Here is a 56020-nt window from a genome sequence, read left to right as displayed (position 1 = left end):
CATCGGCCTCGCCTGCTATATCGAGGCCTGCGGCGGCGGCGGGCCGGAGAGCTCGACCGTGATCCTCGAGAAGGACGGCATGGTGACCGTGCTGATCGGCACGCAGTCGAACGGGCAGGGGCATGAGACCGCTTATTCCCAGCTCGTCTCTCAGCATCTCGACATTCCGATGGACCGCATCCGCGTCATCCAGGGCGATACCGACAAGGTCGAGACGGGTTCGGGCACCGGCGGTTCGCGTTCGATCCCCGTCGGCGGCGCGGCGCTCGACAAGGCGACTGCGATCCTCTCCGACAACCTCAAGCAGCTTGCCTCGGAGAAGCTCGAAGCGGGCCTCAGTGATCTCGAAATCGTCGATGGCGCGGTGCGCGTCGTCGGCACCGACAAGGCGCTCGACCTTGCCGCGATCGCCGCACTGCCGGGCGCGACCTCGGCCATGCTCAAGGTGCACCAGAGCTGGGAGCCGCCGGAGGCGACCTATCCCAACGGCACCCATGTCTGCGAATTGGAGGTCGATCCCGGCACCGGAGCGACCGCGATCCTCAACTATGTCGTGGTCGACGATTTCGGCGTGACGCTGAACCCGATCATGCTGCAGGGACAGGTTCATGGCGGCGCGGCGCAAGGCATCGGCCAGGCCCTGATGGAGGAGATCCGCTTCGATACGGAAGGGCAGATGCTGACCGCGACCTTCATGGACTATGCCCTGCCACGTGCGGTCGACGTGCCGAACTTCCATTTCGAGACGCGCAATGTGCGCTGCCTCACCAATGCGCTGGGCGTGAAGGGCGCGGGCGAGGCGGGGGCCATCGGAGCCTGCCCGGCCGTGATGAACGCGATGGTGGATGCGCTCGACCGCGCGGCCGGCATCAAGGCGATCGACATGCCGGCGACCCCGATCAAGGTCTTCAATGCGCTGAAGCAGGCCGGGTATCCGCTTTAGCAGGCTGCTGCAGAAGTCTCTGGCGGGATCGTCTTGGAGATGATTCACTCTGTCTGAGGCAGATGCGGGGTCTTGCGATGCGGGGACGTGAGGATCGGTCGGATAGCCTGTTCAGCTACATCCGGCTGGAAGAGCGGGTTCCTGCGGATCATCCGCTGCGAGCGATCCGGGCTTTGGCGGACGAGGTTCTGGCGGGTCTGAACGGTCGCTTCGAGACGCTGTATTCGCAGATGGGTCGGCCCTCGATCCCACCGGAGATGCTGCTGCGCGCGACGCTGCTGCAGGCGTTCTTCTCGGTTCGCTCCGAGCGGATGCTGATGGAGCAGATCGACTACAATCTGCTGTTCCGGTGGTTCGTCGGGCTTGAGATGGATGCCGCGGTCTGGCACCCGACGGTGTTCACGCACAACCGCGACCGGCTTCTGGAAGCGGATGTGGCCCACGCCTTCCTGTCGGGGCTGCTGGCTTTGCGTCAGGTGAAGCAGCTCCTGTCGAGCGACCACTTCTCCGTCGATGGCACGCTGATCGATGCCTGGGCCTCGATGAAGAGCTTCCGGCGCAAGGACGGCTCGGACGAGCCGCCTGGGCCTGGCCGCAACGGCGAGCGCAACTTCCGCAAGGAAAAGCGCTCGAATGTAACCCATGCCTCGACCACCGATCCCGATGCCCGGCTCTATCGCAAGAGCGACGGGCACGAGAGCCGGCTGTGCTTCATAGGCCATGCGCTGATGGAGAACCGCCATGGCCTCGTGGTGGACGCGACGCTGACCCACGCCACCGGCACGGCCGAGCGCGAGGCAACGCTTGCGATGCTCGACCGGCGCGAAAGCCGGCATCGGATCACGTTGGGAGCCGACAAGGCCTACGATGTCGAGGCCTTCGTGGGCGACCTGCGGGCGCGCCAGGTGACGCCGCACATCGCCATCAACGGCGCGGTGTCCAAGACCGGCAAGGTGCGCAAGACCGCCATCGACGGCCGCATCACCCGCCATCCCGGCTACGCGATCAGCCAGCGTTGCCGCAAGCGCATCGAGGAGGTCTTCGGCTGGATCAAGACCCAGGCCGGGCTGGCCAAGGTCAAGGTCCGGTCCCGGACCAAGGCCGAGGCGGTCTTCACCTTCGCAGTTGCCGCCTACAACCTCGTCCGCATCCCCAAGCTTCTAGCCCAGGCGACCGCATGAAGGGCAGCGCCAAGCGGACCAAACCACGCTCCGGCAGCAGCATCCACCAGAAGACAAGCCGCCGACGCTTCCCAGCTGCGCCAGTCGCTGCCAAAACAGCAAAGATCATCTAAACCAAGAGCCAGAACAGACTTCTTCAGCAGCCTGTTAGAGCCCGCTCCGATCAGCTTGCATCGCAAGCTGATCGGAAAAACGCTCTCCATCTTTAAGTTTAGAGGCGGATTCACCGATCAGGTCGCCTCGATCTGATCGGATCTGGCTCTAGTGCAAGATTGCATTTGCTGTAGCGCAAATGCCAATCGCGTGAGACCGGCTTGGCGCCAGCGCTTGGCTGATGTGATCTGGAAAGGTTCTAACCGGCGTCATCCTGAGCGCCGGACAGCCTTCGGGGATGACGACGCATGATCCGCTTTGCTCTTGCCGCCACTGCTCTGGTGCTCGGTTTTTCCGCCGTCATGGCGCAGTCTGATCCAATTGCCGAGCGCAAGGCCACGATGAAGACGATCGGCGGAGCCACCGGGCTCGGCGCCAAGATAGCCAAGGGCGAGGAGGCGTTCGACGCTGCCAAGGTCCAGGGCATCTTCAAGACCTATGTCGACTCCGGCAAGAAGATGGAGACGCTGTTTCCCGACAGCTCGAAGACCGGCGATACCACCGCCGGTCCGAAGATCTGGGAAGATCAGGCGAACTTCAGGGCGGCACAGGTCAAGTTCGAAAGCGATGCCGCGGCTGCGGCGACGGCCACTACCGATCTCGCCTCGTTCCGCACCGCATTCGGCACTGTCACCAAGAACTGCGCTGCTTGCCACGAGACCTATCGCATCAAGAAGTGAGGGCTGCCGGTTTTTGACGGCGGCTGGCGGAGCTTTCTGCTGCGCGGCGCGTTCCACTCCAGCACTGTATCGTTCTTGCTCGAACATGCGGTGTCATCCCGGCGGCGTCGCTTCGCGGCGTGGCTGGGATGACGCAGTGGTTCTGAGCTAGAGCAATTTTCGATCCAATCGGATCGATAAATTGCTCTAGACTTTTGTTTTTCACGCATTTTCTTCACGCGAACCGGTATCCACTTCGCTCGAAAACGCTCTAGACTGCGCGCAATCTCGGGAGAGGATGAGAATGCTGCTGCTGCGCCGCTTGCTGGTCACCCTCGTCGCGCTGGCGGCGCTTGGCCTTGCCGGTTTCTACGTATTGACCGACCCGCGCGTGGTTTCGCCTGATCCGCAGATCGGCGCGCTACCGGCGCCAGACATCGAGAACGGCAAGCTGCTTTTCGCTGCGGGCGGCTGTTCGTCCTGCCACGCCACGCCCGGCCAGGACGACAAGCTCAGGCTCGGCGGCGGGCTTGCATTGGGCTCGCCCTTCGGCACCTTCCACGCGCCCAACATCTCGCCGCATACGCGCGACGGCATCGGCAATTGGGGCGTGAAGGACTTCGTCGATGCGATGGCGACCGGCGTCTCGCCGGCCGGGCAGCATTATTATCCGGCCTTCCCCTATACCTCCTACCGGTTGATCCCGCCCAAGGCTCTGGCCGATCTCTTCGCCTATATCCGCACCCTCGCTCCGGTCGAGGGCAAGGCCGCGCCGCATGACCTGCCGTTCCCCTTCAACATCCGCCGCGTCGTCGGCGGCTGGAAGCTGCTCTTCTTCGACGGCGCCTCGTTCAAGCCCGATCCGGGCAAGAGCGAGGAATGGAATCGCGGCTTCTATCTGGTGAACGGCCCCGGCCATTGCGTCGAATGCCATTCGAGCCGCAACGCGTTGGGCGCCATCGTCCAGGCGACGCGCTTCGCCGGCGGACCCGATCCGGAAGGCAAGGGCTGGGTGCCCAATATCACCCAGGCCGAGGACGGCCTTGGCAAATGGTCGAAGCAGGAGATCGCCGAACTGCTCAAGACCGGCTTCACGCCGAGCTTCGACAGCGTCGGCGGCTCGATGGCGGCGGTGGTGCGCAACATCGCGCAGCTTTCCGATGTCGACCGCCTGGCGATGGCGGAGTATCTGAAATCGCTGCCGGCAATGCAGGGGCCGGTGAGGCCGGCGAAGGTGGGGGGATGAGCCCCCTTTAGCGCTTCAACGCGCAGGGCCGCTTGCGAGACGCCGCTCTATCCGAATGCGTTCGATCGAGGCTCTCACGGTTTCACGGTTGAATCGGCTTCAGCCGTGACAAGCCGGGCTCCGGCGGCGAATGCTTGAAAAAGAACCAAGCCTCCGGGCCAGTTGCCGAGTCCGCTGCGGCCATTGATATGACCGAGCGCTCCGACCTCGACAATGCCGCTGCCCCATTGGGCGGCGCGCAGTTCGGCATATTGGAACTCCCCATAGGGATCGTCGGTGCTGGCGACGATGAGGGAGGGGAAGCGCAATCTGCCTTCAGGCACGGGCGCGAAGCTGGCGGCCTCCGCCGGAAAAACAGCCCGGGTCGGATCGGGAACCGCGACGAGGAACGCCCCGGCGACCGGAAGAGACGAGATGCTTTGCCAATGGGCGACCAGAAGGCAGGCCAGGCTGTGAGCGACGAGAAGAGGCGGAGTTCGCGCCGAGGCGACCATGCGATCCAGCGCGGCGAGCCAGTCGCCGAGATCCGGCTGGTCCCAGCTTGTCGGTTGAAAACGCCCGATATGCGGATTGCTGCGTTCCCAATGGGTTTGCCAATGTGTTTCCCCGGAACCACCGATGCCGGGCAGGATAATGATGTCGGTCATGCTTTCCTCTCATTCGCTACTGGGAAAGGATGGCAGCTTTGCTCGCCAGTCAGAATGAGTAATCATCGGAAAGCCCTTCCAGTTTCCGATAGATTCAAGGTGAGGCATGCCGTCTGCCCGCGACAACCATCCCGTCCTCGATCCGACCGATATCGCCATCATCGAGGCGCTGCAGGCGGACGGACGCATGGCGATCTCCGAGCTCGGCCGCAGGATAGGCCTGTCGCAGCCGGCGACTTCGGAGAGGGTCAAGCGCCTGGAGGAGCGGGGCATCATCGCCGGCTATGGGGCCAGGATCGATCCCGCCAGCCTGGGGCTGGGCATGATGGCGATCATCCGATTGCGCACCACGCATGAGTATATCCGCCCATGCCTGAAGCAGTTTTCCGAGATGCCTCAGATCATGGAGGTGTTGCGGTTGACGGGCGAGGACTGCTTTCTCCTGAAGGTTCTGGTGCCGTCCCCGGGCGAGCTCGAAACGATCGTGGATTCGATCGCGCGGTTCGGCGCCGTCACGACCTCCCTCGTCTTGCGCGGGGAGCCACCGAAATTCATCGGACGCGAGCTCATTCAGCGGCGCTGATCTCCAGCGCTACGCACGCGTAAGCAGGCGGGCTGCCTGTGCTGGGCGAAACGATCGCGTTCGAATTCGTCTCGTATCGATTTCGCTCGCAACTATGCGAGCTCGTACCAATGCTTCCGCTGCGGTAGTTGATGCCTCGTCTCGACGCTCCATGGCAAGATCGATCAGCGCACTGCGGCTGGTTGAGGGCTAGGTCGATATGCCCTATACGCAGGCTATATCGCTATTATCCGCTGATCAGGCTCCGCTTCAAGAGCTCGAATAGCTAACGTGGATGGCTACATTGAACGATACTAATGATAAATCACCGCCGGCCGATTCGAAGAAGGATAAGGGTCGGTTCTCTCTGACCCGTCGCCGGCTGGTTGGTTCGGCTGTGGCGGTCGGGGCTGTCGCGGCCGCGGGGATTTCGCTGACGGGCGGCCAGTACCGCGCCGCGACCGCGGATCGGAAGGTCGATGTCCTGTTGATCGGCGGCGGCATCATGAGCGCTACGCTCGCCGTGCTGCTGCATGAGCTCGAGCCGCGCTGGACCATGGAGCTGATGGAGCGCCTCGACAGCGTCGCGGAGGAAAGCTCCAACGGCTGGAACAATGCGGGCACGGGCCATTCGGCGCTTTGCGAGCTGAACTACACGCCCGAGGATGCGAAAGGGAATGTGCAGATCGCCACGGCTGTTGCCGTCAACGAGCAGTTTCAGATCTCGCGTCAGTTCTGGGCGCATCAATTGAAGCAGGGCGTCCTGAAGGAGCCACGCTCCTTCATCAACTCGACGCCGCATATGAATCTCGTCTGGGGTGACGACAACGTCACCTTTCTCCAGAAACGCTTCGAGGCGCTGAAAGCCAGCCCGCTGTTCTCAGGGATGGAGTTCACGAAGGACCCCGCGAAGATCGCCGAATGGGTCCCGATCATGATGGAGGGCCGCAAGGCCTCGATGCCGCTCGCGGCGACGAAATCGCCATTGGGGACCGACGTCAATTTCGGCGAAATCACGCGCCAGTTCACCGCATTCCTGAAGAGCCAGCCGGAATTTCGCCTGCTCACCGGGCATGAGGTCCGCTCGATCACCCGGAATGGGGACGGCACCTGGCGTGTCTCGGCCTTCGACCTGAAGACCGGCAAAGCGGTGCAAACCGTCGACGCCCGCTTCGTCTTCATCGGCGCGGGCGGCACCGCGCTGCCTCTCCTGCAGCTCGCGGGCATTCCCGAAGCCCATGGCTATGGCGGGTTCCCGGTCGGCGGTTCCTTCCTGGTCACGGAGAAGCCCGAAATCGTCAACCGCCATCTGGCGAAGGTCTATGGCAAGGCGTCGGTCGGTTCGCCGCCGATGTCCGTTCCGCATCTCGATACGCGGATGCTCGACGGCAAGCAGGTCCTGCTTTTCGGGCCGTTCGCGACCTTCTCGACCAAGTTCCTGAAGAACGGCTCCTATTTCGATCTGCCGTCATCGGTCTCGCTGGAAAACATCCGGCCGATGGTGTCGGTGGGGTGGAACGAGTTCGATCTGGTCGAATATCTCGCCGGTCAGCTGCTGATGTCCCATAGCGGCCAAATGGACGCGCTTCGGGAATATCTGCCTCAGGCAAAGGACGAAGACTGGCGCCTCTGGCAGGCGGGGCAGCGCGTTCAGATCATCAAGAAGAAACCCGAAGGCGGCGGTATTCTGACCTTCGGGACCGAGATCGTGGCGGCCGCGGACGGGTCCATGGCGGCGCTGCTCGGCGCATCCCCGGGGGCTTCGACCTCGCCTCCGATCATGATCAATCTCCTCGCCAAGGTGTTCGCTGACAAAGTCGCGACCCCTGAATGGCAGAAGAAGCTCCGCGAGATCATCCCGAGCTACGGGGTGAAGCTCAACGACAATCCCGGCATGATCGCCGATGAGTGGGCGATGACGGAGAAGGCATTGGAGCTGGCAGTCGCTTCGCCCACCGTCTCGGTCAAGACTGCGGCGGGAGGCTGAAGAGCGCTCTGACAGCGGAGAATCGATGACGACACGCATCGATTCTCCGTTCCGCGCTCAGGCCTGCAGCCTGCTTTGGAATGACGGTATGGTTCGACGGAAAGTCAGCCCGCTTCGGCAGGCGGACCTTACTCCATCACCGCCGCTTTGAGGATGCACACCATCAGCGCCGAGCCCGGCTGGTCGCCGACGCAGCGGACGATGTGGCGGCGGTCGCAGCGATAGCGCAGCGTGTCGCCGGCCTTGGCGCGCTGGATGATGTCGCCGACCTCGACCTCGAACTCGCCCGAGGTGACGGAGAGCGATTCGATCGAGCCGCGCTGATGGCCTTCCGAGTCGAGCTCGCCGCCCGGCTCGGCCTGGATCTCGTACCATTGCAGCCATTCGACGGTCTTAATCCAGCCGATGATGGCGAGCCTGAGCTTGCCGTCCTCGGAGACCAGGATCGGCGTGTCGCTACGGCTGGTCTTGTCGATGAAGGGCTCTTCCTCGCCGCTGGAGAGCACGCGTTCGATCGAGATGTCGAGCGCCTGCGACAGCCGCCAGATCGTCGCCAGCGTCGGGTTGGTCTCGTTGCGCTCGATCTGGCTGATGATCGACTTCGCCACGCCCGATTGCTCGGCGAGTTCCGAGAGCGAGAGATTATAGGCCTTGCGCAGGCGCTGAATCGTCTTTCCGAGTTGCCCGGAGACGATCTGGGCCCCGGATTCAAGCTCCCGGCCCCCGCGCTCCTTGGTCTCGATACCCATGCGTTTTGACCGTCTTACCTGTCTGTCGTTTGCGGAGGCGAACGATTGTTTGTCTGAGCGGACAATGCCCGTTCCTGATGCAAGCGGCAAGTTCCTCAAGCAAGCGGTAAGCCGAAGCTCGCGGTTGCGCCGGCCTCAGGTCGCCGCTGCCTCAGGTCGTGCGCGTCGACCCGACTTCACGCTGCTCGCGCCTGAGCAGGCCGAGCTGCTGTTCGCGCAGGATGACATAGATGCCGGAGGTGATGACGATCGTCGCGCCGATCAGCACGGCGGTCGCCGGCCATTCGCCGAAGATGAACCAGCCGATCGCGACAGCCCAGAGCATGGTCGAGTATTCGAAGGGCGCGATCAGCGAGGCGTCGCCATAGCGATAGGCCTGGACGAGGAAGATCTGGCCGAGGCCGCCGAGGATGCCGATCGCCAGCATCATCGCCGCATCCTGCAGGTTCGGCATGTGCCAGCCGAACATCGCGGTTGAAAGCCCGAGCGCGCTGGTCATCAGCATGAAATAGAACACGATCGCGCCGGTGCCCTCGCTGCGGGTCAATTGCCGGACCTCGATCGAGGCGAAAGCCGAGCAGCAGGCGCCGGCCAGGCCGATCGCCGCGCCGAAGGCAGGTCCCGGAGCAAGCCCCTTGCCGACGCCGCTGATATAGGGAGAGAGCATGATCAGCACACCGGCGAAGCCGATCGTGACCGCGCTCCAGCGATAGATCCGCACGCGCTCCTTCAGGATGACGGCGGCCAGCACGACGACGGCAAGCGGGGCGGCATAGCCGATCGCGATCGAATCGGAGAGGGGCAGGAACTGCAGCGAGGCGAAGCCGCAGAACATGCCGGTCGAGCCGATGACGCCGCGCTTGAGATGGCCGCGCAGATTGCTGGTTCTCAGCGAGGCGACGACGCCGCCTTGCCAGGCGAGCCAGATGAGCAGGGGAATCAGGGCGAAGAAGGATCGCACGAAGACGATTTCGCCCGTCGGGTAGCGACCTGCGATCGATTTCACGCCCGCCGCCATCAAGGTGAAGACCAAGGCCGAGAAGAGCTTCAGGCAAATGCCGAGGAGAGGTGACAACGGACCGGCGCGGAGGGAGGGCAGGGAGGAGGGTCTTGTAGAAGACCGCCCCCTTTAGACCATGTCCAGCCCAGGCTTCAAAGCGTCAACTCTGCAACCCTGCTAGGCGGCGAGTGGGCAAGGTTCGAACGGGGCTCAGGTCGCATGCTCATCCTCGACGTCATCCCGGGCGAGCGGCGAAACAGCGCTGACCCGGGATGACGGCGCGGATGGCGCAACGTGGCATCGCCTGTCGAAACCTATCGCCCTCTCAGAAACTCCCCCTGAACACGCCGCCGTCGATCAGCAGGTTCTGGCCGGTGATGTAGCCGGCATGCTGGCTGGCGAGGAAGGCGCAGACATTGCCGAATTCCTCGGCCGTGCCGAAGCGCCTGGCCGGGATCTCGGCCTTGCGGGCGGCGGCGAAGTCCTCCGGCGTCATGCTCTTGATGGCGGCCATTCGCGCCGTCCCGCTCTTGAGCCGGTCGGTGTCGAAGGATCCGGGCAGGACGTTGTTGATGGTGACGTTGGCATGGGCCACCTCGCGCGCCACACCGGAGAGGAAGGCCGTCAGCCCCGCGCGCGCCGCGGAGGAGACGTCGAGCCCCGTCAGCGGCGTCAGCACGCTCGCCGAGGTGATGTTGACGATGCGGCCGAAGCGCCGCGCGATCATGCCGTCGACGACGCGCTGAACCAGCTCCAGCGGCGTCGCCATGTTCTGGATGACGCCTTCGAGCAGCGCTTCGCGAGACACATCGCGAAACGGTTTCGGCGGAGGCCCGCCATTGTTGTTGATCAGGATGTCGGGCTCGGGCGCCGCCGCGAGCAAGGCATCCTGCCCAGCGTGTGTCGATACGTCAGCCACCACGGCGATGACCGTCGCGCCGGTGCTGGCACGAATCTGGCTCGCGGTGGCTTCGAGCGTGGCCGCGTCGCGGCCATTGACCACGACAATGCAACCGGCCTCGGCGAGTGCTTGCGCGCAGCCGCGGCCAAGACCCTTGCTGGAGGCGCAGACGATGGCCGTGCGGCCGGAAATCCCAAGATCCATGATTTTTCTCCGGAAACTAGTTGCCTCGAAAGCGAGCCAGAGCACGGATCGCTGGTTCCGTCATCAAAGCGCAACGCAAATCAGCCAAACGCCGACAGCATCGCAACAGAACAGGCAAGCGGGCATGAGCGACGATGACGAGGCTAAGCAGGTTCGCAGCATCTTCATCTCCGATCTGCATCTCGGCACGCGCGGCGCACAGGCCGATCTCGTGCTGGAATTCCTGCGCGCCTATGACGCGCCGCAGATCTATCTGGTCGGCGACATCATCGATGGCTGGCGGCTGAAGAGCGGCTGGTATTTCCCGCAGGCGCATAACGACGTCATCCAGAAGCTGCTGCGCAAGGTGCGCAAGGGCTCGAAGCTGATCTACGTCACCGGCAATCACGATGATTTCCTGCGGGATTTCGCCGGCCTGCAGTTCGGCGGCATCACGCTGGTCGACGAGATCATCCACGAGACCGCCGACGGCAAGCGCCTGCTCGTGATCCATGGCGATCTGTTCGACCTCGTCGTGCGCAACGCCAAATGGCTCGCGCTGATGGGCGACTGGGCCTACACGGTGGCGCTCGCCTGCAACACCGTCGTCAACAAGGTGCGCCGCCGGCTGCATCTGCCGCATTGGTCGCTCTCGGCCTGGGCCAAGCTCAAGGTCAAGAACGCGGTCAACTATATCGGCGAGTTCGAGACCTGCCTGGCTGCCGAGGCGCGCAGGCACCATGCCGACGGCGTGATCTGCGGGCATATCCACCACGCCGCGCATCGCGAGATCGAGGGCCTGACCTATATCAACACCGGCGATTGGGTCGAAAGCTGTACCGCCTTCGTCGAGCACCATGACGGGCGCTTCGAGATGATCCGCTGGCCGCAATACCGGCTGAAGGGCGAGGCGCCGGTGCCGGTCGTCGTCAAAGGGCGCCCGGAGCCGGCCCCCGCGCTCGTCGAGGCTGCGTGATGCGCCTGCTGATCGCGACGGATGCCTGGCGGCCCCAGATCAACGGGGTGGTCCGGTCGCTGGAGCGGATGTTCGAGGCGGGGCCTGCCTTCGGCGTGACGCCACAGGTGCTGACGCCGGACGGTTTTCGGCAGATCGGCTTGCCGACCTATCCCGATATCAGGATCGCGCTGGCGACGCGCCGGGCGGTTGCAGCGCGGATCGCCGAGTTCAAGCCGGACCATATCCACATCGCCACGGAAGGGCCGATCGGCTGGCTGACACGTGCCGTCTGCCTCGCTCAGAAGCGGCCCTTCACGACGAGCTACCACACGCGCTTTCCACAATATGTCGCGGCGCGCTGGCCCATTCCCGAGAGCTGGAGCTACCGCTTCCTGCGTCGGTTCCACGGCCCGGCCGAGGCGATCATGGTGTCGACGGCGTCGGTCGAGGCCGAGCTCAGGCAGCATGGCTTCGAGAAGATCGTGCGCTGGGGGCGCGGCGTCGATCTCGGGCTGTTCCATCCGCGCCCGCTGAGCGTACTCGATTTGCCGCGGCCGATATTCCTCAGCGTCGGGCGCGTCGCCGTCGAGAAAAACCTCGAGGCCTTCCTCTCGCTGCGCTTGCCCGGCAGCAAGGTGGTGATCGGCGACGGGCCGGCGCGGGCCGATCTGCAGCGGGCTTATCCGGACGCGCATTTCCTCGGCACACGCGAGGGCGAGGATCTGGCCTCGATCTATGCATCCTCCGACGTCTTCGTGTTTCCGAGCCTGACCGATACTTTCGGCATCGTGCTGCTCGAGGCTGCGGCCAGCGGCCTTCCGGTCGCGGCCTTCCCGGTTCAGGGGCCAAGCGATGTCTTCGCCGGCAGCGGGGCTGCCGTGCTGAGCGAGGATCTACGGGCGGCGGCGCTGGCGGCGCTGCGCATCCCGCGCGAGACCTGCCTGGAGCTCGCCTCGCATTATAGCTGGCGCCGCAGCGCCGAGCAGTTCTACGGCCATATCCAGCGGGTGGCGCAACCATCGGGGCAGGCGCTACGCAACGAGCCGCCCTGCGCGCCCCTGCAGAGCGTCACAACCTTCGTGAGCGCACGTCCCGCGGAAGGGCCTGTGCCGGAGCGTCTGCGGGCTTGAGTTCGGTGCGGAACTGATCGCGCCGCTCATGGATCGAGGCGATGACCAGCCCCATCGGCACGCCGAGCCCGACCAAAGCCGCCTCCGAGAGCTGCAGGCTCGCCTCGATCGTCTCCGGAACCGCATCGTTGACGCCGATCTGGTAGAGATGGCGGGCATGGCTGGCGTCGCGCGCACGGGCGACGATCACCAGATCGGGCCTGAGCGTGCGCGCGGCCAGCACGGTGGCATCGACCGCGCGCGGATTGTCGATGGTCACGATCAGCGCCGTCGCTTCGTCGAGGCCGCTGAGGCGCAGGAAATCCAGATTCGCGGCATCGCCATAGAAGACGGGCCGGCCGGCCCGGCGCTGTGTCGCGACCAGCGCAGGGTCGAAATCGATCGCGATATAGGGCTTGCCGTGCTCGTCCAGCATTGCGCCGACGAGCCGGCCGACGCGGCCGCAGCCGACGACGATGGCGCGCGCCGAATGATCGTCCGGCGGCAGCACCTTGGCTTCGTCGGGCAGGGTCGCGGGCACGGCCAGTCGCTGCGACCAGGCCCGGGCCAGCCGAGCCAGGAGCGGCAGCACGACCATGGTCAAGGAGACAGCCGCCAGCACGAGGCTCTCGGCATTCTGCGAGAGCAGCTTGGCCGAGACCGCGCCGCCGAACAGCACGAAGGCGAACTCGCCGCCGGGCCCGATCATGATCGCGGTTTCAAGCGCGGTCGCGCGTGACAGCCTGAACCGGCGCGCCAGCCCGAAGACGAGCAGGGATTTCACCGCGAACAGGCCGATCGCGATGCCCAGGATGGCGAATGGGCGGGCGGCGAGGTCGGCCGGGTTCACGCCCATGCCGACGGTGAGGAAGAACACGCCGATCAGCAGCGATTTGAACGGCTCGATCGTGACCTCGATGGCGCGGCGATATTCCGTCTCGGCCAGGAGCAGGCCGGCGATGAAGGCGCCCAGCCCCATCGACAGGCCGGCGGCTGCGGCGATCAGGCCGGTTCCAAGCGCGATCAGCAATGTCGCCGCCATGAAGCTCTCCGACGAATCGGTCGAGGCGACCAGGCGAAACAGCGGCCGCAGCGCCAGCCGGCCGATCACCACGATGGCGGCGATCGCCCCGAATGCCTGGACCAGGGCCTGGGCGAGGCCCGCCAGCAGGGAGCCGCCACCGGCTTGTGCGCCGAGCACGCTGACCAGGAAGAGCAGCGGGATGACGGCGATGTCCTGGCAGAGCAGGATGGCGAAGCTGGCGCGGCCGGCAGACGAGGTCATGCGGCGCTTGGCCGAGAGCAATTCGACGACCATGGCGGTCGACGACAAGGCGAGGCCGAAGCCGATGATGAGCGCGGCCGCCGCCGGCTGCCCGAGCCAATAGGCCACCCCGCCGATGACGCCGCCGGAGAGCGCGACCTGGCCGAGTCCCAGGCCAAAGACGAGCCGGCGCATGGTCATCAGGCGCTCGAAGGACAGCTCGAGCCCGATGACGAAGAGCAGGAAGGCGACGCCGAGTTCGGCCGGCCCCGCCAGGGCTTCGGCCTTCGCCACGGTGATGCTGCTCAGCAGTGGAATCGAGGAAGCGAGGCCGCCGAGGCCGAAAGGCCCCAGCAGCGCGCCGCAGGCCATGAAGGCGACGACCGAATTGACCTTGAATCGCTTGGCGAAGGGCACGATGACGCCGGCCGTGGCGAGCACGACGATGGCATCCTTATAGACGGAAGGGTCGACAGTTCCGGCCACGTCAGTCCTTGCGAGTCGGCGGTGAGAAGAGGCCCGGGAGCTTGCGGGTTACGCGACGGCAATACAACCGCCGGAGGCCTGCGATCATGCCGGAACTAGCCTTTGCGCATGCGGCTTTACGCCTCGTGGTTCGGGCACGACTTCACCGCAAGCGGGTTTCCGGTTTCGACGATCCTGAGCTAGCGTCTGCAGCATCTTTCAAAGGGACCGACGATGCGTTTTGCAGGCACCGAGAATTACGTTGCGACCGAGGATCTGACGGTTGCCGTCAATGCCGCGATCCGGCTGGAGCGGCCGCTGCTGGTCAAGGGCGAACCCGGCACCGGCAAGACGGTGCTGGCGGAGGAGATCGCTGCGGCACTGGGCGCGCCGCTGATCACCTGGCACATCAAGTCGACCACCAAGGCGCAGCAGGGGCTCTACGAATACGATGCGGTCAGCCGGCTGCGCGACAGCCAGCTCGGCGATGCGCGCGTCTCCGACATCGCCAACTACATCAAGCGCGGCAAGCTCTGGGAGGCTTTCGTCTCGGCTGAGCGGCCGGTGCTGTTGATCGACGAGATCGACAAGGCCGATATCGAGTTCCCCAACGATCTGCTGCTCGAGCTCGATCGCATGGAGTTCCATGTCTACGAGACCGGCGAGACGATCAAGGCGGCGCGGCGGCCGGTGATGATCATCACCTCCAACAACGAGAAGGAATTGCCCGACGCCTTCCTGCGGCGCTGCTTCTTCCATTACATCCGCTTCCCCGATGCCGAGACGATGCAGGCAATCGTCGAGGTGCATTTCCCCGGCATCAAGAAGCGGTTGATGGAGGAGGCGCTGAAGCTGTTCTTCGAGGTGCGCGAGGTTCCAGGCATCAAGAAGAAGCCTTCGACCTCGGAATTGCTCGACTGGCTCAAGCTCCTGCTCGCCGACGAGATGACGCCCGAGATGCTGCGCGAGCGCGACCCGCGCAAGCTGATCCCACCGCTGCATGGCGCGCTGCTCAAGAACGAGCAGGACGTCTCGCTGTTCGAGAAGCTCGCCTTCATGACGCGCCGGGAGAGCCGCTGAGGCGGTTCAGCCGAGCCCCAGCAACGGCCGCGCCCGCAGAGCCGCGACAAGCGCGATCGTGGTGACGGCGGCATAGGCGGCAGAGACGACGCCGAGCACGACCAGACCGGCTCTGGCCTGCCTCATTGCCAGCCAGAGCAGCAAGCCGATTGCAGGAATGATCTGCAGGGCGTGCAGCCCGAAGAAATGCGCGACGCGCAGATCCCCGATCGCCAGCGACCAGCCGAAGAACGGAACGGCCGGATGCGGGGCCGGTTGCGTGCCGACATAGTGGCCAGTGGCACTCGAGCCGAGGAGGGCGCCGCTCAGCAGGCCGAAGATGCAGGTGAGGGCGAGACCGGCGACGAGCGACCAGCGCAGGACCTCGGGCATCGGCGTGGCGTCACGGCGAGCGAGCCCATAGGCAAGGAAGCCGGGCGCGACCGTGAACATCACCGCCCCCACGCCCATCAGCGTGTAGAGCGCCGCACTGAGCGTGCTGTCGCTGTTGTAGTGCGAGGCTTCCCCACGCGAGGCGCGCCAGACGATGTAGAGCACTTCGAGGATGATCGGCACGATCACCGGCCAGACGATGTAGCGCCCGGCCCATGTGGTACGGAAGCGTTCGCTGGCGAGCGGCAGGAACAGCGCCAGCGTCAGCAGATAGAAGGCAACCGAGATCTCGAATTTTAATGGCTTGATCCAGGTATCGACGCCTTGGAATTGCCTGATGTCGATCAGCCAGGCGAAGGCGGTCGGCACGGCCAGGGCAAGCATGGCGAAGGCGGCGGCGGTAAGGCGCGGCTCGAGTTCGAGATCGGGCAGCCAAGCCGGAAGGCGGGCCTGGAGGCGAGCGATCCGGTCCTCGCGCGCCAGGCGAAAGCAGGCCTCCAGCAGCAGATAGGCGAGGTAGCCGATCGGCCCGAACAGGAAGGTCATGAGCAGCACCGGCACCATCAGCCAGTGGAGGATCGCCGCCTCCTGCGCCCTGCGCAGGATCCAGTTGCCGAGGAAGAGGTCGAAGGCGAGATAGTGCAGCCAGCCGGCGAGCAGCAGCGGCCTGGAGGCGAAGAGCCCCGCTATGCCGTCCAATGATGAGAAATCCCCCTTCGCCTCGCTCCAGAACACGGCGATCAGCACGAAGTAGCCGAGCGACAGCACTGCGGGAATCACGGCGCCGGCGAGCATCGCCGAGAGGCCGCGCCAGCGCGGCAGCAGGAGAAGGGTGAGCCAGCCCAGGATCGCCAGGCGGGAGCCCAGCATGAAGGCGTCGTCGAGCGTCACCGGCAGCATCATGCTCCTCCATCTGAACGCTGTTAAGTTGCGGTGCCGTAGTAAGTCGCTATCTTGACGTCGTCAAGATTGATTTTGACGATGTGCAGATCGCGAGTTGGAAATGGCGAAGATCGAGGCTGGCTCCGCGCGCGGCGGCTATCACCATGGCGACCTCAGGCAGGCGATGATCACTGCTGCCGAAGCCGTGCTGGCCGAGAAGGGCCTGGCCGGATTCACGCTGCGCGAATGCGCGCGCCGGGCGGGGGTCTCGCCGGCCGCGCCGGCGCATCATTTCGGCAATCTCACCGGCTTGCTGACGGCGATCGCGACGCTCGGTTTCGATGGCCTGTCCGATGCGATGGAGGCGGCGGCCGAGGCTGCCGCGCACCGCGCGAACGGCAACAGGATGGCTGCGATCTGTGATGCCTATCTCGCGACCGCACTCGACAAGCCCGGGCGGTTTCGCGTCGTCTTCGGCCAGATGGGGTTGAATTGGGAGGAGCCTGCGTTCAAGCGCGCCTCCGGCCGCGCCTTCGGCATCCTGGTGCGCGAAACGCGCTGCGAACTGGGCCGCGAGAGCGGAGACGATCTGCTCACGCGCCATCCGCCGAGTTTCGCCGGAGAGCCCGACCTCGCGGCGATCCTGATCGTCTGGTCGGTGATGCATGGCTTCACCACGCTCCTGATCGACGGCCAGCTCGATTTCCTGGCGGAGGAGGGAGGCCGCGAGGTGCTGCTCGGGCTCTATTCGCGGCAGCTCGTGGCGATCCTGATCGCGGCCTTGCGGACGCTCGATCTGCCGCCGCTGGAAGCTCTCGCAAAACCGCCGGGGGATGGTTAGGTTCGACACATGCGACGCCTCATGCTTCTGCGCCATGCCAAGTCGAACTGGCCTACCGGGATGGCCGATCGTGAGCGCCCGCTCGCGACACGCGGACGCGAGGCGGCCCCCGTCATGGGGCGCTATCTCGCCGAGGAGTTGCTGTTGCCCGACCTCGCGCTGATCTCGCCGGCGCGGCGCACGCTTGAGACATGGGACCTGGTCAAGGCGATGCTGCCGGAGAAGCCGCCGAGCCATGTCGAGCCGCGCATCTATGAGGCCAAGACGGAACGCCTGCTGCACACCGCGCAGGAGGTCGATCCCGGCGTCCGCACGCTGCTGATGGTCGGACACAATCCCGGCTTCGAGGAGCTCGCCGCGATGCTGACCGGCCATGGCGACCGCTACGCCTCGGCGCGGATGAGCCAGAAATATCCGACTTGCGGGCTCGCCGTGCTCGATTTCGCGATCGAGGACTGGCGCGATCTCAGCCCGCGCGGCGGCCGGCTCGACCGTTTCGTCACGCCTGCTTCCCTGGGCGAAGGGCCTGACGAGTGAGCGATGGCTCGATCCATCCACCGGGGCGGCCGTCTGATGTGACCATCTCCGCTTCGACCATCTTGGCGTCCGGTGCTCACGGAGCGTTCTCGACGGCCGCGCGAACCGGCTCGCCCCGGCGGCATACCGAGCCATCCCCGCCTCGCATGCCAATCCGCGTCGGCGCATGAGCCAGCCCTCCTATCTCGACGAGGCCCGCAACGCCGCGCTCGCCTTCGGCGACAGCCTGCTTGGCCTGGCGCGGCCGCGCCTGCGGCTGGGCGTCACCGGCCTGTCGCGCTCGGGCAAGACCGTCTTCACCACGGCGTTGATCCAGAACCTGATCGAGGGTGCGAAGCTGCCGGTGCTGAAAGCCGCAGCCGAGGGGCGGATCGCGCGGGTCAGGCTGGTGCCGCAGCCCGATCCCGATATTCCGCGCTTTCCCTATGAGGCGCATCGCGCCGCGCTGAACGGTCCCGAACGGCGCTGGCCCGATTCGACACGGCGGATCTCCGAATTGCGCGTCGAGATCGACTATGAGCGCGCCGCCGGCTGGTTCAAAGGACCGGCGACGCTGACCCTCGACATCGTCGACTATCCCGGCGAATGGCTGCTCGATCTCGCCTTGATGGGCCAGGACTACAAGGCCTGGTCGGCCCAGGCCGTGGCCGATGCGCGCAAGCCGCATCGCCGTGCCGTGGCTTCGGACTGGCTTGCGGATCTGGCCGGGCGCGATCCGGCGGGGCCGGCCGATGAGCTCGCGGCGGAAGCGGCGAGCATCGTCTTCAAGACCTATCTCGCGGCGCTGCGGGCCGATCCCGAGGCGGTCGCGGTGACGCCGCCGGGGCGCTTCCTGATGCCGGGCGATCTCGAGGGCTCGCCGGCGCTGACTTTCGCGCCGCTCGACCTCGGCCATGACAGCGAGCCTTTGCCCGGCACGCTGGCCGGGCTGATGGCAGAGCGCTTCGAGGCCTATAAGCGCGTCGTCGTGACGCCGTTCTTCCGCGATCATTTCGCCCGTCTCGACCGGCAGATCGTGCTGGTCGATGCGCTAGCGGCGCTCGATGCCGGCGCGCCGGCCCTGGCCGACCTGGAGACGGCGCTGGGACAGGCACTGGCGGCCTTTCAGGTCGGCCGCAATTCCTGGCTGTCGAGCTGGTTTTCGCCCCGGATCGAGCGGGTGCTCTTCGCCGCGACCAAGGCGGACCATATCCACCATGCCAGCCATGACCGTTTGGCGGCGGTGATGTCGCATCTCGTGGCGCGGGCGGCCTCCCGGGCGCAAGGCGCGGGTGCGCGGGTCGAGTCGATGGCGCTCGCTGCCGTACGCGCGACGCGCGAGGTCCGGATCAAGGAAGGGCGCGACGAATTGCCCGCGATCGCCGGGGTGCCGGAGGCTGGCGAGGAGATCGACGGGGAGATCTTCGACGGCGTTGCGGAGGCGGCGATCTTTCCCGGCGAGTTGCCGGAGCGGCCCGAGGCGATCTTCGATCCATCGGCACGCTGGCAGATTCGCGCACCGCGCTTCCGGCCGCCTTTGGTTGCGCCCGATGCCGGCGGGCGGACCCGGCCGCCGCCGCAGATCAGGCTCGACCGGGCGCTCGAATTCCTGATCGGGGACAAGCTCGCATGAAGGAGGCTAGAGCGTTTTCGAGCGAAGTGGACACCGGTTCGCGTGAAGAAAACGCGTTAAAACAAAGAGCTAGAGCAATTGAACGATCCAATCGGATCGGAAATTTCTCTAGCCTGATGGAGCTTCTGTCATGACGGGCAAGGCCCCCCGCGCGATCCGGCTCGATCCGCAGCCGCCGGAGGCGGCTGGTGACGGCATTATCGGGGACACCAATGTCGCCATCCTGGCCGAGAGCGAGCCGTTCGATGCCGCCGAGCCGGCGGCCGTTCCCGTGGCGCGGCGGCGCTTCTCCTGGGGAACCGTATTCGTCGCCGGCCTGTCAGGCTTCCTGACGCTCGCGGTCGGGGTTTGGGTGGAGAACACCGTCACTGCGCTGATGACGCAGAATCCGGTGCTCGGCTATGCGGCGCTGGCTTGCGCCGGCTTCGCCGCGCTTGCGCTGCTGGTGATGCTCGCCCGCGTCCTGCGCGACATCCTGCGCGAGCGCAAGGTCGAGGTGCTGCGCCTGCGCGCGACGGCTCTTCTCGCTGGCGGCAGCACTGACGAGGCCAAGGCGATCGCCGGCGAGCTCAAGGCGCTTTACGCTTCGCGCGCTGAGACGGCCAAGGGCCGTGCCGCGCTCGACGAGGCGCTGCCGCAGCTCTTTGCGGCGCGCGACGTGCTGGCCATCGCCGAGCGCAGCCTGATGGCGCCGCTCGACAGCGCCGCCCAGGCGCTGATCGCGCAGGCGGCGCGGCGGGTTTCGCTGGTCACGGCGGTGAGCCCGCGCGCGCTGGTCGACATCGTCTTCGTGCTCGTCGCCTGCGCGAGGCTGCTGCGCGCGATCGCCGGCATCTATGCCGGCAGGCCCGGCGCGCTCGGCCTGTTGCGGCTGGCGCGGCAGGTGCTGGGCCATCTCGTCGTCACCGGCGGCATCGCCGCGGGCGACGCCGTGATCCAGCAGGTGGTGGGGCAGGGGCTCGCGGCCAGGCTCTCGGCCAAGCTGGGCGAAGGCGTGCTGAATGGACTTTTGACCGCCCGCATCGGGCTGGCGGCACTGGCGGTCTGCCGGCCGCTGCCTTTCGTCGAGGCGCGACCGCCATCCTTGTCGGATGTCGCCGGCGATTTGTCGGGTTGGCGCAGTAGCGGGACCGAAAGCTGAGCGCAGCCCGGCAAACTTTGCCGGGCTGCGGCGGTTTTGCCCGGTCGAAACCGCCGCGCTACGCTTTCGAAACCATCCAAGCCTTTGACGAATAAGGCCCAAACCCATGGCATAGGCCATGCAGATCAAGCCTCGATGTTGTGGGGCGCCCATCGAGCGCCAGTCGAGGTGAGGTTGCCATGGGTGTTTTCAGTGCGTTGACGACGGCGGTGTCGGGTCTTCAGGCGCAGTCCTACGCGCTGGAAAACATTTCCGGCAACATCGCCAACTCGCGGACGGCCGGGTTCAAGCGCGTCGATACGACCTTCTCCGACCTGATCCCCGATTCGGCGCTGAACCGCCAGATCGCCGGCTCGGTCGCGGCCTACAGCCAGGCCACCACGACGATCCAGGGCGATCTCTCGGCGACCAAGATCGACACCAATGCGGCGATCAATGGCGACGGCTTCTTCGTCGTCGACCAGCGCCAGAGCGGGCTCGGCACCAACACGACCTTCACCAATGCGAACCTCTATACACGCCGCGGCGATTTCGACTTCGACGCCAATGGCTATCTCGTCAACGGCGCCGGCTACTTTTTGAAGGGCCAGAAGATCGATACCGTCACCGGGCAGGTGGTCGGCAGCCAGCCCGAAGTGCTGCGCATCACGCAGGAGCAATATCCGGCGAAAGCGACGACCTCGATCGAATACCGCGCCAATATCCCGGCCTACCCAGCGACGACGCGCTCCGACAAAACCGTCGTGGGCTCTGAATTGCTTCAGCCGGCGGCCTCATATACTGCTGGATCGGATCCGCATTCGACGACATCGGGCGGCAACGGCGTCGTCATCGGAACCGACCTGACCAACTTCCTGGCCCAATCGATCCCTGGCGGTGCGGCGACGGTCTATGACTCGCTCGGCAAGGCCACGAGTGTCGATTTGCGCTGGGCCAAGGTGTCGAATGTCTCCGCCGGCCCGCCGGCCGTCGCCGATACCTGGAACCTGTTCGTGGCCGAGAACACCAGCGCGACGGGCGCGACGGTGGCCTACCGCAACGCCAACCAGAACATCACCTTCGACAGCACCGGCCAAATGACGGCGCCTGCGAGCGGCAACATCCTTTTGCCGACCATGACGATCGCGGGCACCACGATCACCGGCATCAGCCTGACGACCGGCGGCACTGGCCTGACCCAGAATGGCGATGTCAGCGGCCAGATCGATGCCCGCAGCATCCGCCAGGACGGTTACACGGCCGGTACTTTGGATCGCGTCTCGATCTCGGCTCAAGGGCAAGTGATCGGCACCTTCAGCAACGGTCAGGTCAAGGCGCTGGCGCAGATTGCGACCGCCCGCTTCAACGCCGGCAATGCGCTGAAGCGGCTGGATGGCGGCGCCTTCGAGGAGACGATCGAGTCCGGCGCACCGATCGTCGGCCTCGGCACCTCCGATCTCATCGGCGGCAATGTCGAGCAGTCCAACACCGATATCGCCGACGAATTCTCGAAGATGATCGTCACCCAGCAGGCCTATTCGGCCAACACCAAGGTGATCACCACGGCGCAGGACATGCTGCGCGACGTGTTCGCCATCATCCGCTGAATTCTCGCAGGAGTTGACGCGGCCCAGAAGGGCCGCGGGTGACGACAGGAGTTGACGATGGGCCTCAGCACTTCCCTGAACACCGCGGTTGCCGGCCTCAACGCCACGCAGATTGGCATCGGCGTCGTTTCGCAGAACGTCGCCAATGCCGGCACGGCGGGTTATGTCCGACGTCAGGTCTCGACCACGGACACGCTGGGCGGCAACACCGTCAGCACCAGCAGCACCGCGGTCCAGCGCCTGCTCGATGTGATCGTCCAGCGTCAGCTCTGGCAGGAGACCTCCGGCGCCGCCTACAGCTCGACGCGCTCCGATGCGCTGTCGAACCTCGACCAGCTCTTCGGAGCGCCAGGCAGCACGACAGCGCTGGATTCGATCTACAGCAAATTCACCAGCTCGCTGCAGGCCCTGCAGAACGATCCGTCGTCCTACAGCCTGCGCACCGGCGTTCTCGACGCAGCCACCCAGCTCGCCAACCAATTGAACACGCTCTCGGACGGCGTGCAGACTCTGCGCTCGCAGGCCGAGGCCGGGATCGCAGACGGCGTCACCAAGGTCAACGCGCTGCTGAACTCGCTGACCTCGGTCAACGCCAGCATCGTCGGCAAGCCGAATGACGGCGCCACGGCCGATCTCAAGGACCAGCGCGACCGGATCGTCGCGGAGCTTTCGCAATATATCGACGTCAAGACCAGCGAGGACGCGCGAGGCTCGCTGAGCATCTCGACCAGTTCGGGCACGCAGCTTTTCGATGGCCGCCCGTCGGTGACCTTCTCCGTCGACGAGCACCCGATGCTGAGCGCGGGATCGCAGTGGAGCACGGACCCGACGAAGCGCGGCGTCGGCACCATCACGATGAGCGACACCTCCGGCAATGGCCGGGACGCGATCGCCAACGGCACGTTCCGCTCCGGCGCGATCGCGGCCAATATCGAGTTGCGCGACAAGACGCTGGTCAAGGCCCAGGCGCAGCTCGACGAGATCGCGGCGCAGATGTCGAGCGCGCTGTCGGACCGCGAGGTCAAGGGCACGGCCGCGACCGCCGGCGCCGCGACCGGCTTCGATGTCGATCTCACCGGCTTGCAGGCCGGCAACTCGGTCACGCTCGACTATCAGGTCACGCCGGGCGGGACGACCCAGCGCTTCACCTTCGTGCGGGTCGACTCGGCCGCGTCGCTGCCCCTGCCGGCCTCCGCTGGCGGGGACGCCAATAACCGCGTCGTCGGCATCGATTTCTCCGGCGGCACCGCCTCCGTCGCAGCGCAGATCCAGGCCGCCGTCGGCACGAATTTCACGGTTTCGGGCGCGGGCTCGACGCTCACCATCCTCGATGACGGTGCTGCCGGCACGCGCGACGTCCTCGGAGTGACCGCGCGGCCGACCAATTCGGTGCTGTCCTCGGCGGGAGGTGCGGCGGAGCTGCCCTTCTTCGTCGATGGCGGGCGCGGCAACGCCGTTTATACGGGCTCCTATGACAATGGCTCCCAGCTCGTCGGCTATGCTGGCCGGATCATCGTCAATCCCGCGCTCATTACCGACCGGTCCAAGCTCGTCACCTACGACACCACGACCGCGGCGGGCGACGCGACGCGGCCCAAGCTCATGCTGGAGCGGCTGACGCAGAGCCAGCGCGCCTTCACCAATGCGACCGGCCTCGACGGCTCGACCGCGACCACCAGCCAGAGCATCACCTCCTTCGTCCAGCGCGTGGTCAGCTCCACGGGCCAGGCGGCGGACACGGCCAAGCGCCTCGACCAGGGGCAGCAGGTGGCGCTGGCATCTGTGCAGAGCCGCTTCCAGGCGACCTCCCAGGTCAATGTCGACCAGGAGATGTCGACGCTGATCGAGCTCCAGACCGCTTACGCCGCTAATGCGCGCATCATCTCGACCATCAAGGAGATGATGGACGTTCTGCTGAGAGTGTAAGGACGCAACCGATGACCATCACCTCATATGGCACAGGCGCCTATCGCTCGGCCAAGCCGAACGAATTCGTCGCGACCCGCGGGCAGTTCGACGATCTGCAGCGCCAGCTCACGACGCAGAAGCGCAGCGAGACCCATGGCGATCTCGGCATCGCGCGCGGCACCAGCCTCGATCTCAACTCGAAGATCTCGTCGATCGATTCCTGGCTCTCCGGCATCCAGCTCGCCAACGTCAATCTCAACCTCTCGACGCAGGCGGTCGAGAATTTCGCGACGATGACGAGCGAGACCCGGAACGACATGCGCTCGAACAGCTATGTCGCCAGCGCCAGCGGCCGCTCGGCGCCGCAGGTCCTCGCCGAGGAAAAGTTCAAGCAGACGCTGGATCTGCTCAACAGCAATGTGAACGGGCGCTATCTGTTCTCGGGCCGGACCTCGGACGTTCAGCCGACGGTGAGCTATTCCGAGATGATGGATGGCGACGGGGCAGGGCGCGCCGGGCTGAAGCAACTGGTCTCGGAGCGCAAGGCGGCCGATCTCGGAACTGCCGGCCTCGGACGCCTGACCGCGGCAGGTGCGGGAACGACGGCGACGATCGCCGAGGAGATTCCGGCCCAGCCCTATGGCTTCAAACTGGCGGGGGCTTCGACGGATTCGGCTGCGCTGGTGCCGACTTATACGGCCGGCCCGCCGGCCGATATCTCAGTCAACGTCGCTAGCCAGCCTGTTGCGGGCGAGAGCCTGCATATCAAGCTCAACCTGCCCGACGGCACGCAGCAGGATGTGGTTCTGACGGCGCGAGCTACGGGAACGACCGGCAATGCCAGCGAGAGCTTCGAGATCGGCGTTGACGCCAATGCAACCGCGGCCAATCTGCGCGCTTCGATCAGCGCCGCACTGGGCACGCAAGCTGCAACGACGCTGTCGGCGGCCTCGACGATGGTCGCGGCCAAGAACTTCTTCGATGGCAGCCTGACCAACCCACCATTGCGCGTGCCGGGCCCGCCCTTCAACACCGCGACCGGGGCCCCGGCGCCCGGGACCGCGGCGAACACCGTGATCTGGTATCAGGGCGATGACGGCACCGATCCCGCCCGCAGCACCGCGACGGTGCAGGTCGACAAGAACCAGGTCGTGGGCACCGGTGCGCGCGCCAATGAGGAGGCCTTCCGGGTCGGCCTTGCCCAGTTCGCGGCGCTCGCGATCGAGACTTTTCCCGCCACTGACACCAATTCGCAGGCGCGCTATGAGGCGCTGACCGAGCGGGTCAGCGATAAGCTCGGTTTTGGTGGCAGCGTGCAGAAGCCGGCCGAGATCATCACCGAGTTCGGCTCGGCGCAGACCGCCCTGGCGGCGGCGAAGGATCGCAACGAGAGCACGAAGAATTACCTGACGACGGCGGTTCAGGGCGTCGAGAACGTCACCACCGAAGAGGTCGCCACGCAGATCCTGGCGCTGCAGAACCAGTTGCAGGCGAGCTACCAGGTGACCTCGATCCTGTCGAAGCTCTCGCTGACGAACTACCTCTGACCTAGAGAATGGCGTTCGCGCGCGGAACCGCGCCGTCATTCTCGGGCTTGCCTCGAGAACCTCATGCCAGAGCGCTCTGGTTTTCGAGATGGTCGGGACCCGAGCCCACTGCTGTCCGGTTCGCCGCGAGCGCCCGATCGAAAAGCTCCGTTCATCGCAGGCATTCCAGCGGGCGGGGACGAATGAGGCACGCGCGGGGAACCCTTCTCCCGAATGGGAGAAGGGCAGGGATGAGGGTGTGCCGCTGATTGTTGGGGGCGCTACTGTGCCGCAGCGCGGGCTTCATCCTGAAAGCGCAGGAGACAATGCGGAGACGCTTGCGCGATCTGGTTGTCTGGCTTGCCCTCATCCCTGCCCTTCTCCCACACGGGAGAAGGGTTCCCCGCGCTCGTCATCCGGCACTTCGCTTCTCGCGCCTGTGAGGGGAGAGCGGTGCATGACCTGCTCAGGGGTTAAAAACCCAGCATGCCCCAGAGAGCTGTGGCGCCAAACGAAACAGGCGTCGCCTTTGCGGGCGACGCCTGTTTCGTTTTCAACGATGCTGGCTAAGGCCGGGCGGAGCCGCCTCAGCGGCCGCGTAGGCCCGCGGCGATGTCGCGATTGATGTTGACCAGCACGCCGAGCGCCTCGGGCGCGGGCTGGGCGGCAATGCGGAAGGTCTGGTTGAAGATGAAATTCGCCAGGCCGAGGATGTTCTGCTTGATGCCGACGGGCAGCGGATTGTCTTCCGCGATCACGGCCGAGACCAGCAGGGTCCAGAGCTTGCGATTGTAATGCAGCGCTTCGTCGAGATCGCCCGCGCGCTCGGTCCAGTCATCGGCGACCGACTGGAGACGCAGGGCGGCTTTGATCAGCAGGGAGGCTTCGAGTTCGCGAGGGGAGGCAGCAGCTTGAGCTGTCTTGGCGGCGGAGGCGTACGCGTTAAACCCGTGTTGCATTCTCGATGAGTTCCGCTTCGTAGGCGATCAGCTTTTTTGCTGCCTTCAGGGCTTTGTAGAGATCGCTGCTTAAGATGCAGTTATTGATCTCGTGAATATGCGGCAGAGAGCTCGGCGCCGCCTGGACGAACTCGCGCACCAGCTCGAAATAAGTCTGGTGTCCATGCGTCGGATCCTGCGCCAGATACATCAGCTGGAGGGCGAGATAGATCTTCTTGGCCGGGCTGTCGGCATTGGCTGCCGTCAGAATGTCTTTCTCACGCAGGATCGGCGCATCGCCCTCGATGAAGAAGCGCGTGCGCTGCTCGTCATTGCGGATCACCACCTGGCCGATGATGATGCGCTCATTGGGCTTGAGTTCGACCTTGAGGGCCATAGCTGTCCTGCCGTCTGGCTGGAGGAAGGGCGGTCGGGCGGCCGGGCTCTTACTGGAAGAGCCGCAGCACGCCCTGGTCGGCCTGGTTGGCGAGCGACAGCGCCGTCTGCGAGAGCTGCTGGCGCGTATTGAGCGCGAGCAGGCTGGCGCCTTCCGCGTTCGAGTCGGCCGATACCAGGTTGTCGGCGCCGGTCGTCAGGACGTTGGAGAGTTCCTTGGTGAAGTCCTGCCGGGTCTGCGCGACCGAGAGGTTCGAGCCGAGCGTCGAGGAGAGTGACTTCAGCGAGGTCAGCGAACTCGTCAGTGCCGCGGTGGCCTTGTCGAGATCAGAGTCGTTCTGGAAGTTGAAGAAGCCGGCGAGCTGTGTGTTGACCGCCTGCGAGATGCCGAGATTGTCGGCGGTCAGGGTCGAGCCCTGGATGTCGAGCTTGGTCTGGTTGGTGCCGGTCTTCTCGTTGAAGACGATCGAGAGGCGGTCGCCCTGCAGCAGGTTGATGCCGTTGAAGCTCGAATCCTTGGCGAGCTGGTCGATCTGCGTCCGCAGGTCGTTGAACTGCTGGATGAGGTTGGAGCGGACGGCCGACGTGATGGTCTGGCCCTTGATCGCGCCGACAGCGGTGGCGTCGGCTGCAAGGAAGCCGATCGCGGTGTTGCTTCCGCCGGTGCCGGCCGCAGTCACGGCTGCGGCGTTCGCGGCCGTAATGTCGGCAGCAGCGGCGCTCGCGGGAGCCGCATTGCCAATGCCGAACTCGACATCGTCGGAGCCGCTGCCCTTGACGTTGAGCTGACCTTTTTCATCGACGAAGGCGGTGGCGATGCCCGACTTGTTGATCTCGTTGACGACGTCGCGAACAGTCGTGTTGGCGCCGTCGAACGAAGCGGTGTAGGTCGTCGAGCCGGCCTTGACCGAGATGGCGAGCCGGTTGCCGAAGGCGCCGGCTGCGATACCCAGATCGCCCGAGCTGGTCGCGGTCGCTCCGTCTGCTGTGGCGGCAGTGCCGCCGGTCGCATCGACGATCTTCTTGTCGAGGGCGATGTCCTTCAGGCTCTTGCTGGTCACGGCGGCTTCGGCGGCGTTGGCGAGAGCCGTGCCGGCCTTGGTCGGGCGGTTCTGCGCGGCGTCGGCCTGAGCCTGCTTCACCGTCGACTGGAGCGATTGCACCAGCTTGGTGATGCCGTCGATGCCCTTGGAGGCGGACTGAATGGTCTGGATGCCGTTCGAGATGCCGTCGAGCAGGCCGGTGAGCTGGCTCGACCGATCGTTCAGGGACATCGAGGTGAAATAGTTGACCGGATTGTCGATCGCGGAGTTGACCTTCTTGCCGGTGGCAAGGCGGTTCTGGATGACGTTCTGCTGGGCGGTGGTCTGCTGCAAGGTCAGCAGGTTGTTGCGAACGCCGCTCGAAAGAATTGGTCCGGCCATCTTCGGTCCCCTGAAACGCGAATCCGCGCTCGTTCGATTTGATCTGGGCCGATAATTCCTTGTTAAGGATAAAAAATGGTTAACACCTGAGTGCGCCTGCGAAGGCGGTTGCGCTGGAGCATGCTGTTCGCGCTTGGAAACACTGCGTCGTCCCGGACGGAGCGAAGCGAAGATCCGGGATCCATCGTAAAGCTCTGGAGCCCTCCGATGGATTCCGGATCTGCGCCGCTGACGCGGCTTGTCCGGAATGACGGTGTGTTTCCGCGCCAAGACAACACGCCTTGATACGCGAATGCGAAAAGGCGGCGGAGCTTGCGCTCCGCCGCCTTTTGTCTTCGGCCCACATTCTGTGGGCAAGCCCGCTTCTGCGGACGAAGGATCAGAACAGACGCAGGATGGCCTGGTCGGACTGGTTGGAGAGCGACAGAGCTGTCTGCGAGAGCTGCTGGCGGGTCTGCAAGGCGAGCAGGTTGGCGGCTTCCTGGTTGCCGTCGGCGGCGACGAGGTTATCGGCCCCCTGCGACAGGACGTTGGAGAGATCCTTGGTGAAGTCCTGCCGGGTCTGCGCGACCGAGAGGTTCGCGCCGAGCGAGGAGGAGATCGACTTCAGCGAGGTCAGCGCGCCGGTGAGCGACTTCGTGGCGTTGTCCAGATCGGTGTCGTTCTGGAAGTTGACGAAGCCGGTCAGCGTCGTATTGGTGGCCTGATTGATGCCGAGGTTGTCGGCGCTCAGCGTCGAGCCCTGGATGTCCAGCTTCGACTGGTTCTTGCCGGTCTTTTCGTTGAACTGGATCGAGACCTTGTCGCCCTGCAGCAGGTTGACGCCGTTATAGCCCGAGTCCTTGGCGAGCTCGTCGATCTGCGTGCGCAGGTCGTTGAACTGCTGGATGAGGTTCGAACGGACGGCCGACGTGATGGCTTGGCCCTTGATCGCGCCGACAGCGGTGGCGTCGGCTGCAAGGAAGCCGATCGCGGTGTTGCTTCCGCCGGTGCCGGCCGCAGTCACGGCTGCGGCGTTCGCGGCCGTAATGTCGGCAGCAGCGGCGCTCGCGGGAGCCGCATTGCCAATGCCGAACTCGACATCGTCGGAGCCGCTGCCCTTGACGTTGAGCTGACCTTTTTCATCGACGAAGGCGGTGGCGATGCCCGACTTGTTGATCTCGTTGACGACGTCGCGAACAGTCGTGTTGGCGCCGTCGAACGAAGCGGTGTAGGTCGTCGAGCCGGCCTTGACCGAGATGGCGAGCCGGTTGCCGAAGGCGCCGGCTGCGATACCCAGATCGCCCGAGCTGGTCGCGGTCGCTCCGTCTGCTGTGGCGGCAGTGCCGCCGGTCGCATCGACGATCTTCTTGTCGAGGGCGATGTCCTTCAGGCTCTTGGCGGTCAACGCCACTTCGCTGGCGTTGGCGAGAGCCGTGCCAGCCTTGGTCGGGCGGTTCTGGGCCGCGTCGGCCTGGGCCTGCTTGATGGTCGACTGGAGCGAAGACACCAGCTTGGTGATGCCATCGATGCCCTTCGAGGCAGCCTGAATGGTCTGGATGCCGTTCGAGATGCCGTCGAGCAGGCCGGTGAGCTGGCTCGAACGCTCGTTCAGCGAAGCGGCGGTGAAGTAGTTCACCGGGCTGTCGATGGCCGAGTTGACCTTCTTGCCGGTGGCAAGGCGGTTCTGGATCGCAGTGGCCTGCGACTGAACGGAGGAGAGGGAGGAGACCGCGCTGCGAACGCCGGCGGAAAGTGTAATGGCCATAATCGTAAACCCTTCTGGGATGGTGCCTTCTGGCGTCGTGGCCGTCCTGGCCATGACCCGGCGACATTTGGTCGCCAGCCCGTAACAAGAGGTAAATTTCGGAGGTTCAATTGCGCCGATGTGGCGCTCAGCCGGAACGTGGTTAAGCTGCTCTTAAATGAGGCAGAGGCTTCGAGCCGCGCTGCCTCGGACCGACCAGCTTGAGCAGTCCAAACGAAAACCGCCCGCTTGGAGGCGGGCGGTTCAAATCAGGCTCGTTTCTGGCGGTCTGGTCAGGCGGTGCGTTCGACGGAGTGCGCCGCAGTCTCGCTGGCCTCGCGGGCCAGCTCGGCGAGCTGGCGATTATAGATGCGCAGTTTCAGCGTCGCCTCATCGGGCACCTGCTCCGTCGTCTCGCCCGTCTGCATGTCCTTCTTCTGCAGGACGAGGCTGCGCGTCAGCGGCTCGATATAGAGGCGGCTCTTGATCACGTCTTGCGGAGCCTGCTCGCTTTGGCGGCTGGCCGCGCTGCGGTCGGCGCTGGCCTGGGCTCTGCGATCCTGCGTGCGGATCTCAACCCTGACGGCCTCACCCGCCGACTGGACTGTCTGCTCTGGCGGCAGCTCGACCGTGACGCTGCCTCTGGCCGCGACGACGTCGGAGCGTGGGATGATGTTAACGCCGGCTACTCCCGTTACCCTCGGTGCGTTGCCAAGATCCATAGCTTCACTCCTTCTGGAGCATATCACGGCGCCGATGCGCCGCGTTCCGTAGCAAGGCTGGCGCGGGACATGCCGCGGCAGCTGCGGAATATTGCAGCTAATCTTGAATCTGACGTTAGGGGATTAGGTAAATATTGATGGTTTACGTGGCAGCCGCTTCAGAGCCGCCGCGAAACCACCAAAGGCCCGGCATTGGGGCGCGCGAAGACTCCGGCGCCGACCGTGGAGGCCGGGCCGTAGCTGGCGGCGCGCGAGGGCTTGCCGGCGTCGGTCGCAAGCTCGCGGATGATCGATTCCGAAACGGCGCGGGCCGTGGCCAGGACGAGCTGGTTGGTGTCGATCAGCGCCTGGAAGCCGATATGGGCGAGCTTGAGCCGCGTGACCTGGTCGGGGGCGAAGCGCGCCAGCGCGACCGCGTTGAGCTTCACCTGCTCGACGCCGCGCATATAGATGCCGGCGAGCTCGGCCTTGCGCGGCTCGCGCGTCATGGCCTCGGGCAGGCGCCCGGCGCGGACGAGCTCGGTTTCCTCGCCGACGAGATGGGACAAGGCACTGAGCGCCTCGATCACCGCCTCGATCAGCGCGCGGGCTTCGAGGGGGCTGGCGATACGCGGGCGCTCGTCGAGGATGCGCTTAGCCACCGACATGCGTCACTCCGCTGCTCTGTGCTCCGCTGCTCTGTTCCTGGACCTTGAGCAGGTCGCGCATGATCTGGTCGGAAAGGCCGACGCCGCCGGCCTTCTGCAGCTGCTTGGCGTATTGCTGGCTCAGCATCGACTTGTAAATGCCGCCACCGGTGCCGTTCTGGCCCAGAGGACCCTCGGTGCCTTCGGGGGTGGCGAGGAGGCGTTCGGTCGTCTGCTCGAGGAAGACGGTCTCGAAGTCGTCGGCCTGCTTCTTGGCTTTGATCTTGGCGGGGTCGAGCGCGTTCTTGACGGTGTCGAGAACGCTGCCGGCCATGTTCAGAGCCAGCTTGGCGGCGGGAATTGCAAGAGCAGCAGTCATCACATCACCTCGATTTCGGCCTGGAGGGCGCCGGCCGTCTTGATGGCCTGGAGAATGGAGATCAGGTCGCGCGGGCCGATGCCGAGCGCATTGAGGCCGTCGACGAGCTCGGCCAGCGTCACGCTCTCGCGGACGAGCGCCAGCTTGTTGCCGCCTTCGGTGTCGACCTTGACGTTGGAACGCGGCACCACCGTGGTCTCGCCGCGGCTGAACGGAGCGGGCTGGCTGACCTGCGGCGCCTCGCTGATCGTGACCGTCAGGTTGCCCTGCGCCACGGCGACGGTGGAGACGCGGACATCCTTGCCCATCACGATGATGCCGGAGCGTTCGTCGATGACGATGCGGGCGAGCTGGTCGGGCTCGATCTTGAGCTGCTCGATATCGGTGAGCATCCGGATCATGTTGCCTTGGAAGCGCGGCGGGATCTGGAGCACGATGGTCGAGGGGTCGGTCGGCTCGGCCGCATCGCCGCCGAGGAAGTCGTTGATGGCGGCGGCCACCCGGCGCGCCGTCGTCAGATCGGGATTGCGCAGCGAGAGCCGCAGCGTCTTGAGCTTGTTCAGCGCGAAGTCGATTTCGCGCTCGACGAGGCCGCCATTGGCGATGCGCCCGACGGTCGGCACCCCGCGGGTGATCTTGCTGGCCTCGCCCTCGGCCGAGAAGCCGGCGATCGCGACCGGCCCTTGCGAGACCGCATAGACCTCGCCATCGGCGCCGAGCAGCGGCGTCGCCAGCAGCGTGCCGCCCTGCAGCGACTTGGCGTCGCCCAGCGCCGAAACCGTGATGTCGAGCCGCGTGCCTTGCGTGGCGAAGGGCGGCAGGTTGGCGGTCACCATCACGGCGGCGACGTTGGCGGTGCGCATATTGGCGCCGCGCGTATTGACGCCGAGCCGCTCCAGCATGGCGGTCAGCGACTGCTTGGTGAAGGGGGCGTTGTTCAGCGTGTCGCCGGTGCCGTTGAGGCCGACGACGATGCCGTAGCCCAGGATCTGGTTGGTGCGGACGCCCTCGACCGAGGCGAGGTCCTTGATGCGGGAGAGCGCCTGCGCCGGCCCGGCCGCCATGACGAGGCCGAGCGCGAGCAGGGCCGCGACGGGTGTCAGCAGGGTGTGGAGGGCTGGCAGGCGAAACATGAATGCACCGGCAAGAGGGCAGGGATGGCGCTGATGCACCTGCGATCCCCGTGCCAGTTGGGTCCAAATCGAAAGCCTTTGTTTATCAATGTTTTGGGAATTGGTGGCATGGTCGGGGGTGGCGCATCCTTGCCGCCTTTCCTGCCGGCCCGGCAGTTTCTGCCGGGTGATTTACTGGTTGTTAACCACGCAACGCCCTAGTCTCCTGGTACCAATTCGCGAGGCCGCCATGATCCGGATCGACCAGCGCGCGCCCGTCACCAATGTCGGCTCGGCCAATACTGCCCGGCGCAGCGGGGGGACGGCGTTCACGCTTCCAACCAAGGAAACCGCGACCTCGGCGCGCGGACAGGCTGTGAACTCGACCAGCGGGCTCGAGACCCTCATCGCCGTACAGGCCTATGAAGAGCCCCTGGAACGTCGGAAGCGCCAGGCCAAGCGCGGGCATGACCTGCTCGACGGGCTCGACAAGCTGAAGGCGGCGCTGCTCTCGGGCCGCGTCCAGATCTCCGAGCTCGAGACTTTGAAGACGACGCTCGCGCTGCGGCGAGAGACGACCGACGACCCACGCCTCGACGACGTGCTGGCGCATATCGAATTGCGGGCGGCTGTGGAGCTGGCCAAGCTCGGGCGCTAAGAGCAATGCTCTCAACTTCTAGAGGCGACGTGATCTAGCGCGACAAGCGCGCGGTCGGCAGGGGATGTTGCGCTAACCGGTTGATCTCATCGGGGCGAAAGCTCTTCAGTTTCCCAAGAAACTCACGGATGTCAGCGTCGCCATAAGCGCGATGGCTGACCGCGAAGAGCATCACGCCATTCTTGCCATCCGCGCTCTTGCGGGGTGCGTAGCGATAAGCGTTCCATTCGGCGATCGCGACGCCGCGTGAATCTTTGGCGCTGATGATGAAGTCGAGCAGCGCTTCGCCGGTTTGCCGGTTCTGGATGATCGCAAGATTCAGGAGCGGATCCTTGCCTTTGCGCTGGTTCAGGCTCCGCACCTGAGCTGCAAGCGCGGTCGCTACGTCGGTGCCGGATTCAATCACCTCTATCACCAGCATGGTCCGATAGCTGCTCGAGGCCTGCCCCGTCGGGAGATACTCCTGTTTGTAGTAGGCGGCGGTGGGATGCGAGCTCCAGGCGAGCCTATAGGCGGTGCCGCTGAAGTTCAGCGGACCAGGAATGCCGAGGCGGTCGATCGCCTCGGCGGCATTGGCGACGGATGCAAGGCCGAGGAAGGCCAGAATGGCAGCGGCCGCACGCCATGTCGGAAATCGCTGGGGAGGATGAAGGGGTGGTGGCGACATGGAGGGGCCCCTGTTCATAAGGACGATACGGTCCTCAGCGGATGAACTGATCCGCGTAGTCCGCTCCAAGCCCGTTGCTCGCATAATGCGCCCGGCACTTGTCGAGGCGTGTGAAGACGTCGTCATAGCCGAGGCATTTGCCGTCGGGATCGACATAGATCATCGCGCCATTGACCTGGAACATGGTGATCATCTCCTCGGTCTCGGGGTCGACCACCAGCGTGTGGGTCTCGCCCGGCGCCTCATAGACATAGGCGCCTTCGGTCGCGACCCAGTCATGTTCGAGATAGCGCCACCGGCCCTTCAGCACATAGCCATGCACCGGCTGGGGGTGGCGGTGGCGCGAGAGCACGCCGGAGCGGCGCACGCGCAGCAGGTTCATCCAATAGCCGCGCGTCACGGAGAGGCAGAGCGGCCGGAACCAGACATTGTCGTCGACCGGCACCCAGACGCGTTCATCGCTGGGAATGACGTTCGGCACGATCAGCTCGGGCGGGGAATCTTTCGGCTGGGGATGGCGATAGGGTGTCCAACGCTCGGCGTCCGAGGCGATGACGGGGATGGGGCTGACTTTGTTCATGCTGACCTGGTTCATGGCGTCTCTCCGGTTCTGACATCCTGATTCAAGTCGTTGCCGACCTGATTCCGCAAAGTCCGGCATCTCATTGCGCCGGTTGGTGTTTCTGTCGTCGCGCCGCGCTTGCGTTCAGACCGCCAGATAGCCGCCATCGACAGGCAGGATCGCGCCCGTGACGAAGGCCGCCGCGTCCGAGAGCAGGAAGGCGATCGCGCCGCCGACATCACCGGGCTCGCCCCAGCGGCCCATCGGCGTGCGCGCCAGGATCGGCGCCGAGCGGGCGGCGTCCTCGACCAGCGGTTTCGTCAGCTCGGTCGCGATCCAGCCCGGTGCGACCGCGTTGACGCGAATGCCCTCAGTCGCCCAGGCCGCTGCCAGCGATTTGGTGAGCTGGCCGATCGCGCCCTTGGAGGCGGAGTAACCCGGCGCATAGGCCGAACCGTGGAAGGTCAGCATCGAGGCGATGTTGACGATCGCGCCGCCCTGCTTGTCCTGCGCCTTCGCCGCCAGCCTGTCTTTCGCCGCAAGGCACATCCGCATGGTGCCGTTGAGGTTGACCTCGATCGTTATGCGGAAGGCGTCGATTTCGAACTCCTTGCCGTTGCGCTGGATCATGCCGGCGCAGTTCACCAGCGCGTCGAGGCGCGGGCACAAGGCCATGATGCTTGCGACCTGCGCGTCGCTGGTGACGTCGAGCTGCGCGTGGCGGATCGCGGGGTGGGGCGGGGCGACAGCAACCTCGTCGGCGGTCAATCCCGTGGCGAGAACCTCGTAGCCGGCCCGGGCGAGGGCGAGCGCGGCTCCCGCGCCGATGCCGCGCGTACCGCCGGTGACGAGGGCGAATTTGGCAGATGCGTTGTCCATTGAGCCAAGCTAAAGCGCCTGGCGCAAAGGGGGAAGCTCCTGGAAGGCAGGGCAGGGCCTCGTTACTCGAGATTGTATTTCAGGCGCAGCATGGCGGTGCCGCGCGTCTCGAAATCGCTTGCGACGAGCGGCATCTGCCGCGCCAGCGCGACGTCGAGGGAGGCCTCCCAGGGCAGGTCGGCCAGGGCGGCGAGATTGGCCGAGAGCTTGACCTCCGGCACGAGGGTCGAGTGCGGGCCGTCGCCGGGAGCGAAGACATAATTGCCTCCCATGCTCAATTGCGAGGTCATGGTCAGGTGCTCGAAGAGCTGGTGGCGGTAGCCGACGAGCAGATTGGCGTTCTGCTCGGGATTGCCGACGACGCCGCTGCCGCCGCCCGTCGAGATCGTCCAGATGAAGCCGGGGCCGGCATTGGCGATCGGGCGGGCGAGCCGCCAGTCGATGCGGGCGTCGCGGCCCCGCTCATCTCCGGGTGGCGCGGTGAGCTTGGTGGAGACCGAGAAGATATCGGCGCCGAGCTTGAAGCCGACCGAGCGCTCCGGCAGCGCACCCACCATGGTGCTGCGGGCGGCAAAGCCCTTGCGAATGATGTCGACGGGAATCGGTGCACGCGCCTGGCCATGGGCGTTCGATGTAACGGCCTGCGCCGCGAGCCCGGTCAGATCGGGTTCGAGGAGGGCGGCGCTGGCGTCACTTGCGCTGTCCGGCTTACCCGAAGCGCGCGCGTCTCCGGGCGGTTCGAAATCGAGCATCGGCCTGGGGATCGGGATACGGGGGCTGTAGGGCAGGCCATCCTGGGCCGGCGCGGGGCCTGCCATGACGAGTGCGGCTCCCGCGACGCCGGTGCTCATCCAGGCGAGCGGGCCGAGGCGAAGTCTGCGATGGTGGTGATGCATGGTGGTCGCCCCTGCGCGATGACGATCAGCAGGCGATGCTAGAACGCGACCGTGCAGTTTTTGCGGCGGTGCAGCATCGCCTTCGAAGCATTCGCCCAAAAGCCGTGCTTCCCCCTTGCCCCCGAACCCGCTAGGAAGCGCGCAGCCGCCTGCCGCGTGCTTGCTGCAGGCCGGAATCGTTCCAGTCTGGCCAGCATCAGGGGTCGAAATCACATGAGCAAGATCAAGGTCGCCAACCCGGTCGTCGATATGGACGGCGATGAGATGACCCGCATCATCTGGCAGAAGATCAAGGAGACCCTGATCTTCCCCTATCTCGACCTCGAGCTGGATTATTACGATCTCTCGGTCGAGAACCGCGACGCCACCGACGACCAGGTCACGATCGACGCCGCCAACGCCACCAAGAAGCATGGCGTCGCGGTGAAATGCGCGACGATCACGCCCGATGAAGGCCGCGTGAAGGAATTCAACCTGAAGTCGATGTGGAAGTCGCCCAACGGCACGATCCGCAACATCCTCGGCGGCGTGATCTTCCGCGAGCCGATCATCTGCAAGAACGTGCCGCGCCTCGTGCCGGGCTGGACCCAGCCGATCGTCATCGGCCGCCATGCCTATGGCGACCAGTACCGCGCCACCGACTTCAAGTTCCCCGGCAAGGGCACACTGTCGATCAAGTTCGTCGGCGAGGATGGTGCCGTGATCGAGAAGGAGGTCTTCAAGGCCCCCGATGCCGGCGTCGCCATGGCGATGTACAACCTCGACGACTCGATCCGGGATTTCGCCCGCGCTTCGCTGAATTACGGCCTGATCCGCAAATACCCGGTCTATCTCTCGACCAAGAACACCATCCTCAAGACCTATGATGGGCGCTTCAAGGACATCTTCGAGGAGATCTACCAGGCCGAGTTCAAGGCCGAATTCGACAAGCTCGGCATCACCTATGAGCACCGCCTGATCGACGACATGGTCGCCTCCGCGATGAAGTGGTCGGGCGGTTATGTCTGGGCCTGCAAGAACTACGATGGCGACGTGCAGTCCGACACCGTTGCGCAGGGCTTCGGCTCGCTCGGCCTGATGACCTCGGTGCTGATGACGCCGGACGGCAAGACCGTCGAGGCCGAGGCCGCCCACGGCACGGTGACGCGCCATTATCGCGAGCACCAGAAGGGCAAGGAGACCTCGACGAACTCGATCGCCTCGATCTTCGCCTGGAGCCGTGGCCTCAGCCACCGCGCCAAGCTCGACGGCAATGCCGAACTCGCCAAGTTCGCGACCCTGCTGGAGAAGGTCACGGTCGACACGGTCGAGGCCGGCGACATGACCAAGGATCTGGCGCTGCTGGTCGGCGCCGAGCAGAAGTGGCTCTCGACCACCGGCTTCCTCGACAAGGTCAGCGACAACCTGCGCAAGGCAATGGCCGCCTGAGGCGGCAAGGCGCTTGCCGATGAGATCAAGCCCGGCCAGATTGGCCGGGCTTTTTCGTCTCTGGGTACAAGGTTGATCTCATGAGCCGCGCGGCGTCTGCCTCGGGTGAGGAGCGGAGCACACGGCGCCTGCCTGTGCGATGGCGCTGCGGCGACTGTTATCGGCGAACGAGGCGGGCATGTTAGCGAGAGGCTCGCAGTTGACGATCAAGTCCGTTGCAGCTTCAGCCCTTGTCATGTTTGCGATGCTTGCGCCGGTTAGGGCAGACGACAGCAAATCGACTTCGCTGACCGGGACTTCGCTGACCGGGACTTGGCGCGGGACTTATGTATGCGCGCAAGGCCGCACCGGGCTGACACTGACGATCGACCGTCAAAGCGGCCGGACATTTTCCGGCGTGTTCCATTTCTATGCCGTGCGCAACAATGGAACCGTACCGGATGGATGTTTCACGGTCTCAGGGCAAATCGTGAATGCGGGGAAGGTCGACGTCGCTGGGTCGACGTGGATCAAGCGCCCTGCCGGTTACATCACCGTCGATCTCCATGGGCAGCTCACATCCGACGGCGCCGGTTTTTCGGGCGAGGTCATGACGCCCGGATCCGGCAAGTTGTGCTCGACATTCAAACTGGAGAGGGTCTCGACCAAGTCGTCCATCGACGAATCCTGTCGGCGAGACGCTCCGGCGGTCAGCTGGGCTTTCTGAGGGAATGCGGACTCGACCGTCGCGCAACTGATTAGAGACGTGAAACACCGTGCTCACAGGAAGACCGGTAGGGCGGCTTGAACCGCTCACTCCGGCTTGAGGGCGCGCCTTTCTGGGGAGTGACATGATCGGGATCACACAAGCCTTAACCGGCGGCTGCCAATGCGGTGCCGTGCGCTATCGCCTGAAGCAGGCGCCGTCTCGGGTTTCGATCTGCTTTTGCCGGATGTGCCAGAAGGCTGTCGGCGGCTATTTTGGCGCTTTCGCTGGCTCGGCGCTCGACGATCTCGTCTGGACCAAAGGGCAGCTCAGCATCTTCGCGTCCTCCGAGGCGGCCGAGCGCGGCTTCTGCTCGTCTTGCGGCACGCCATTGAGCTTCAGCTATCGCGGCAGCGGCCGGATTTCGGTTACCGCCGGCAGTCTCGATGATCCGGCCGCCTATCCGCCGACCCTGGCCCATGGCGTCGAGGGCCGCATGCCCTGGTTCGACGATCTCTGCCGGCTTTCCGGCAGCAGCACCGAGGGCGATATCCCGCCGGGCGAGATCGCCCGATATCGTTCGCGCCAGCATCCTGACCAGGAATCGTGAGCAGGCCTGGGCTCGGCTGCTCCAATCCGGCACTCACTTTCTGATGCAGCGAAAAGCGCGGGGAACCCCTCTCCTGTAAGGAGAGGGGCAGGGGTGAGGTGTCGGCCCCTAGAGGTAGTGTGCAGGGAGTTCTGCAAAATCTGAGGTTGGCCATGGCAGGTTGGTGATGTTCGACGTCACCTCACTCCAGCCGGAGCCCCACCATGACCAGAAGCGAGGCTAAGCCCGCGATTGCCGCCGTGAAAGAGCTTTTCTCGCAGCACCCTGATGGTTTGCGCGATGTCGTCAGAGCCGTGCTGCAGGAGGTTCTTGAATCAGAGATGACCGAGGCCGTGGGAGCGGCGAAGGGCGAGCGTAGCGAGGGCCGCCTCGGCTATCGTTCGGGCTCCTATGGCCGCACGCTGGTGACACGTGTCGGCAAGCTCGAGCTGCGTGTGCCGCAGGATCGGGACGGGCGTTTCTCGACCGAGCTGTTCGAGCGCTACCAGCGCTCGGAGCGGGCCTTGGTGGCGACCTTGGCGGAGATGTATGTGCAGGGCGTCTCGACGCGGAAGGTCAAGGCGATCACCGAGGAGCTGTGCGGCCACGCCTTCTCGGCCTCGGCGATCAGCGCGATCAACAAACGCCTCGACGAGAGCCTGAAGGCCTTTGCCGAGCGCCTGCTGGCCGAACCCTTCCCCTATCTGATCCTCGACGCACGCTACGAGAAGGTGCGCGAGGCCGGCGTCGTCATGAGCCAGGCCGTGCTGATTGCGGTCGGCATCGACTGGGACGGGCGGCGCCAGATCCTCGCCGTCGAGATGGCCAACCGCGAGAGCCGTTCAGCTTGGCGCGACTTCCTCGTCGGCCTCAAGGCGCGCGGCCTCAAGGGCGTCGAGTTCGTCGTCTCCGATGATCACCCCGGCCTGGTCAAGGCGATCGGCGAGGTCCTGCCCGAGGCGGCCTGGCAGCGCTGCTATGTCCACTTCCTGCGCAATGCGCTTGACCATCTGCCGCGCAAGCACGCCGACGACTGCCTCCAGGAGCTGCGCTGGATCTATGATCGCCGCGATCTCGCCGAGGCCAAGGCCGATCTCGCCGCATGGCTGGCCAAATGGTCGTCGCGCTATCCGCGCCTGACCGGCTGGGCCGAGGATGCCATCGAGCAGACCCTGACCTTCTTCAGGCTGCCGAGGCAGCACCACAAGCACCTCAAGAGCACCAACATGCTCGAACGCCTCAACGAGGAAATCCGCCGAAGGACCTATGTCGTGCGCATCTTCCCCAACACAGAAAGCTGCCTGCGCCTCGTGCGCGCGCTCGCCGTCGAAACCCACGAAAACTGGATGGAGGCAAACCGATACCTCAACATGGACGACCTCAGAGAGCACAAGAAAACCGCCCTCAGACAAGCCGCATGACCGCCGTCACAGCCAACCCATTTTGCAGAACTTGACGCACACAACCCCCCTAGACCAGTTAGGCGCCATCCTCACAGTGTGGCAGCGGTGAGGTCACGGCCAAAGTGTCAAACGGCCGACCCCTCACCCTGCCCTCTCCCTCCGGGAGAGGGTTCCCCGCGCCTCATCGGCCGATGTCGTGGCGAGCCATGATCGGGACAGGCCGATGCAAGAGCAAAACCCTACAGCATCAGGATGAAGGCTCGCGCAGTTTCCAAACGGGCTTTAAGCGCTGAAGGCGGTCAGTATCATTCGACGGTGATTTCCTGGCGCGCCAGGATGCGATGTTCGGCCAGCGGCGCATGCATGACATAGCGTAGTTCGTAGGTGCCCGGCGTCTCGGGAGCCTCCAATGTCGCCTCGATGTTTTCTGCCGGGAAGAATGAGGGACCTGCAGCGTCTGCGGCAGCATCCTTGCGCGCGATGACGACGCGATCCTGCTCGCCATTGGGGCCGATGCCACGCACGGGCAGGCCGTTGCCGCGCGCGACGCGGGCAGGTGCGGAGAGCGTCGCGCTGGCCGGCGTCGTGACGAGCGGCTGGCGCAGCAGGATGACCGGCGCGCCGTCGCGGTCCTGGGTCAAGCGCAATTCGTAGGAGCCTGCATCGCCGGGCGTCTGAAGGCTTGCGGAGGGCCGGCCGGACAATTCGGCGACGATGATGGCGCGCGTCGCAGCGTCATCCGGCCGTGCGATCGCGAGCCTTGCCTTGTCGGGAGCGTTGCTGATGGCGACGCCGAGCATCGAGCCCGCCATGATCGTGCGCGACGCCGACAGGCCGGGGCCCGGCCGGCCCGGCCCGGATTGGGCGAGGGCGAACGCGGGAGCGAGCAGCAGCACGAGCCCGCTTGTGATCTGCAGCAGCCTGATCATGCCTGGGCCAGTGTCCTGATATGCTCGGCAAGTTTGGGATGGCGCATCGTCAAGGCATGGAAATCGATCGGATCGAGCACCAGGAGTTTTGACGGCGCCGTCGCGACTGCGGCGTTCGGGCAAGGCGAGTGGCTCGCAATGGCCATATCGCCGAACCGCAACTCTCCGAAGAAATGGCCTTCGTCCAACCGCCTTTTGCCCTCCGGCAGCAGAATCTCGACCTCGCCGCTGGCGATGAAATAGAGCGCCCGGCCGGGTTCACCTTCATGCATGACCACCGCCCCGTTCTTGACGGTCTGGGCGCGCAGGAACTGCATGACCTCGGCGATCTCGGCTGCGTCGAGGCCGCCGAACAGCGGTACGCGCGCGATCATGCTCCAGGTCACGACGAATTCGCGCCGGTGGATCTCTTGCGCGAAAGCGGTCGCGACGATGCCGACCGGCAGCGCCAGCATGATGAGACCGAGCACGGCCGTCACCGCAGCGACCGCCTTGCCGGCCGCGGTGATCGGGTAGACGTCGCCATAGCCGACCGTGGTCAATGTGATGATCGCCCACCACATCGCGTCGGGTATCGTGCCGAACTTCTCGGCTTGTGCTTCATGCTCGACGATATGCATGGCGCTCGCCGCCATCAGCATCACGCCCATCAGGATGACGAAGCAGGCGAAAAGCGCCTTGCGCTCTGCGGTGAGCGCGGCCGAAAGCGAGGCCATGCCGGGGGAATAGCGCCCGAGCTTGAAGAAGCGCAACAGCCGGAGCAGCAGCAGAACCTTGAGTTCGCCGAAGCCCATGAGCCCGAACAGCAGCGGCAGGGTCGCCAGCAGATCGATCACCGCGGGCACGGAGGCGGCATAGGCAAGCCGCGCCCGCGTCGGGCTCAGCCCCCGGTAACGCGCATGCTCCGGCGCGGTCCAGAGCCGGATTGCGTATTCGAGTGCGAAAATGAGGAGCGAGACGAACTCGAAGGCCTGGAAGCCAGCGCCGAACCGGGTCGCGATCGAGGGCACCGATTCCAGGACGATCGCCACGACATTGGCGCAGATCAGCACCACCAGGCCGCGATGGAGCACGGTGGCGACGAGATCGTCGCCGGCGCCATGGTCGATCCACAAGTGAATTTGCCGCCGCCAGGTCGGAAACGACGCGGCGGCGGTCATGGCGGGTCAGCCCATCGCGGCGGCGACGGCGTCGAGCGCAGCCTGCGCCTTGTCGCCGTCGGGGCCGCCTGCCTGGGCCATGTCGCGCCGCCCGCCGCCGCCCTTGCCGCCAAGCTGTTCGGAGGCCGCGCGCACCAGCGCCACCGCGTCGAAACGGGCAGTCATGTCCTCGGTGACGCCAACGACCACGCCTGCCTTGCCATCCTCGGCGACGCCGACGATGACGACGACGCCGGAACCGACGCGCGTCTTGGCCTCGTCCGCCAGGCTCTTCAGATCCTTCATCTCGACGCCGCTGACGGCGCGCGCGAGCAGCTTCGCGCCGGCGATCTCCTGGATGGGCTCCTCGGCCGCGCCACCGCCGCCCATGGCGAGCTTCTTGCGCGCTTCGGTCAGGTCGCGGTCGAGCTTGCGGCGCTCCTCGATCAGGGCCGCGAGCCTGGTTCCAGCCTCGGAGGCCGGAACCTTCAGCAGGCTGGCAAGGCCCTGCAGCAAGCTGGATTCGGAGTTCAGATGCGCGCGGGCATGGTTTCCGGTCATCGCCTCCAAGCGCCGCACGCCTGCCGCCACCGCGCTCTCGCCGGCGACGCTGATGAGGCCGATATCGCCGGTGCGCGTGGCATGGGTGCCGCCGCAGAGCTCGATCGAGAACGGCTTGTCCGCAGCCGTCGTCCCCATCGAGACGACGCGGACTTCGTCACCATATTTCTCGCCGAAGAGCGCGCGCGCGCCCGAGGCGGTCGCCTCGTCGACGCTCATCAATCGCGTCGTCACCGGCTCGTTGCGCAGCACGATCGCATTGGCGATCTCTTCGACCTCGCGCAGCTCCTCCGCCGAGATCGGCTTGGGATGCGAGAAGTCGAAACGCAGACGCTCGGGCGAGACCAGAGAGCCCTTCTGGGCGACATGGTCGCCGAGCACGAGGCGCAGCGCCTCATGCAGCAGATGGGTCGCGGAATGGTTGGCGCGGATCGCGCCGCGGCGGGCCTGATCGACCAGGAGCTCGACCGGCTGGCCGCGCTTCAATTCGCCGTCCTTCACCGTGACGACGTGAGCGAAGACATCGCCGAGCTTCTTCTGGACGTCGGAGACTTCGGCGACGGTGCTCGAGGCTCGGATCGTGCCGGCGTCGCCGATCTGGCCGCCGGATTCGCCGTAGAACGGCGTCTGGTTGACGATCACGAAGCCGCTCTCGCCGGATTTCAGGCTCTCGACCTCGGCATTGTCGCGGATCAGCGCCGTGACCACGCCTTCGGCGGTCTCGGTGTCATAGCCGAGGAACTCGGTTGCGCCGACGCGATCGCGCAGCGGGAACCAGAGTTTCTCGGTCGCGGCTTCGCCGGTGCCGGCCCAGGCGGCGCGCGCCTTGGCCTTCTGCTGCTGCATCGCCGCATCAAAGCCCTCGGTATCGACCGAGACGCCACGCGCGCGCAGTGCGTCCTGCGTCAGATCGAGCGGGAAGCCATAGGTATCGTAGAGCGTGAAGGCGACATCGCCTTTCAGGCTCTGGCCGGAGACCAGGTCGCGGGCGGCGTCGTCGAGCAGTGTCAGCCCGCGCGCCAGCGTGGTGCGGAAGCGCGTCTCCTCGAGCTTCAGCGTCTCGGAGATCAGGCTCTCGGCGCGCAGCAATTCGGGATAGGCGCGACCCATCTCGCGCGTCAGCACCGGCACGAGCTTGTAGAGCAGCGGCTCCTTGGCGCCGAGCAGCTGGGCATGGCGCATGCCGCGCCGCATGATCCGGCGCAGCACATAGCCGCGGCCTTCGTTGGAGGGCAGCACGCCGTCGGCGATCAGGAAGGCAGAGCAGCGCAGATGGTCGGCGATGACGCGGTGGCTTGCCTTCATCGGGCCATCCGACGCCACCGAGGTCAGCTCGGCGATGGCGTTGATCAGGGCCGCGAACAGGTCGATGGCGTAGTTGTCATGCGTGCCCTGGAGTACGGCGGCGATGCGCTCCAGCCCCATGCCGGTGTCGATCGAGGGGCGCGGCAGGTCGGTCCTGATGCCGCCCGCTGCCTCTTCATATTGCATGAAGACGAGATTCCAGATCTCGATGAAGCGGTCGCCATCCTCGTCGGGCGAGCCCGGAGGACCACCGGGAATATGGTCGCCATGGTCGTAGAAGATCTCGGAACAGGGGCCGCAGGGGCCGGTGTCGCCCATGCGCCAGAAATTGTCCGAGGTCGGGATGCGGATGATCCGCGAATCCGGCAGCCCGGCGATCTTCTTCCAGAGAGCATGCGCCTCGTCGTCCTCGGAATAGACGGTGACGGTCAGCTTGTCCTTGGGCAGGCCGAATTCGCGCGTGATCAGGGTCCAGGCGTGAGTGATCGCCTGCTCCTTGAAATAGTCGCCGAAGGAGAAGTTCCCCAGCATCTCGAAGAAGGTGTGGTGGCGGGCGGTGTAGCCGACATTGTCGAGATCATTGTGCTTGCCGCCGGCGCGCACGCATTTCTGCGCCGTGGTGGCGCGAGCATAGGGGCGCTTTTCCTGGCCGGTGAAGACGTTCTTGAACTGCACCATGCCCGAATTGGCGAACATCAGCGTCGGGTCGTTGCGCGGCACGAGCGGGCTCGAGGCGACGACCTCATGGCCGGCCGACTTGAAATAATCGAGGAAGGTGGACCGGATCTCGTTGACGCCGCTCATCGCAATTGGAAACTCTGGTTCAGGACGGGGCCGGGGCGCTTCCCGGCGACATCAGCGTTCTAGAGCCGGATGATTTCAGATGGAATCACAAAGTGATCCCATCTGAAATCTGAATTCGTCTCTCATCTCAGAGTGAGAGCAGGATCGATTGCGAAAAACCGGTTCCCACATTTTTTTGCATCCTGCTCTTGCAGGCGGCTTGCCCCTGTCGAGAGAGCCAAAGCGCGAGATGTTTCCTCAAAGCCTTGGCTGCAAACGAAACCTTGGCGGCAAACGAAAGCGGGCGGCCCGACCGGCCGCCCGCTGAAATCTGAATCCGTCTCTCATCTAAGAGTGAGAGCAGGATCGATTGCGAAAAACCGGTGCCCAGTTTTTCGCATCCTGCTCTGAAGCTCAGGCCTCCCCCTCGTCGAGGTCGTCGTCGGTCGGGGTCGCCTGGTCGAGGATGCGCTCGGCGACGAGGCCGGAATTCTGCCGGATCGTCGCCTCGATCTTGGCCGCCACATCCGGATTGGCCTTGAGGAAAGCCTTGGCATTCTCGCGGCCCTGGCCGAGGCGCTGGCTGTCGAAGGAGAACCAGGCACCGGATTTTTCGACCATGCCGGCCTTGACGCCGAGATCGACCAGTTCGCCGACCTTGGAGATGCCCTCGCCGAACATGATGTCGAACTCGACCTGCTTGAAGGGCGGGGCGACCTTGTTCTTCACGACCTTGACGCGGACCTGGTTGCCGGTCGCTTCCTCGCGGTCCTTCAGCGTCGAGATGCGGCGAATATCGAGGCGCACCGAGGCGTAGAATTTCAGCGCGTTGCCGCCGGTGGTGGTCTCGGGCGAGCCATACATCACGCCGATCTTCATGCGGATCTGGTTGATGAAGATGACCATGCAGTTCGAGCGCGAGATCGAGGCGGTCAGCTTGCGCAGCGCCTGGCTCATCAGGCGGGCCTGCAGGCCGGGCTGGACATCGCCCATCTCGCCCTCGATTTCGGCGCGCGGGGTCAATGCGGCAACCGAGTCGATCACCAGCACGTCGATCGCGCCCGAGCGCACCAGCGTGTCGGTGATCTCCAGCGCCTGTTCGCCGGTGTCGGGCTGCGAGATCAGCAGGTCGTCGAGATTGACCCCGAGCTTGCGGGCATAGACCGGGTCGAGCGCATGCTCGGCATCGACAAAGGCGCAGACGCCGCCCTTCTTCTGGGCCTCGGCGATGGTGTGGAGCGCCAGCGTCGTCTTGCCGGAGGATTCAGGCCCGTAGATCTCGATGACGCGGCCGCGCGGCAGGCCGCCGACGCCGAGCGCGATGTCGAGGCCCAGCGAACCCGTCGAAACCGTCTCGATCTCGATCGCCTGCTGGTTCTTGCCCAGCCGCATGATCGAGCCCTTGCCGAAGGCGCGTTCGATCTGCGAGAGCGCTGCGTCCAGCGCCTTGGCCTTGTCCATCGAGGAGCCTTCCACGAGCTTGAGATTCGCCTGATTCACGGATTGCGCTCCTTATGGCAGGGGCGCGACCACATCTCAATGCGCGCCATGACGATATATGGTCATGGTTTGTTCTCATGAACAAGTTCTTTTTTTGTTCTCACAATTCGCCGCGTTTCTGGATTTGCTCCATTCCGGCTGCCCGTGGTGCGGCGGTCCGGAATTCGCCGGTCGATTCTGGCCAGGAACTACGCCGTAGGCTCGGCCACGAGAGCCGAGCGCCCTCGCCAGGGATCGTGAGGCATCGTCAAGAGCAGTCACATGGCCCGGTTCGGACGAACGGCTTGAGGTCGTCATTGGTCTCGGCAACGCAGCGGTGGCGCGAGCCGCGCTCTGACAGGCCGCCAGGACGAGCTTGCAGGCATTCTCTCAGGGAATTTGGCTCAGTCTCGCCTGTGTTCGCTTGATGAACTCGATCATGAGGGCGAGTGCGGGTTCGGCGTGCGTTTCGAGCAAGAAGTGTCCGCCATCGACAATATGCGCGTCCATGCGCGGCAGATCCTGCATCCACGACAGCGTTTCGGCGATGTCGAAGAATGGGTCGTGACGGCCCCACAACATGAGTGCAGGCGGCTGCCATTTTTCGAGATAGGCGGCGATCGCGTCGAAACGCGCGGCGTGGTTTTTGTAGTCGGCGATGAGCGCGCGGTGGGTCTCCATGCGGCCGGGACGATTCATCACCCGCCAGTCCTCGACCCAAGGCTCTCCTTTGATCGTGGCGGCGACATCCTCCGGCAGGCCGCCCGTGTATTGCTCGCGCGTGAACTCGAAGGTCAGGTGGACGGTTGCGGCCGCCTCGTTCTCTTTTGTCGGTTCCGACCAGAACTTTAAAGTCGCGTCCCATAAAGGTCCGAAGCCGGTTCGGTGCGCGTTGGCGTTCTGGATGATGAAGCCCGAAACCAGCTCGGGGGCCTGCATGGCGATTTGCAGGCCCACAGGGGCGCCCCAATCATGCAGGTAGATGAAGCGGCGCCCAATCCGGAGCTGGGCCAGCAATTCTGAAATTGCATCGCTGAACGCTGCAAAGGAGGGCGTCGGTGGAACGTCGGACTGACCGTGGCCCGGGAGGTCGGGCGCGATCACATAGGCTACGCGCGCCAGTCCCGGAATGACGTCGCGGAACGTATGTGCCGAGCTGGGAAATCCGTGCAGAAGGAGCAAAGCCGGGTTGGATGGATCGCCCGCAGCGACATATGCAAGCTCGGTTCCGCCGGAGAGACGCGTTCGTCGTGGAGTGGGGAGGCTCATGCCACGATCTCGTTTTGCCAAGACTTCGGTGCCAAGATTTCGGTGCCAAGACTTCGTTTTGCCGTCTGGAGATGCAGTTCAACTCAACCGAACCGTGCAAGTTCCGGGCGGTGCAGACGTCGCTACCTCACGACCGATCGCTGTCGCGCGGCCGCAGCGTCATAGCGTTCCGGTGGAAACGTGGTTGTCAGCCCCGATGATCACTCAACATATGATCAAACGTCTTCCGGCCTCGTGACGCAGCGCCCAAGCAAGGCCTGGTCCACCTGACCCTGATCGCGTGAATGGTGGATGGTGTAATCGGAGAGATGCACCAGAGTTCTTGGCCGTGAATCCGAGTCTGTCAGGCACGGGGCTTGCGGCGAGGCCGCGACCCGTCCGGATCACCCCATCGCCGCCTTCACTGTCTCGACCAGCTGCTTCATCGTGAAGGGTTTGGGCAGGAACTGGAAGTCCTCGCCCTCGGGCAGGTTCTTGCGGAAGGCCTCTTCGGCGTAGCCGGAGACGAAGACGACCTTGGTCGCCGGGTTGCGCTGGCGCAGTTCGCCGAGCAGGGTCGGGCCGTCCATTTCCGGCATCACCACGTCGGAGACGACGAGGTCGATGCGGCCGTCATGCTTCATGAAGATGTCGAGCGCCTCGACGCCCGAGGCCGCTTCGTGGACCGTGTAGCCGCGCGAGACCAGCATGCGGGCATTGAGCGCGCGGACCGCATCCTCGTCCTCGACCAGCAGGATGACGCCGGCGCCGGTATGGTCGGCGGCGAGCTTCTTGGGCGCCTCCTTGGCGGCGGCCTCGGCGGCGATCTCCTCGGCGCTCGGCACATGCCTGGGCAGGAAGATGCGGAAGGTCGTGCCCCGGCCGACGGCGGAATCGCAGAAGACGAAGCCGCCGGTCTGCTTGACGATGCCATAGACCATGGAGAGGCCCAGGCCAGTGCCCTTGCCGACCTCCTTGGTGGTGAAGAAGGGCTCGAAGATCTTGTCGAGATGCTCGGGCGAGATGCCGGTGCCGGTATCCTCGACCTCAAGCAGCACATAGTCGTCGGACGGCAAGGCGGCATGGCCGAAGCCCGCCGCATCGGCGGCTGCGACATTGCGGGTGCGCACCGTCAGCTTGCCGCCATCGGGCATGGCGTCGCGGGCGTTAACTGCGAGATTGACGATGACCTGTTCGAGCTGGCCGAGATCGGCTTTGACCGGCCAGAGGTCGCGGCCCTGGCGGACATCGAGGCCGACCTTGTCGGCGACCACGCGCTTCAGCATCAGCGAGAGATCGGAGAGCACGTCGCCAAGTTCGAGCACCTGCGGGCGCAGCGTCTGCCGGCGCGAGAAGGCGAGCAATTGCCGCACCAAAGCAGCCGCGCGATAGGCGTTCTGCTTGATCTGCATGATGTCGGGGAAGGAGGGATCCGTCGGCCGATGGCTGGCGAGCAGGAACTCCGAGGCGTTGATGATGACCTGCAGCACATTGTTGAAGTCGTGTGCGATGCCGCCGGCGAGCTGGCCCACCGCCTGCATCTTGCCGGCCTGGTCCATATTGTCCTTGAGCTTGCGCTCATCGGTGGTCTCGAGCGCGTAGACGATGGCGCGCTCGCCGTCGCCATCCTCAGTGGCCGCCACGGGAGAGAGGTAGAGCCTGGCCGAGCGCCCGTCCTCGCCCGCAAGCGTGACGTCGAGCGGGGCGATGTCGGAGCGGCCATCCATCGCGTCCGACAAGGCGCGCTGCAGCTCGGCCGCACTCGGCGTGACCAGGTCCTGGATCGCCGCCGGCTGGGGCCCGGCCTGCGTCAAGCGGGTGAAGGCGGCGTTGGAGCGCAGGATGGCGCCGGCCTTGTCGACGGTGGCGATCGCCATCGGCGTGGAGTGGAAGAAGCGGGCGAAGCGGACCTCGGCGTCGCTGCGGCCGTCGGAGCCGGCCTCGCCGGAGGTGCGGTTCAGCACCAGCGTGCGCGAGGGGCCGGCGCGGCCGTCGCTGCCGAACGCGACCTGATGATGGAGCCTGACTGGCAGCGGCACGCCGTTGCGGCGCTTGAGGTCGACATCGAGCACCTCGGTGCGGACATCGCCGGGCAGGCCGCGAATGGCCTGGATGAGGGCAGCCGCGTTGGGCGTCGCGATATCGTCGAGATGCAGGCCGCCGGAGCCGAAGCGGGCGAGATCGAAATCGAGCCAGCCGGAGAGGGTGGCGTTGAGATAGGAGACCTCGCCATCGGCATCGATCGAGACGAAACCGGCCGGCGCATGGTCGAGATAGTCGATCGCGTGCTGCAACTCCTGGAAGGCGTTCTCCTGGCGCTCGCGCTCGGGCGTTACGTCCGAGACGCTCCAGAGCGTGGCCGGCCTGCTGTCGCGGTGAACGGAGGAGACGCGGATGCGGTACCAGCCGACGCCGTTGCGCCCGTCGAGCGCGGGCTCGAGCCGGACCTCCTCGATGAGGCGGCGGTTCTCGCGTGCTGCGGTGGCGAGGCGGTAGATCGCCTCCGAGACGTCGGCACGGCCGGTGAAGAGGCGCTCGACCGGGCGGATGTCGCTGGCGCCGCGGGCGCCGGCCAAAGCGAGATAGGCCTCGTTGGCATAGACGATGCGGTTCTCGCCCTCGGTGACGACGACGCCGTCCTCGGCGCCATCGACGATGACCTTGGTCAAGTCGTTGCGGGCGGCGCGGCCGGAAAACTGGATGAGGCCGATGGCGAAGGCGAAGAGGCCGAAGACGCCGACGACAGAGAGCAGCGCCAGCAATCCCAGGATCAGCGGCTGCGCCCATTCATTGGCGATGAAGCCAAGCGCGATCGCTGCGCCGACGAGCAGCCCCGCGACGAGCAGGATGACGCCGATATGGCCGGGCTTGTCGGAGCGATCGATCGCCGTGGTCGCCGTGGTTCCGCTCATTGCGGTTTGGTCCGTTCCATTGACACCGCAGCGGCGGTCCTGCGACCGACCGATGCGCGCTCAGCCTGTCTTGCACGTTAAGCTGTTGCGAGTTAGGCGCGCCGGCCCTTCAGGCGCAAGATGTAACCGATCACTTCGGCGACGGCCTTGTAGTGTTCGACAGGAATTTCTTCGTCGATCTCGACGGTTGCGTAAAGTGCCCGCGCCAAAGGCGGGTTCTCGATGATCGGCACGCTGTGCTGGCCCGCGACCTCGCGGATCCTGAGCGCGACAGCATCGACGCCCTTGGCGAGGCAGAGCGGCGCGCCCATGCCGGGTTCGTATTGTAGCGCGACGGCGAAGTGGGTCGGGTTGGTGATGATCACGGTCGCTTTGGGAACGGCGGCCATCATGCGCTTGCGCACGCGCTGTGCGCGGATCTGGCGCAGCTTCGCCTTGACCTCGGGATTGCCTTCCGAGTTCTTGTACTCGTCCTTCAGCTCCTGCTTCGTCATCTTCTGGCGCTGGTACCAGGCGTAACGCTGATAGCCGAAATCGCCGATCGCGATCACCGCGAACAGGGCGAGTGCGCTCGCCATCAGCTTGATCGTCAAAGCCAGCGTCGCCGGCAGCAGCGCCGAGACGTTCATCTGGGCAAAACTCTCGAGCCGGTCATGCTCGTTCCAGAGCGTGGTCCAGAGCACGACGCCGATCAGGCCGGTCTTGGCGAGCCCCTTGGCGAAATTCACCCAGGCTTCCTTGCCGAACATGCGCTTGGCGCCGGCCATGGGCGAGATGCGGCTGAACTTCGGCATCATTGGCTCGAAGGTCCAGAGTGGCTTGTGCTGGATCAGCGCGCCGGCGAGTGCGGCGCAGAGGATGAAGGCAAGCGGCAGCCCGATCGCCGAAAAGCCGGTCATGACGCCTTGCCGGGTGACGTTCATGAAGGCGGTGCCGTCGGAGGGCACCTGGTGGGCGTTCATCAGGAAGCTGCGCAGCGAGAGCGCGGATTCCCTTGCCGACCAGCCGGCGGCGACGAGCAGCGCCAGGGTGAAGCCGCACAGCACGAAGAAGGTGCCGATCTCGTTGGAGCGGGCGACGTCGCCCTTCTCGATCGCCTGATCCAGCTTTCGCTGGGTCGGGTCTTCTGTTCTGTCTTCGTTGTCGGCCTCTTCTGACATCGCCGTTCAGTTTCCGGTGAACTGGCGCAGGAAGACGCCGAGGTCATTGAGGAAGACGCTCATCATGACGCCGAGGACGGCGGCGAGCACGACCATGCCGCCGAAGATCGAGGCCGGCACGGCCAGGAAGAAGACCTGGAGCTGCGGCATCATGCGCGCGAGCACGCCCAGCCCCAGATTGAACAGCAGCCCGAAGACGATGAAGGGGGCTGAGATCTGCACAGCGAGCGCGAACCCCTGCGCGGCGGCGCGGACGGCGAGCGTCATCACGTCGCCGATATCGGGCAGGCCGCCCGGCGGGAGCAGACGGTAGCTCTCATGGACCGCGACGATGGCGACATGATGCAGGTCGGTCGTCAGGATGAGCGTGATGCCGAGCATGGTCAGCAGGTTGCCGACCGAAGGATTCTGCTGCCCGCCTGTCGGGTCGATCGTCGTGGCGAAGCCCAGCCCCATCGTCTGCGCGACGATCGCGCCCGCCGATTGCAGGCAGGCCATGACGAAGCGCGAGCAGAGGCCGATGACGAGGCCGATCAGCACCTCGCTGGCGAGCAGGCCGACGACGCCGGGCATGTCGCTCGGCACGCGCAGCAGCGGACGGACCATCGGCGCCAGCATCAGCGCGATGAAGAAGGCCAGCGACAGTCGCGCCCGCGAAAAGACGAAGCGCTCGCCGATGCCCGGCATCAGCATGACCATGGTTCCGACCCGCGCGAAGACGAGCACGAAAACGGCGCTGATCTCGGGCAGGATCGCGATCTGCATCGGGCGCGGCGGGCCTCTTCGCCGATCGGTGCGTCGCAAGCTGGGGCCATGGGCGACCATGGCTGGGCAAAGCTGCGGCAGGTTCATTCGCCCGTGGCGATTCGGACGGCGACCCGCCCCATATAACCTGCGAGCGCGTCGCCCATGAACGGAAGAAACACCATCAGCGTCACGAAAACGGCGAGGATTTTCGGAACGTAGACGAGCGTCTGTTCCTGGATCTGCGTCAGGGCCTGCACCAGCGAGACGGCGAGGCCGACGATGAGGGCAACCGCCATCACCGGCCCACCGGCCTTGAGGAAGACGAAAATGCCGTCGCGCGCGACGTCGAGGATGGCACCGGAGGTCATTGCTTCTCGTCCTGAAACGCGGCGGCCGTCAGACCGGCATCCGCATGATTTCCTCATAAGACGCGATGATCTTGTCGCGCACGGCGACGAGCGTCTCGATTGCGGCCTCGCTTTCGGCGACGGCGGTCACGACATCGACCACATCGGAGCGGCCGGCTGCGACATTGGCCGTCTGCGTGTCGCTCTTCTTGCCGGCGTCGGCGGTGGCTTCGAGCGCCTTGCTGATCAGCGACGAGAAATCCGGGCCGTCGCCTGCGCCGGTCGCGGCGGCGAGCGGCTTGCGCATCAGATTGCCCGCGCCCATCCCCTGGATCGAGGCGTAGGCTCCCGCGGCGAAGCTGGGTGTGGCCATGGCTGGAATTCCTGTTCCGGGCCGCGCGATCAGGTGCGCAGGATGTCGATGGTGCGCTGGATCATCCGGCGCGTGGAGGAGATCAGATTGAGGTTGGCCTCATAGCTGCGCTGGGCCTCGCGCATGTCCACGGTCTCGATCAGGGTGTCGACATTGGGCATGCGGACATTGCCCGAGGCGTCGGCAACCGGATTGCCGGGCTCGAATTTCGTGCGGAAGGCGCTCTGGTCGCGCTGGACGCGGCCGAGATTGACCAATTGTGCGTCGAGGTCGCGGTCGAAACGGCGCTGGAAGGTCGGGATCTTGCGACGATAAGGGTCGGCACCGGCGCTGGCGGGCCCGGAATCGGCGTTGGCCATATTCTCCGCGATCACGCGCATGCGGCCGGACTGGGTGCGCAGGCCCGATGCCGCGACCGCGATGCTCTTCATCAAATCCATGATTTGCCTCCTACCTTAGCGGCGCCGGTCAGCGGCCCTTGCCGATCGCGATCTTCATCAGGCCCAGCCCCTTGGTGTAGAGCGAGGCCGCGAGCTGGTAGTCAGACTGGTTCTGCGCGACCTTCATCATCTCGTCCTCGAGATTGACCGCGTTGCCGTTAGGCGTGATTTCGAAACGCTGGGCGTTCGTGCCGTTGAAGCCGCCACGCTGGCCGGAGAGGCCCATATGACTGGGGCTGGTCTGTGCCATCACGACGCCGGCCTGGCCGGGCGCGATCGCAGGTGCTTTCAGGTCATGCGGGCGAAAGCCCGGGCTGTCGGCATTGGCGACGTTCTCGGCCAGCAGCTTCTGGCGCGATTGGTGCCAGTGCATGCGGGTCTTCAGCGCCTGCATCAGGTTTCCGCCGGTGCCCAAAGCAGTGTCGGCCATGGTCGCTCGTTCCGTTCCGGTCACCCTGGGGCCGGCTGTCGCCAAGGGGCGGCTGCGCGGCGAGGCTTTCGCTCACTGGGTAAATATTGCCGGGTACAGGGTTAACGGCCGGTTAAAATCGGCCTGGCTGAACAAACCAGTTAACCACGCGTTCACCATGTTGCCCGATAAGAAAAGCGTTATGCTATAGCCAAGGCGTTGAACCTTGGGCGGAAACATCGGCCGCTCGAGGGCGTCGCCGTCGCTCATGAGGCAAACCTTGCAGACGTTGTTTGGCTTCGATCTTTCCACCGGGCAAAAGTGGATCATCGCTTTCGCCGTGATCCTGGCGCTGTTGGCGCTGCTTGGCTTGTTCGCGCGCCAGATCAAGGGTGGCCGTCTGAGGGTGAGAGGGCAGGGCGGCGGTCGCGCTCGCCAGCCGCGCCTCGGCGTCGTCGACATCCACGATCTCGACCGCCAGCGTCAGCTTATCCTGATCCGGCGTGACAATGTCGAACACCTGATCATGATCGGCGGTGTCTCGGACATCGTGGTCGAAACGAACATTCTGCGCAGCGGCGGCCGCGCGGCGACGGCGCTTCCCACGGAGACCCAGGCGCCCGAGCGACCGGGCGCCTTCGAGCCTCTGCCGCCGTCCGAGGCCGTGCGTCAAGATACGCGCCAAGACCTGCGCCAGGAACAGCCCGCACTGGAGCGGCTGCCGATCCGATCGATCCCGGGCGGTGCGCCGTCGCGTCCCGCGCAGCAGGGGCCGGCGCAGGCCGAGGCTCCTGCTGCTGTTGCCGCCGCCGTCGTCCTGCCCAGCCTTGCGGCTGCGGCAACCCAGATGCCGGCGCCGGCGGTTCAGCCGCCGAGCTTCACGCGTGATTTTTCCCCATCGCAATCTGCCAGCGCCGTCGAGCTCGACAGCATGACGCAGCAATTGGAGGAGGCGCTGAAGCGGCCTCATTCGGCCGTCCGCCCGGCGAATGCGCCTGTCGAGCCGCCACGGCTTCAGGACGAGCCCAAGCCGCCTGTGCCGCAGGTCGAGCCGGTTGTCGATACCTCTGTTGTTGTGACGGCGATGCCAACGCCGACTCCGCCTGCGCCGCCCGAAACGGCTGGGAGGCCGATTCCGTTGCCGGCCGATGTCGAGGCCGAGCTCGAAATGGCCCTGGGCCTCAGGCCCGAGCGCATGGTTCCCAAGGCGCCTGCCGTCACCGTCACGGCGAAATCTGCTCCTGTCACAGCGCCTCCCGTGCCCGAGCCTGTCGTGGAGCCGGAACCCGTCAAGGCTGCGCCAGCCAAGAGCGAGCCTGCGGCCGTGACCGAGCCGGCTGCTGCCGAGTCGGCTCCTGCCGACGATATCGAGGATTCGTTCCTCGAAGCTCCGGCCAAGCCCACAGAGTCTGCACCGGAGCATAAGCACGAGCCGAGCCCGGTCCCCGAGCCCAGGAAGGCGGCAAGCGAACCGGATGCTGAGCCAAAGGCTGAGTCCGCGCCTGCGCTCAAGCCTGAGCCCGCGCCCGAGCCGAAGCCTGCTGCCATCGACCCGTTTTCCGTCGATGCGATCGAGGCCGAATTCGCGCGCCTGCTCGGCCGCGAT

The 56020-nt window shown here is 65.3% G+C and carries 53 protein-coding genes (2 of these 53 cut by a window edge); 22 read left to right on the top strand and 31 right to left on the bottom strand.

Going from position 1 to position 56020, the window contains the following annotated elements:
* The 4 genes from BHK69_RS24565 to BHK69_RS24550 form a co-directional block, all read left to right on the top strand.
* Window positions 1-943: the final stretch of a xanthine dehydrogenase family protein molybdopterin-binding subunit gene (locus BHK69_RS24565; protein ID WP_069692394.1), read on the top strand. The gene continues 1367 nt to the left of window position 1, outside the view; 943 of the gene's 2310 nt are visible here — the last part of the coding sequence; its start codon lies beyond the left edge, outside the window; its stop codon occupies window positions 941-943.
* Window positions 944-1020: 77 nt separating this feature from the next.
* Window positions 1021-2124, top strand: a complete 1104-nt coding sequence (locus tag BHK69_RS24560; protein WP_069693320.1) for an IS5 family transposase — start codon at window positions 1021-1023, stop codon at window positions 2122-2124.
* A gap of 401 nt (window positions 2125-2525) precedes the next feature.
* Complete coding sequence (locus BHK69_RS24555) at window positions 2526-2957, top strand: c-type cytochrome (RefSeq protein WP_069692393.1); 432 nt, start codon at window positions 2526-2528, stop codon at window positions 2955-2957.
* 283 nt (window positions 2958-3240) lie between these two features.
* Window positions 3241-4182 carry a c-type cytochrome gene (locus BHK69_RS24550; RefSeq protein WP_148663576.1) on the top strand — a complete coding sequence of 314 codons (942 nt, stop codon included), beginning with the start codon at window positions 3241-3243 and terminating at the stop codon, window positions 4180-4182.
* A 74-nt stretch (window positions 4183-4256) separates the two neighbouring features.
* Here the strand turns inward: BHK69_RS24550 and BHK69_RS24545 are convergent, their stop codons facing one another.
* Window positions 4257-4829, bottom strand: coding sequence for an RBBP9/YdeN family alpha/beta hydrolase (locus BHK69_RS24545; protein ID WP_069692392.1), 573 nt, complete (start codon window positions 4827-4829; stop codon window positions 4257-4259).
* Window positions 4830-4935: 106 nt separating this feature from the next.
* Here BHK69_RS24545 and BHK69_RS24540 point away from each other — a divergent pair, with 106 nt between their 5' ends.
* Both BHK69_RS24540 and mqo read left to right on the top strand, forming a co-directional pair.
* Window positions 4936-5412: an Lrp/AsnC family transcriptional regulator gene (locus tag BHK69_RS24540; RefSeq protein ID WP_069692391.1), complete on the top strand. Its 477-nt coding sequence runs from the start codon at window positions 4936-4938 to the stop codon at window positions 5410-5412.
* A 274-nt stretch (window positions 5413-5686) separates the two neighbouring features.
* Entirely contained in the window at window positions 5687-7378 is a 1692-nt protein-coding gene (gene mqo, locus BHK69_RS24535) for a malate dehydrogenase (quinone) (RefSeq protein ID WP_083269652.1), read from the top strand.
* A 128-nt stretch (window positions 7379-7506) separates the two neighbouring features.
* On the opposite strand, the gene BHK69_RS24530 is transcribed toward mqo, so the two are convergent.
* The 3 genes from BHK69_RS24530 to BHK69_RS24520 form a co-directional block, all read right to left on the bottom strand.
* Window positions 7507-8127 (bottom strand): helix-turn-helix domain-containing protein, encoded by a 621-nt coding sequence (locus BHK69_RS24530; protein ID WP_069692390.1) that lies wholly within the window; start codon window positions 8125-8127, stop codon window positions 7507-7509.
* A gap of 151 nt (window positions 8128-8278) precedes the next feature.
* Window positions 8279-9202, bottom strand: a complete 924-nt coding sequence (locus BHK69_RS24525; protein ID WP_069692389.1) for a DMT family transporter — start codon at window positions 9200-9202, stop codon at window positions 8279-8281.
* A gap of 250 nt (window positions 9203-9452) precedes the next feature.
* Window positions 9453-10232 (bottom strand): SDR family oxidoreductase, encoded by a 780-nt coding sequence (locus tag BHK69_RS24520; protein ID WP_069692388.1) that lies wholly within the window; start codon window positions 10230-10232, stop codon window positions 9453-9455.
* 124 nt (window positions 10233-10356) lie between these two features.
* On the opposite strand from BHK69_RS24520, the gene BHK69_RS24515 reads away from it, so the two are divergent.
* Window positions 10357-11187 carry a UDP-2,3-diacylglucosamine diphosphatase gene (locus BHK69_RS24515; RefSeq protein WP_069692387.1) on the top strand — a complete coding sequence of 277 codons (831 nt, stop codon included), beginning with the start codon at window positions 10357-10359 and terminating at the stop codon, window positions 11185-11187.
* On the top strand, window positions 11187-12299 hold the full coding sequence (locus BHK69_RS24510) for a glycosyltransferase family 4 protein (RefSeq protein ID WP_069692386.1): 1113 nt from the start codon (window positions 11187-11189) through the stop codon (window positions 12297-12299). Before BHK69_RS24515 ends, BHK69_RS24510 begins: the two co-directional genes overlap by 1 nt.
* Here BHK69_RS24510 and BHK69_RS24505 read toward each other — a convergent pair.
* Window positions 12238-14028: a cation:proton antiporter domain-containing protein gene (locus BHK69_RS24505; RefSeq protein ID WP_069692385.1), complete on the bottom strand. Its 1791-nt coding sequence runs from the start codon at window positions 14026-14028 to the stop codon at window positions 12238-12240. The two genes, BHK69_RS24510 and BHK69_RS24505, sit on opposite strands and share 62 nt — an antisense overlap.
* Window positions 14029-14241: 213 nt before the next feature.
* Here BHK69_RS24505 and BHK69_RS24500 point away from each other — a divergent pair, with 213 nt between their 5' ends.
* Window positions 14242-15087 (top strand): AAA family ATPase, encoded by an 846-nt coding sequence (locus tag BHK69_RS24500; protein ID WP_069692384.1) that lies wholly within the window; start codon window positions 14242-14244, stop codon window positions 15085-15087.
* A gap of 6 nt (window positions 15088-15093) precedes the next feature.
* On the opposite strand, the gene BHK69_RS24495 is transcribed toward BHK69_RS24500, so the two are convergent.
* Complete coding sequence (locus BHK69_RS24495; RefSeq protein WP_158516267.1) at window positions 15094-16359, bottom strand: ABA4-like family protein; 1266 nt, start codon at window positions 16357-16359, stop codon at window positions 15094-15096.
* A gap of 103 nt (window positions 16360-16462) precedes the next feature.
* Here BHK69_RS24495 and BHK69_RS24490 point away from each other — a divergent pair, with 103 nt between their 5' ends.
* From BHK69_RS24490 to BHK69_RS24460, 7 genes are all read left to right on the top strand, one after another.
* The gene (locus tag BHK69_RS24490) at window positions 16463-17182 is read left to right on the top strand and encodes a TetR/AcrR family transcriptional regulator (protein WP_069692382.1); all 720 of its coding nucleotides are present in this window, start codon (window positions 16463-16465) and stop codon (window positions 17180-17182) included.
* Window positions 17183-17191: 9 nt separating this feature from the next.
* The gene (locus tag BHK69_RS24485; protein ID WP_069692381.1) at window positions 17192-17719 is read left to right on the top strand and encodes a SixA phosphatase family protein; all 528 of its coding nucleotides are present in this window, start codon (window positions 17192-17194) and stop codon (window positions 17717-17719) included.
* 166 nt (window positions 17720-17885) lie between these two features.
* Window positions 17886-19331, top strand: a complete 1446-nt coding sequence (locus BHK69_RS24480) for a YcjX family GTP-binding protein (protein WP_069692380.1) — start codon at window positions 17886-17888, stop codon at window positions 19329-19331.
* Between the two features lie 130 nt (window positions 19332-19461).
* Entirely contained in the window at window positions 19462-20472 is a 1011-nt protein-coding gene (locus BHK69_RS24475; RefSeq protein WP_069692379.1) for a YcjF family protein, read from the top strand.
* Window positions 20473-20651: 179 nt separating this feature from the next.
* Window positions 20652-22058: a flagellar hook protein FlgE gene (locus BHK69_RS24470; protein ID WP_069692378.1), complete on the top strand. Its 1407-nt coding sequence runs from the start codon at window positions 20652-20654 to the stop codon at window positions 22056-22058.
* Window positions 22059-22115: 57 nt separating this feature from the next.
* Entirely contained in the window at window positions 22116-23984 is a 1869-nt protein-coding gene (gene flgK / locus BHK69_RS24465; protein ID WP_069692377.1) for a flagellar hook-associated protein FlgK, read from the top strand.
* 11 nt (window positions 23985-23995) lie between these two features.
* Entirely contained in the window at window positions 23996-25513 is a 1518-nt protein-coding gene (locus BHK69_RS24460) for a flagellin (protein ID WP_069692376.1), read from the top strand.
* A 566-nt stretch (window positions 25514-26079) separates the two neighbouring features.
* On the opposite strand, the gene flaF is transcribed toward BHK69_RS24460, so the two are convergent.
* The 8 genes from flaF to BHK69_RS24420 form a co-directional block, all read right to left on the bottom strand.
* Window positions 26080-26451: a flagellar biosynthesis regulator FlaF gene (gene flaF, locus BHK69_RS24455; protein ID WP_069692375.1), complete on the bottom strand. Its 372-nt coding sequence runs from the start codon at window positions 26449-26451 to the stop codon at window positions 26080-26082.
* Window positions 26435-26827 carry a flagellar biosynthesis repressor FlbT gene (flbT, locus tag BHK69_RS24450; protein WP_069692374.1) on the bottom strand — a complete coding sequence of 131 codons (393 nt, stop codon included), beginning with the start codon at window positions 26825-26827 and terminating at the stop codon, window positions 26435-26437. The genes flaF and flbT overlap by 17 nt, the downstream gene beginning before the upstream one ends.
* Before the next feature lie 49 nt (window positions 26828-26876).
* The gene (locus tag BHK69_RS24445) at window positions 26877-28250 is read right to left on the bottom strand and encodes a flagellin N-terminal helical domain-containing protein (RefSeq protein ID WP_069692373.1); all 1374 of its coding nucleotides are present in this window, start codon (window positions 28248-28250) and stop codon (window positions 26877-26879) included.
* A gap of 379 nt (window positions 28251-28629) precedes the next feature.
* The gene (locus BHK69_RS24440; RefSeq protein ID WP_069692372.1) at window positions 28630-29997 is read right to left on the bottom strand and encodes a flagellin N-terminal helical domain-containing protein; all 1368 of its coding nucleotides are present in this window, start codon (window positions 29995-29997) and stop codon (window positions 28630-28632) included.
* A gap of 272 nt (window positions 29998-30269) precedes the next feature.
* Entirely contained in the window at window positions 30270-30698 is a 429-nt protein-coding gene (locus BHK69_RS24435) for a hypothetical protein (protein ID WP_069692371.1), read from the bottom strand.
* A 158-nt stretch (window positions 30699-30856) separates the two neighbouring features.
* Window positions 30857-31345 carry a hypothetical protein gene (locus BHK69_RS24430; RefSeq protein WP_069692370.1) on the bottom strand — a complete coding sequence of 163 codons (489 nt, stop codon included), beginning with the start codon at window positions 31343-31345 and terminating at the stop codon, window positions 30857-30859.
* Window positions 31332-31703, bottom strand: coding sequence for a rod-binding protein (locus BHK69_RS24425; protein WP_069692369.1), 372 nt, complete (start codon window positions 31701-31703; stop codon window positions 31332-31334). The genes BHK69_RS24430 and BHK69_RS24425 overlap by 14 nt, the downstream gene beginning before the upstream one ends.
* Window positions 31703-32836, bottom strand: a complete 1134-nt coding sequence (locus tag BHK69_RS24420) for a flagellar basal body P-ring protein FlgI (RefSeq protein WP_069692368.1) — start codon at window positions 32834-32836, stop codon at window positions 31703-31705. Before BHK69_RS24420 ends, BHK69_RS24425 begins: the two co-directional genes overlap by 1 nt.
* A gap of 229 nt (window positions 32837-33065) precedes the next feature.
* On the opposite strand from BHK69_RS24420, the gene BHK69_RS24415 reads away from it, so the two are divergent.
* Complete coding sequence (locus BHK69_RS24415) at window positions 33066-33473, top strand: flagellar assembly protein FliX (protein WP_148663574.1); 408 nt, start codon at window positions 33066-33068, stop codon at window positions 33471-33473.
* Window positions 33474-33507: 34 nt separating this feature from the next.
* On the opposite strand, the gene BHK69_RS24410 is transcribed toward BHK69_RS24415, so the two are convergent.
* The 4 genes from BHK69_RS24410 to BHK69_RS24395 form a co-directional block, all read right to left on the bottom strand.
* The gene (locus tag BHK69_RS24410; RefSeq protein WP_148663573.1) at window positions 33508-34158 is read right to left on the bottom strand and encodes an HI_0983 family protein; all 651 of its coding nucleotides are present in this window, start codon (window positions 34156-34158) and stop codon (window positions 33508-33510) included.
* Window positions 34159-34174: 16 nt separating this feature from the next.
* Entirely contained in the window at window positions 34175-34720 is a 546-nt protein-coding gene (locus BHK69_RS24405) for a 2,4'-dihydroxyacetophenone dioxygenase family protein (protein ID WP_069693930.1), read from the bottom strand.
* A gap of 126 nt (window positions 34721-34846) precedes the next feature.
* On the bottom strand, window positions 34847-35581 hold the full coding sequence (locus BHK69_RS24400) for an SDR family NAD(P)-dependent oxidoreductase (protein WP_069692366.1): 735 nt from the start codon (window positions 35579-35581) through the stop codon (window positions 34847-34849).
* A 62-nt stretch (window positions 35582-35643) separates the two neighbouring features.
* Window positions 35644-36477, bottom strand: a complete 834-nt coding sequence (locus tag BHK69_RS24395) for a hypothetical protein (protein ID WP_069692365.1) — start codon at window positions 36475-36477, stop codon at window positions 35644-35646.
* A gap of 213 nt (window positions 36478-36690) precedes the next feature.
* Here BHK69_RS24395 and BHK69_RS24390 point away from each other — a divergent pair, with 213 nt between their 5' ends.
* The 4 genes from BHK69_RS24390 to BHK69_RS24375 all read left to right on the top strand — a co-directional run bounded on the left by BHK69_RS24390 (window position 36691) and on the right by BHK69_RS24375 (window position 40600).
* On the top strand, window positions 36691-37905 hold the full coding sequence (locus BHK69_RS24390) for an NADP-dependent isocitrate dehydrogenase (protein WP_069692364.1): 1215 nt from the start codon (window positions 36691-36693) through the stop codon (window positions 37903-37905).
* A gap of 199 nt (window positions 37906-38104) precedes the next feature.
* On the top strand, window positions 38105-38611 hold the full coding sequence (locus BHK69_RS24385) for a hypothetical protein (protein ID WP_148663572.1): 507 nt from the start codon (window positions 38105-38107) through the stop codon (window positions 38609-38611).
* 124 nt (window positions 38612-38735) lie between these two features.
* Complete coding sequence (locus BHK69_RS24380; protein ID WP_069692362.1) at window positions 38736-39200, top strand: GFA family protein; 465 nt, start codon at window positions 38736-38738, stop codon at window positions 39198-39200.
* Window positions 39201-39403: 203 nt separating this feature from the next.
* The gene (locus BHK69_RS24375) at window positions 39404-40600 is read left to right on the top strand and encodes an IS256 family transposase (protein ID WP_069688908.1); all 1197 of its coding nucleotides are present in this window, start codon (window positions 39404-39406) and stop codon (window positions 40598-40600) included.
* 287 nt (window positions 40601-40887) lie between these two features.
* Here BHK69_RS24375 and BHK69_RS24370 read toward each other — a convergent pair whose 3' ends face one another.
* The 13 genes from BHK69_RS24370 to BHK69_RS32740 form a co-directional block, all read right to left on the bottom strand.
* Window positions 40888-41511: a hypothetical protein gene (locus BHK69_RS24370; protein ID WP_069692361.1), complete on the bottom strand. Its 624-nt coding sequence runs from the start codon at window positions 41509-41511 to the stop codon at window positions 40888-40890.
* Window positions 41508-42671 carry a cyclic nucleotide-gated ion channel gene (locus tag BHK69_RS24365; protein ID WP_069692360.1) on the bottom strand — a complete coding sequence of 388 codons (1164 nt, stop codon included), beginning with the start codon at window positions 42669-42671 and terminating at the stop codon, window positions 41508-41510. Before BHK69_RS24365 ends, BHK69_RS24370 begins: the two co-directional genes overlap by 4 nt.
* 6 nt (window positions 42672-42677) lie before the next feature.
* Entirely contained in the window at window positions 42678-45320 is a 2643-nt protein-coding gene (gene alaS / locus BHK69_RS24360) for an alanine--tRNA ligase (RefSeq protein WP_069692359.1), read from the bottom strand.
* 393 nt (window positions 45321-45713) lie between these two features.
* Window positions 45714-46799 carry a recombinase RecA gene (gene recA / locus BHK69_RS24355; protein WP_069692358.1) on the bottom strand — a complete coding sequence of 362 codons (1086 nt, stop codon included), beginning with the start codon at window positions 46797-46799 and terminating at the stop codon, window positions 45714-45716.
* A 369-nt stretch (window positions 46800-47168) separates the two neighbouring features.
* Entirely contained in the window at window positions 47169-48047 is an 879-nt protein-coding gene (locus BHK69_RS24350) for an alpha/beta fold hydrolase (RefSeq protein WP_069692357.1), read from the bottom strand.
* A gap of 383 nt (window positions 48048-48430) precedes the next feature.
* Entirely contained in the window at window positions 48431-50938 is a 2508-nt protein-coding gene (cckA, locus tag BHK69_RS24345; RefSeq protein ID WP_069692356.1) for a cell cycle histidine kinase CckA, read from the bottom strand.
* A 92-nt stretch (window positions 50939-51030) separates the two neighbouring features.
* The gene (gene flhB, locus BHK69_RS24340) at window positions 51031-52098 is read right to left on the bottom strand and encodes a flagellar biosynthesis protein FlhB (protein WP_069692355.1); all 1068 of its coding nucleotides are present in this window, start codon (window positions 52096-52098) and stop codon (window positions 51031-51033) included.
* 6 nt (window positions 52099-52104) lie between these two features.
* Window positions 52105-52863: a flagellar biosynthetic protein FliR gene (gene fliR, locus BHK69_RS24335; RefSeq protein WP_069692354.1), complete on the bottom strand. Its 759-nt coding sequence runs from the start codon at window positions 52861-52863 to the stop codon at window positions 52105-52107.
* An 83-nt stretch (window positions 52864-52946) separates the two neighbouring features.
* Window positions 52947-53213, bottom strand: a complete 267-nt coding sequence (gene fliQ / locus BHK69_RS24330) for a flagellar biosynthesis protein FliQ (RefSeq protein WP_069692353.1) — start codon at window positions 53211-53213, stop codon at window positions 52947-52949.
* A gap of 28 nt (window positions 53214-53241) precedes the next feature.
* Window positions 53242-53565, bottom strand: coding sequence for a flagellar hook-basal body complex protein FliE (gene fliE, locus BHK69_RS24325; RefSeq protein WP_069692352.1), 324 nt, complete (start codon window positions 53563-53565; stop codon window positions 53242-53244).
* A gap of 29 nt (window positions 53566-53594) precedes the next feature.
* A complete protein-coding gene (flgC, locus tag BHK69_RS24320) occupies window positions 53595-54005 on the bottom strand; it encodes a flagellar basal body rod protein FlgC (RefSeq protein WP_069692351.1) in 411 nt (136 codons plus the stop codon).
* A gap of 28 nt (window positions 54006-54033) precedes the next feature.
* Entirely contained in the window at window positions 54034-54435 is a 402-nt protein-coding gene (flgB, locus tag BHK69_RS24315) for a flagellar basal body rod protein FlgB (protein WP_069692350.1), read from the bottom strand.
* 72 nt (window positions 54436-54507) lie between these two features.
* Complete coding sequence (locus BHK69_RS32740; RefSeq protein ID WP_158516266.1) at window positions 54508-54684, bottom strand: hypothetical protein; 177 nt, start codon at window positions 54682-54684, stop codon at window positions 54508-54510.
* 10 nt (window positions 54685-54694) lie between these two features.
* Here BHK69_RS32740 and BHK69_RS24310 point away from each other — a divergent pair, with 10 nt between their 5' ends.
* Window positions 54695-56020, top strand: the 5' portion of a protein-coding gene (locus tag BHK69_RS24310) for a hypothetical protein (RefSeq protein ID WP_148663571.1). The gene runs 15 nt beyond the window's last position; 1326 of the gene's 1341 nt are visible here — the first part of the coding sequence; it begins with the start codon at window positions 54695-54697; its stop codon lies beyond the right edge, outside the window.

It is taken from the genome of Bosea vaviloviae, from assembly GCF_001741865.1.
Taxonomy (GTDB): Bacteria; Pseudomonadota; Alphaproteobacteria; order Rhizobiales; family Beijerinckiaceae; genus Allobosea; species Allobosea vaviloviae.
The sequence above is the reverse complement of the archived record's forward strand: the minus strand, read 5'-3'. Positions and strand labels throughout refer to the sequence as shown.

Excerpts from the sequence above, each read along its gene's own strand:
- fliQ (WP_069692353.1), bottom strand. The coding sequence starts at position 53,213 with ATGACCTCCGGTGCCATCCTCGACGTCGCGCGCGACGGCATTTTCGTC.
- flgB (WP_069692350.1), bottom strand. The coding sequence starts at position 54,435 with ATGGCCGACACTGCTTTGGGCACCGGCGGAAACCTGATGCAGGCGCTG.
- fliE (WP_069692352.1), bottom strand. The coding sequence starts at position 53,565 with ATGGCCACACCCAGCTTCGCCGCGGGAGCCTACGCCTCGATCCAGGGG.
- BHK69_RS24560 (WP_069693320.1), top strand. The coding sequence starts at position 1,021 with ATGCGGGGACGTGAGGATCGGTCGGATAGCCTGTTCAGCTACATCCGG.
- BHK69_RS24365 (WP_069692360.1), bottom strand. The coding sequence starts at position 42,671 with ATGACCGCCGCCGCGTCGTTTCCGACCTGGCGGCGGCAAATTCACTTG.
- BHK69_RS24555 (WP_069692393.1), top strand. The coding sequence starts at position 2,526 with ATGATCCGCTTTGCTCTTGCCGCCACTGCTCTGGTGCTCGGTTTTTCC.
- fliR (WP_069692354.1), bottom strand. The coding sequence starts at position 52,863 with ATGCAGATCGCGATCCTGCCCGAGATCAGCGCCGTTTTCGTGCTCGTC.
- BHK69_RS24400 (WP_069692366.1), bottom strand. The coding sequence starts at position 35,581 with ATGGACAACGCATCTGCCAAATTCGCCCTCGTCACCGGCGGTACGCGC.
- BHK69_RS24420 (WP_069692368.1), bottom strand. The coding sequence starts at position 32,836 with ATGTTTCGCCTGCCAGCCCTCCACACCCTGCTGACACCCGTCGCGGCC.
- BHK69_RS24370 (WP_069692361.1), bottom strand. The coding sequence starts at position 41,511 with ATGATCAGGCTGCTGCAGATCACAAGCGGGCTCGTGCTGCTGCTCGCT.
- BHK69_RS24380 (WP_069692362.1), top strand. The coding sequence starts at position 38,736 with ATGATCGGGATCACACAAGCCTTAACCGGCGGCTGCCAATGCGGTGCC.
- BHK69_RS24445 (WP_069692373.1), bottom strand. The coding sequence starts at position 28,250 with ATGGCCGGACCAATTCTTTCGAGCGGCGTTCGCAACAACCTGCTGACC.
- BHK69_RS24510 (WP_069692386.1), top strand. The coding sequence starts at position 11,187 with ATGCGCCTGCTGATCGCGACGGATGCCTGGCGGCCCCAGATCAACGGG.
- BHK69_RS24490 (WP_069692382.1), top strand. The coding sequence starts at position 16,463 with ATGGCGAAGATCGAGGCTGGCTCCGCGCGCGGCGGCTATCACCATGGC.
- BHK69_RS32740 (WP_158516266.1), bottom strand. The coding sequence starts at position 54,684 with ATGAGCGACGGCGACGCCCTCGAGCGGCCGATGTTTCCGCCCAAGGTT.
- BHK69_RS24475 (WP_069692379.1), top strand. The coding sequence starts at position 19,462 with ATGACGGGCAAGGCCCCCCGCGCGATCCGGCTCGATCCGCAGCCGCCG.
- mqo (WP_083269652.1), top strand. The coding sequence starts at position 5,687 with ATGGCTACATTGAACGATACTAATGATAAATCACCGCCGGCCGATTCG.
- BHK69_RS24350 (WP_069692357.1), bottom strand. The coding sequence starts at position 48,047 with ATGAGCCTCCCCACTCCACGACGAACGCGTCTCTCCGGCGGAACCGAG.
- BHK69_RS24485 (WP_069692381.1), top strand. The coding sequence starts at position 17,192 with ATGCGACGCCTCATGCTTCTGCGCCATGCCAAGTCGAACTGGCCTACC.
- BHK69_RS24545 (WP_069692392.1), bottom strand. The coding sequence starts at position 4,829 with ATGACCGACATCATTATCCTGCCCGGCATCGGTGGTTCCGGGGAAACA.
- alaS (WP_069692359.1), bottom strand. The coding sequence starts at position 45,320 with ATGAGCGGCGTCAACGAGATCCGGTCCACCTTCCTCGATTATTTCAAG.
- BHK69_RS24415 (WP_148663574.1), top strand. The coding sequence starts at position 33,066 with ATGATCCGGATCGACCAGCGCGCGCCCGTCACCAATGTCGGCTCGGCC.
- flgK (WP_069692377.1), top strand. The coding sequence starts at position 22,116 with ATGGGCCTCAGCACTTCCCTGAACACCGCGGTTGCCGGCCTCAACGCC.
- BHK69_RS24375 (WP_069688908.1), top strand. The coding sequence starts at position 39,404 with ATGACCAGAAGCGAGGCTAAGCCCGCGATTGCCGCCGTGAAAGAGCTT.
- BHK69_RS24430 (WP_069692370.1), bottom strand. The coding sequence starts at position 31,345 with ATGTCGGTGGCTAAGCGCATCCTCGACGAGCGCCCGCGTATCGCCAGC.
- BHK69_RS24425 (WP_069692369.1), bottom strand. The coding sequence starts at position 31,703 with ATGACTGCTGCTCTTGCAATTCCCGCCGCCAAGCTGGCTCTGAACATG.
- BHK69_RS24470 (WP_069692378.1), top strand. The coding sequence starts at position 20,652 with ATGGGTGTTTTCAGTGCGTTGACGACGGCGGTGTCGGGTCTTCAGGCG.
- BHK69_RS24440 (WP_069692372.1), bottom strand. The coding sequence starts at position 29,997 with ATGGCCATTACACTTTCCGCCGGCGTTCGCAGCGCGGTCTCCTCCCTC.
- BHK69_RS24515 (WP_069692387.1), top strand. The coding sequence starts at position 10,357 with ATGAGCGACGATGACGAGGCTAAGCAGGTTCGCAGCATCTTCATCTCC.
- BHK69_RS24550 (WP_148663576.1), top strand. The coding sequence starts at position 3,241 with ATGCTGCTGCTGCGCCGCTTGCTGGTCACCCTCGTCGCGCTGGCGGCG.
- BHK69_RS24435 (WP_069692371.1), bottom strand. The coding sequence starts at position 30,698 with ATGGATCTTGGCAACGCACCGAGGGTAACGGGAGTAGCCGGCGTTAAC.
- flaF (WP_069692375.1), bottom strand. The coding sequence starts at position 26,451 with ATGCAACACGGGTTTAACGCGTACGCCTCCGCCGCCAAGACAGCTCAA.
- BHK69_RS24520 (WP_069692388.1), bottom strand. The coding sequence starts at position 10,232 with ATGGATCTTGGGATTTCCGGCCGCACGGCCATCGTCTGCGCCTCCAGC.
- flhB (WP_069692355.1), bottom strand. The coding sequence starts at position 52,098 with ATGTCAGAAGAGGCCGACAACGAAGACAGAACAGAAGACCCGACCCAG.
- BHK69_RS24530 (WP_069692390.1), bottom strand. The coding sequence starts at position 8,127 with ATGGGTATCGAGACCAAGGAGCGCGGGGGCCGGGAGCTTGAATCCGGG.
- BHK69_RS24460 (WP_069692376.1), top strand. The coding sequence starts at position 23,996 with ATGACCATCACCTCATATGGCACAGGCGCCTATCGCTCGGCCAAGCCG.
- BHK69_RS24480 (WP_069692380.1), top strand. The coding sequence starts at position 17,886 with ATGAGCCAGCCCTCCTATCTCGACGAGGCCCGCAACGCCGCGCTCGCC.
- BHK69_RS24500 (WP_069692384.1), top strand. The coding sequence starts at position 14,242 with ATGCGTTTTGCAGGCACCGAGAATTACGTTGCGACCGAGGATCTGACG.
- BHK69_RS24390 (WP_069692364.1), top strand. The coding sequence starts at position 36,691 with ATGAGCAAGATCAAGGTCGCCAACCCGGTCGTCGATATGGACGGCGAT.
- flbT (WP_069692374.1), bottom strand. The coding sequence starts at position 26,827 with ATGGCCCTCAAGGTCGAACTCAAGCCCAATGAGCGCATCATCATCGGC.
- BHK69_RS24395 (WP_069692365.1), bottom strand. The coding sequence starts at position 36,477 with ATGCATCACCACCATCGCAGACTTCGCCTCGGCCCGCTCGCCTGGATG.
- BHK69_RS24410 (WP_148663573.1), bottom strand. The coding sequence starts at position 34,158 with ATGAACAGGGGCCCCTCCATGTCGCCACCACCCCTTCATCCTCCCCAG.
- cckA (WP_069692356.1), bottom strand. The coding sequence starts at position 50,938 with ATGAGCGGAACCACGGCGACCACGGCGATCGATCGCTCCGACAAGCCC.
- flgC (WP_069692351.1), bottom strand. The coding sequence starts at position 54,005 with ATGGATTTGATGAAGAGCATCGCGGTCGCGGCATCGGGCCTGCGCACC.
- BHK69_RS24540 (WP_069692391.1), top strand. The coding sequence starts at position 4,936 with ATGCCGTCTGCCCGCGACAACCATCCCGTCCTCGATCCGACCGATATC.
- BHK69_RS24495 (WP_158516267.1), bottom strand. The coding sequence starts at position 16,359 with ATGCTGCCGGTGACGCTCGACGACGCCTTCATGCTGGGCTCCCGCCTG.
- BHK69_RS24405 (WP_069693930.1), bottom strand. The coding sequence starts at position 34,720 with ATGAACAAAGTCAGCCCCATCCCCGTCATCGCCTCGGACGCCGAGCGT.